Genomic DNA, 57,671 nt, shown 5'->3' on the forward strand with positions numbered 1-57,671 from the left:
GCAGATATCGGTATGGCAAATATCGATGTTTTAATGGGAACTTCTTCTTCCTATAATCTGTATCATCTTTTATACCGACATAAAACTATAAGGGAAATCATACAACTTGGTGCTGATGGCCTGCCATATATTGCGGGGGGGTCGGGGATGAAGGAATTATTCTCCTTGTCTGATCGGGATCTGGAGTTTTTTGCCAGTGAGGTGGAGGACATTGCGCAAGAGATGGATTACGTCATTTTCGATACCGGGGCTGGCCTTTCCAGGGAAAATATGAGATTCATCGGCGCTGCTGATGAATGCCTGATTGTAACTACTCCTGAACCGACTTCAATAACAGATGCTTATGCCTTAGTTAAAGTCATGCACGGCGAGGAGCACGCAACTCCTTTTCGAATGATCGTAAATCGGGTTGAAGATGAAAGGGAGGCGGAGCGTGTAGCAGATAAAATAGCTGGAGTGGCGAGAAGGTTTTTGCAAACAGATATCCCGCTTCTAGGGTATATTTCAGAGGATGCTCAGGTTGTGACAGCAGTAAAGAAACAGATGCCTTATCGATTAGCCTATCCTCATTGCAAGGCTTCTAAAGATATACAAAAACTTGCTCTTCGATATCTGGCTGTACCTGCAGCTCCGGAATCCGGAACCTTGTCAGGAATCAGAGGATTTATGAAAAAGTGGCTTAAACGAACAACATGATTTCTGAAAAAAGGAAACAGAGGTGACACAATATGGCGGTCTATCAAGTATTGGTTGTCGATGATTCCGCTTTTATGCGCAAAATTGTGACGGATTTAATTGAAGCGGACTCAGAGTTCAAGGTTACGGCCACAGCGTCAAACGGCAAAGAAGCCATACAAAAAGCATTAGAGTTGAAACCTGATATGATCACAATGGATGTTGAAATGCCGGAAATGAATGGGCTGGATGCGCTTAAATCCATAATGGAGGATTCCTTCATTCCTGTGATTATGCTCTCTGGTATTAATGAACAAGGTATGAAAGAGACAATTATGGCTCTCGAAGCTGGTGCATTTGACTTTATTCGTAAGCCGTCTGTTGTGCATGATCAGGATATTGCTCAGGTTGGTAAAGCATTGGTTGAACGAATGCGTGCTGCCATGCATGAAGTGAAGCGAAAAGCTGAGCGTAAAGAATCGATCAAAAAAATGGAGGCTTCCCGCAATACTGTAATTCCTCCAGCACAACCGGTAAAGAAGGAAGAAACGTCGAAGGAAGTTGTTGAACCGCTTCAAAAAACAGTTCCGCCGATACTTCCAAAAAGAGAGAATTCATTTGAAGAGCGTACTGGAGTCTTACAGGCTAAAAAGCAACCGAGTGTCCCGCTTTCTCCTCCGAAATCGGAGCGTACGATCACGAAAAAGGATGGCTTAGGTAAGCCTGATCAATCTCCTCGTACGAAAACGGATATACCAAGTAAGCCGCCTGTGAGTTCACTGCAAGCTCGTAAAGAGGTTAGATCGCCAGAGGTTCCTCGACTCCAGACGAAACAGCCAGCAACCAGTTCTGCGTCTGCACCTGTTCCTGCGAAGGAGCCAACTAAACTTAATACGGCTTTTAAAACTTCAGCGGGATCGGAAGGATCGTTCAACAAACTTGTTGCGATCGGTTCTTCAACCGGTGGACCAAGAGCTCTCAAGACTTTATTGGAGCAGTTGCCATCGGATTTGCCGGCGCCAGTTATTATTGTGCAGCATATGCCGCCTAATTTCACCCGTTCACTTGCACAACGGTTGAATACATTTAGTCCGCTCCATGTAGTCGAGGCAGAAGACGGTATGGTGCTTAAAAAAGGAACGGCTTATATCGCACCTGGTGGTTTCCATTTGAGAGTTCACAAGACAGCAGATGGAAGGTTTATCTTGAAGTTGAGTGAGGATCAACAGGTGAATGGTCACAGACCTTCAGTGGATACGATGTTTGAGTCGCTTCTGCCGTTTACATCTTTACAACGACATCTTGTTCTTCTGACAGGTATGGGGAGCGACGGGGCGCGTATGATGAAAAAATTATACGAGACTGGAGTCACATCAACGTTTGCCGAAAATGAAGAAACTTGTGTTGTCTATGGTATGCCGCGTTCAGCTGTGGAGCTGCAATGCGTGCGTCATCTTCTGCCCCTGCAGGAGATTGCGCCAAAACTTGTTCAAGCAGTGAAATAACGGAGTGTAACTTACGGAGGAGGTGCCTCACAATGGACATGAACCAATATTTATCCATGTTTATTGATGAGTCTAACGATCATCTACAATCTCTTAACGAAAACATGCTACAACTAGAAGCGAATCCGGAAGATCTGGGTATAGTGCAGGTCATCTTCCGTTCAGCTCATACTCTCAAAGGTATGGCGGCAACCATGGGGTTCGAGGATTTGGCTTCACTGACACACAAAATGGAAAATGTACTGGATATGGTTCGTAATGAAAAGCTGAAAATGCAGGATTACATTTTTGACACCATGTTCAAAAGTTTGGATGCTTTGGAGACTATGGTTCAGGATATTACAGGTGGCGGTGAAGGTAAAGCGGATGTCTCCTCCATTGTTGCTTCGCTTCAGGCTATTGAAAGTGGCGAATGGACAGGAGGCAGTGCTCCTGTTGCAAAGGTAGACAAGCAAACGAACTCCTCGATCTCCAATGCTGTAGAACTGGATGAATTCCAATATTCAGTTCTTGATCAGTCGATCGCAGAAGGTCACCGTGTATTCTACGTTGACGTCCTTGTGAGTGAGCATAGTCAGTTAAAAGGTGTTCGGGCATACATGGTATTTGACATGCTTGAGCGTTCAGGTGAGGTTGTTAAAGCCTATCCTTCTGTTCAGGATATCGAGCAAGAGAAGTTTGAGCGCAGTTTCTCGTTGTATTACATAACGACCAAAGAGGCGCAAGAACTGGAAAAGGGTATTATGAGCATCTCGGAAATTGAGAGTGCCAAATTGATTCAGCTGGATCAAGAAACGTTGCAACAGATGACCAATCAGGCGGCAGCCGCGGTTGCGGTAGAAGCAGCACCAGCACCAGCACCTGAGGTTGGTAAGGATACGCCTGTTTTAGATTCTAAACCTCAAGAAGAAGGCAAAGCAGCTCCCGCGAAGGCAGCAACGCCAAAACAGGCAGCCGCACCTTCACGCACAATTCGTGTTGACATTGAGCGTCTTGATGTGCTGATGAACTTGTTCAGCGAATTATTGATTGACCGTTCACGCCTTGAACAATTAGCAAGTGAGACAGGCAATAACGATCTGTCGGATACTGTAGCTCACTTGAGCCGTGTGAGTACGGACTTGCAGAACATCGTACTGAAATTGCGGATGGTTCCGGTTGATACCGTCTTTAACCGCTTCCCACGGATGATTCGTGATTTGGCTAAAACATTGGATAAAAAGATCGATCTCGTCATTACAGGTGCTGAAACAGAGCTGGACAGAACGGTTATTGATGAAATCGGAGATCCGCTTGTGCATCTGTTGCGTAATGCGGTTGACCATGGTGTTGAATCGATCTCGGAGCGGGTTGCGGCTGGAAAACCGGAAATGGGTACAGTTAACCTGCGAGCTTTCCACAGTGGTAACCACGTGTTTATTGAGATTGAAGATGATGGTAAAGGGATTTATCGTGACAAACTCCTGCAAACAGCGATCAAACGAGGCGTTGTGACGGAGGAGCAAGGTGCGAAAATGAGCGATGATGAAGTCAATCAATTGTTGTTCGCCCCTGGATTTAGTACAGCTGATAAAATCTCGGATATTTCAGGCCGCGGAGTAGGTCTGGACGTTGTAAAATCAAAAATCACTTCGCTTGGCGGTAATGTAACGATTACGTCGACTCCAGGCAAAGGTACTAACTTCTCCGTACAGCTTCCATTGACACTGTCTATCATTGCAGCGATGCTGGTACGACTTGGTTCAGAGAAGTATGCAGTTCCATTGTCTTCGATCGTAGAGACCGCGATTGTACAGCGAGAGCAAGTTCGTAATATCCATGGTAATAAAATGATTACGTTCCGCGAGTCTTTGATTCCTTATCTGTCATTAAGCGAAGTTTTCGGAGTGCCGGATTTCAACGATGCGGATGAGAAAGAAACTGAGATTGTTGTGATTCGAAAAGGAGAGCGTCTGGCAGCTGTCGCTGTTGAAGAATTCATTGGTCAGAGCGAAATAGTTCTGAAGTCTATGGGCACGTATCTTCCTGCGATTGAAGGAATCTCCGGTGCGACGATACTTGGAGATGGACAAGTGGCTTTGATTCTTGATCCAAACGCATTTATTAAATAAGCATAGTAATGGAGTTTTAAATCGAATAGGGAGGTTTTTTACATGGAAGAAGAGTTGAAGGTCATCGTCTTTAAATTGGGAACCGAAGAGTACGGAATTGAGGTAGACAAGGTTCAGACTATTGAGCGCATGATGCCCATTACCCGCGTTCCCAAAACACTTTCATTTGTAAAAGGAGTTATCAACCTGCGTGGTGTTGTTATTCCGGTTATTGATCTCCGCGGACGCTTCTCCCTTGCGGAAACGGAATATACAGATCAAACGCGGATCGTCATTGTTGGTGTTGACGATATGCAGGTTGGTTTTATCGTTGACTCTGCCAATGATGTTATCGACATTAAAAGCAGTTCGATCGATACTCCGCCTGAAGTGGTTGGTGGCGTGAAAGCGAGATATCTTCGTGGTGTTGCAAAATTGGATGATGGCCGCTTGTTGATTATGCTTAACCTTAACGAAGTATTAAATAAAAGCGAGATTGTGCAGCTGGAAAGTGTTGAGGGCTAGCACGTGGAGATGTTTAACCGATTTGAGGGTTTCCAAATGGATGTGCTCAAAGAGGTCGGTAATATTGGAGCAGGCAACGCCGCTACGGCGTTGTCTCAACTCCTTAACAGACCGATTGATATGGGCGTACCCACCGTTCAGATGCTTCCATTTGAGGAGATTGCTGAAAAAGTGGGTGGTGATGAGCGCATTGTAGTCACAATATTTCTTCGTGTAGAAGGTGAAGCGCCTGGTAATCTCTTCTTTATGATGACACCAGAGGCTGCTAAATTGTTGTTGAACCGCCTCGCTGGTTTTGAGCTGAAAGAAGGTTTGGCGTTCACTGAAATGGAACATTCAGCTCTATCTGAGATCGGAAACATTCTGGCTGGATCTTACCTGTCTTCTCTGGCGGATTTCACAAAGTTATCGATGTACCCAACGGTGCCGGGGCTTGCAATTGATATGGCGGGAGCAATCCTTAGTTATGGACTGTTGCAATTTGGAGAGATGGGCGATGCGGCATTGTTAATTGATACTTCTTTCTTTGAAGGTAGAGATCAAGTAGAAGGGCAATTTTTCCTGATTCCTGATCCGCCGTCATTTGCAAAGATTTTTGAATCGCTAGGGGTGCCACTGGACAATGATTGAGGACAAAAGCATCGTTAAAGTCGGTATGGCGGATCTGAATATCGCTCAACTTCCTGGCGTAATCCGTACAACTGGCTTAGGGTCGTGTGTGGGGCTAACGATGTATGACCCACAGTTGAAACTCGCTGGAATGGCACATGTCATGCTTCCGAGTTCAGAGATTGCCCGGGAGGGTAATTTGAACACGGCTAAATACGCGGATACAGCATTGCCAGAATTGCTTGAGAAGATGCTGAAAATGGGCGCGTCTCAATCGCGAATTGTATCTAAGATGGCCGGAGGTTCGCAGATGTTTGCTTTCTCGGGTGCAGGAGATACAATGCGAATTGGACCGCGAAATGCAGACTCCTGTCGAGAAATGTTGGAACAGCTCAAAATTCCACTTTTGGGCGAAGATACAGGAGGAAATTACGGTCGAACTATCGAAATGAATTGTGAGACAGGACTTTTAACTATTCGCAGCGTACAAATGGGTGTAAAGGAATTATAATACATGATAGGAAACTACCGCATTAATCTTGGAGCAGGCATAGTCGGATTCGTTCTGACTTTTTTTGTAGCATTCAGCAGCAATGTGTTGATGACCAGTTTAATACGCGGATTAATTGGATTCGCAGCCTGGTATGTTCTTGCATATGGTCTGCGTTGGGGATTGGGCATATTGTTTAGCCCTCATGTAGAAAATGGATCTGGTTATGCTTCAGAGGGCACTCAAGATCTAAGAGGTTCACAGGTGGACATCAAACTCGAAGACGATGGACAAGAGCTGAATGACTTGCTCAAGAACGGACAGAGCGACTCCGCCGGGGCTAATCATCCGCCATCTGAGACGAAAGCTCCAACGGGATTTGCTCCCTTGGATCCGCCTAAACTTGTCCGGACCAAGGACCCGGAGGAGTTGGCGCAGGCCGTTCGTCACCTGACAGACAAATAAGGAGGGTGAAAGCAATTGAACGAGCGTAAAGCTTCACATTTGAACCATTCAGATCTGTGGGAAAAGTGGAAAGAATACGGAGATCTTGAAGCAAAGAAATTGTTGATCGAAAAATATCTTCATATTGTTAACTATGTGTCAGGCCGTCTGGCCGTTGGTTTACCCAAAAACGTTCCGAAAGATGACTTGGAAAGCAACGGGGTAATGGGTCTAATTGATGCACTGGAAAAATTCGATTATGAACGAGGCTTGCAATTCGAGACATATGCTTCATGGAGGGTTCGCGGAGCCATACTCGACGGATTGCGTCAAGGAGACTGGGTTCCCAGATCTGTACGTGAAAAAGCGAAACGGATTGAAGATGCCTACCAGCAATTGGAGCAGACCTATTTGCGTTCTGTGAGTGATGAAGAAATGAGCCAGTATCTGGACGTGTCAACAAAGGATTTTCAACATATGCTTCAGGAGGTGGCAGTTATGTCGCTCTGCTCGCTGGAAGATCCGATCCGGGAAGAAGAGTCAGAGACACGTCTGTCTTTAATGGTAGATGAAAAAGCCAAAAATCCGGATTATAAAGTCAATGAATTTTATTTAAAAGAAGCGCTGGTCCAAGGGCTTGAGAAGCTGACAGTGAAAGAACGAACGGTGGTCTCCCTTTTATATTACGAAGACCTTTCTTTAAGTGAAATTGCAGAGGTCATGTCTCTTTCGCCGTCTCGTATCTCCCAACTACATTCCAAAGCTATATTGCGGCTTCGCGGCACACTGGATAAACAAAAAGATCTACTGATGCGTAAAGACTAGAGAGCAGAAGTTAAGATACGTATAGGGAGTGGACAGGCTAATAAGGAGGAAGATCTGCGTTGACACAACGGACTGTTATGGAAAAATCACTAAACGTTGTTTTATCCGATGATAAATGCATCGCTTATCTTGAATATTACAACGAAGAAGAAGGCTTTTCCTGTACCACGGAAGAGCTTGAACAATTTGTGGAGAGCAAGGGCGTTAAGCATGGTCTATTGCGAGAAGCATTACTAGTATTTGTGAATAAGCCGTCTGCCTACCTGAAAGATAAATGCAAGATAGCCGAAGGCGTTTCTCCTGTACAAGGGATTGATGGATATATTCAAGTTTTGATTGGTAAAGAAGATGACAGAGAGCAACGGCCACTTGAAGCAGAAGATGGAAAAGTGGATTACAAAGAGCTGATACAGTTAGATAATGTGCGCAGTGGTCAGATCATTGCAAAGCGTATCGATCCTGTAGATGGCACACCAGGTAAAGCAGTGACTGGTGAAGAAATCCCTTTTCGTTCCGGAAAAGAAGCCCGATTCAAAGTTGGAAAAAACGTTGTTGTCAGTCCTGACGGTTCTGCGATGTATGCTGCAATTGACGGCTTGGTGAGCAGGACAGATGGAAACAAGCTTAACGTATTTCCAGTGTACGAAGTCAATGGTGATGTCGATTATAAGCATGGAAATATTGACTTTGTAGGTAATGTCGTGATCCGAGGCAATGTACTAACTGGCTTTAAGGTAAAAGCGGCAGGTGACATTCGTGTCGTCGGAGGTGTCGAAGGAGCAGAACTGGAGGCAGGTGGCTCTATCGAAATTACCGGTGGCATCATCGGTTACAACAAAGGTTTAATTCATGCCGGGCATCATGTGAAATGCACATTCATTCAAGAAGGCAATGTTGATGCAGGTGAAGATGTACTTGTATCCCAAAGTATTATGCACTCCAATGTCCGTGCGGGTCATGCTGTAATCTGTGCAGGAACAAAAGGACTTATCGTTGGCGGCTCAACACAGGCCGGAGAGCACGTATCTGCGCGTGTTATTGGTAACACGATGTCGACAGTCACCTCGATTGAGGTTGGCGTGCTACCAAGACTCCGAAACGAAATGAATGAATTGCGTAAAGAAATGAGAGAACAGATGGGCTCCTTGGATAAAACCAAGAAAGCATTGACTCTACTTGATCAGCTGGCTGCAGCAGGACAACTAACGCCAGACAAGATGGCGATGAGAATCAAATTAAACTCAACTCAAAAATCGGCTCTTCATCAGAGTGAAGAAATGAAAATGCGTATCTTGGAAATTGAAAAGGTACTTGAAGATACAAGCAGAGCTCGTGTTGATATTTTGAAGATGATCTACGGGGGCTCTAAAATAGTTATCGGCAGATATACGAAATTTATTAAAGATCCCGTTAGCCGAATGTCATTTTATTATCAGGACGGAGATATTACCATGGTGCCGTACGTTTAAAACCAGCAACATCCTTTTGAGGAAATCCATTCGAAACCGTGAGGTGAGCGTATGAGTTTCAAAGCAGTGGAGTTGCAGATTGCGGTACCGCGAACGAGTGAAGCGGGACGATATCAAAGTGAAGCCCAGCAGAGACCGGTTACTGACCAGAATCTGCTCGCCGAACAGACGAATAAAGAAGCCAATGAGGCACGGCAGCGCAGTGAAGCCATGGCTGAGACATCGCATACTTCGGTACGAGATGGTCATGCAGACGGGCGAGACCAGCATAGTGGGACTGATGGACGGGAGACGATGGATGATCAGGAGCACTTGAAACTTGCTGAACATCCCTACAAAGGTAAACATATTGATCTGTCTATGTAAAAGACTACAAACATGCTGGAAGCTTGCGCCCGAGGGTGGTCGTAACAAAAGGAGAGAAGCAATTTGTCACCATGGATCATTATTGTCATATTAGGAGCTTGCGCAATTGCTTATGCATTCATAATGCCTCGTAAGGACAAAGTACAGCAACCATCGCATCAGTTGGTGCAGGAGATGGAGTCAACGCTCGAACATTATATGACAGAGATTGAACAAGATAACGATGCTCTTATTCAACGTGTGGCTGAACTCAAAGGTGAAGCCACCGCAGCAGATCATCGGATGCAGTCACAGCTTCAGGAATTACAACAACGGCTTGACCAGCTGGAGCAGCAAAAGGTTAAGACAACTGAATTCAGCACTGCAGAGAACATAACGGGTCAGAGATCAGAGGGGTTACAAGCACAAAGCCTCATGGACAGTGTCAGGGCTGAAACGAATCAACAAATTGCATCAGCATCAGAGCTACAAGATAACCCGCAGCAAGAAAAAGATCAGAAGCGTGAATCGATTAAAGATCGTTACACAGAGCTTTTTAGGCTACATGATGAAGGAAAGTCTATGGATGCTATTTCTAGACAAACAGGCATACAGCTTGGTGAGGTGCAATTAATACTGCAGCTTGCAGAGCGGGAGGAGAGCTGACCATGGACAAGCGATCTTTGTGGATTGGTATAGGAAGTGGCATGATTACAGGAGCAATCTTGCTTCAACTAGCTACGGTGGGGCAAAAAGCCCTGTCTGACAGTAATTTGGAACCGGTACAACGTGACAATTGGACGAAAGAACAATTGGAAACAGCAGCAAAGAGTCTGGATATGAAACTGGTTGGTACTCAGGACGAGTTATATACTGAAGCCGAATGGGTGTCAAAGAAAAAGCAGGAAAGCAGCCAGATGCAAGGGAAGTCAGCTGAAAAACCACAGCAAACCACCTCTGCTGCAGAACCGACAGAACCAACGCAGCCACAGACAGATCAACCCAAGACGAATACACCTGTGACGCCAACTAAACCTAATGGACCGGCCGTAACATTTAAGGTTCGTTCTGGAAATAGTTTGGTTATGGTTGCCGAAAATCTGAAAGAAGCCGGTATTGTGGACGATGCACAAGCCTTTATCAAGGCAGGGAAGTCTCAAGGTATTAATAAAAAAATTCAAGTGGGCACATACTCTCTTGAAAAGGGTGAGAGTTTTAAGTCGATTATCGCCAAAATTACCAAAGAACCGTCAAGCTGAGCGTACATGCTCGGACTGGACGGTTCTTTTTGATGGTAGATGGATTATTTTTGATATAATGTAACTATAAAATTTAGATTTAGATAATGTTGCAACAGACTGACACTTATGATATATTAGATAACGGTGTTAAAACACACGCTGTGCTAATTTTGTTGAGGGTGCTTTCCTAATGGAGAGTCTTAGCGAAAAATGATGCTGGCGGAGGACACAATAAAAAACCATATTAGGAGGTGTGTGAAGATGGCAGTAATCTCCATGAAGCAGCTTCTCGAAGCTGGGGTACACTTCGGTCACCAGACTCGTCGTTGGAACCCAAAAATGGATCGTTATATCTTCACTGAAAGAAACGGAATTTACATCATCGATTTGCAAAAAACGGTGAAAAAAGTCGAAGAGGCTTACAACTTCGTTAAAGGAATCGCAGGCGAGAATGGTACTATTCTTTTCGTAGGTACTAAAAAACAAGCTCAAGACTCCGTTAAAGAAGAAGCTGAACGCGCTGGTCAATTCTACATTAACCAACGTTGGCTCGGCGGTACCCTGACTAACTTCTCTACTATTCAAAAACGTATTGATCGTTTGAAACAGTTGGAAGCTTGGGAAGAAGACGGTACTTTCGCTGTTCTGCCTAAAAAAGAAGTTATCTTGCTTCGCAAAGAAAAAGATCGTCTCGAGAAATTCTTGGGCGGTATTAAAAATATGAAAGGCCTGCCTAGCGCCCTGTTCATCATCGATCCACGCAAAGAGCGTATCGCTGTTGCTGAAGCTCGCAAATTGGGTATCCCAATCGTTGGTATCGTTGATACTAACTGCGATCCAGACGAGATCGATTATGTTATCCCAGGTAATGACGACGCGATCCGCGCTGTTAAATTGCTGACAGGTAAAATGGCTGATGCCGTTATCGAAGCTAACCAAGGCGAAGAAACTTCCGCTTAATAGTTTTCGAACATAACATTCATGAATTAAATGAAAAGGGTGGTTGGTAGGTGGATAACCTCTCACTGCCCTTTTTTTAGAGTGTACGTGTACGTACAATACTTAATCTGGAGGGAATTTATAATGGCAGTTAATGCGAGTGCAGTAAAAGAACTTCGCGAAAGAACGGGCGCTGGTATGCTCGATTGTAAGAAAGCACTGGAAGAAGCCAACGGTGATGTAACGAAAGCGGCTGAATTGTTGCGTGAAAAAGGTCTTTCTGCAGCAGCAAGCAAAGCAGGTCGTGCAGCTACTGAAGGCGCTGTAGAATCTTACATCCACGCTGGCGGACGTATCGGTGTCTTGGTTGAAGTTAACTGCGAAACTGACTTCGTTGGTAAAACAGATCAATTTAAGGATTTCGTTAGAGACGTAGCTATGCAAATCGCTGCAGCTAATCCTAAATATGTTACACGCGAAGAAGTTCCTACAGATGAGTTGGAAAAAGAAAAAGAAATCTTGAAAGCTCAAGCTCTTAACGAAGGTAAACCAGAAAAAATCATTGAAAAAATGGTTGAAGGCCGTATCGGTAAATACTACGAAGAATATTGCCTGTTGGAACAAACTTTTGTTAAAGATCCAGACAAAACAATTTCCCAATTGTTGAATGAAAAAATCAGCCAAATTGGTGAAAACATCTCCATCCGTCGTTTCGTTCGTTACGAACTGGGTGAAGGTTTGGAGAAAAAAGTGGATAACTTCGTAGAAGAAGTTATGTCCCAAGTTAACAAATAAGACGTTATCAAGCCGACAAAGCAGGATTGATTTTCGAAGATATAAGAATGATGAAACTTCGAAGCGTAAACTCCCTTATATCTCAGGAAAACAATGACTGAACGGCAATTTGTTTTTCCTAAAAGAGCGGAACACTTCTGTGTTCCTTTCTTTTTAAGCAGGAGTCCATGCGCGAGAAGTTTTGTTGGTTGGACACTGGAAGGTGTTCAATTCAAAGTGGAGGGTGAACAATTGGAACAGCCAGTATTTAAACGTGTTGTCTTAAAGGTGAGCGGAGAGTCTCTTTCCGGTCAAAACGGCTATGGCATTGATGCAGTAACGATCTCATCCATTGCCCAGCAGGTAAAAGATGTAGTTGCGCTTGGCGTACAGGTTGCGATTGTATGCGGCGGAGGAAACATCTGGCGCGGCATTGCTGGCAGTGAAAACGGGATTGATCGTGCAACTGCGGACTATATGGGTATGCTCGCGACGGTGATGAACTCTCTGGCGCTGCAAGACGCACTTGAACAGATTGAAGTGCCAACTCGTGTGCAGACATCAATTGCTATGCAGCAGATTGCTGAGCCGTACATTCGTCGTAAAGCCATTCGTCATCTGGAGAAAGGCCGTGTCGTTATTTTTGCAGCAGGTACAGGTAATCCGTTCTTCTCCACGGATACAACAGCAGCACTGCGCGCAGCGGAGATTGAAGCAGAAGTGATCTTGATGGCCAAAAATAAAGTGGATGGTGTCTATTCGGCAGATCCATTCAAAGACAGCACAGCTGAAAAGTTTGAGCAGTTGACATACCTGGATGTACTTAACAAAAACCTTGGCGTAATGGATTCAACGGCGTCCTCGCTCTGCATGGATAACAACATTCCGTTGATTGTATTCAACATTACTGAACAAGGTAACATCAAACGTGTTGTTCTGGGCGAGCGTATCGGGACAATCGTTAAAGGGAGTGTAGATTAATGCCACAAGCAGTTAAACAACATGCTGAAGAGCGTATGGAAAAAGCGATTCAGGCATTGCGCCGTGACCTAGCTACGTTGCGTGCAGGTCGTGCAACGCCTGCTCTTCTGGATCGTGTGCAAGTTGAGTATTATGGTGCAATGACACCTCTGAACCAATTGGCAAATATCAGTACACCGGATTCCCGGACATTGATGATTCAGCCTTGGGACAAATCAGCGATGAGTGATATCGAACGTGCGATTATGAAATCAGACCTGGGTCTGACCCCGGCTAACGATGGCAGTATGATTCGTCTCGCTATTCCGCCGCTGACGGAAGAGCGTAGAGCTGAACTTGTCAAACTAACCAAAAAGTTTGGCGAAGAAGGTAAAGTTGCGATTCGTAACATTCGCCGTGATGCGAATGATGATATTAAGAAAATGGAAAAGTCCGAGATTTCCGAAGATGAATCCCGGAGACATCAGGACGACATCCAAAAGTCGACTGATAAATTTATCGCTGAAGTCGATAAGGTACTTGCTGCCAAAGAAAAAGAAATCATGGAAGTGTAAGACAAGCGCAGCCCCTCCAATACGGTGGGGTTTTGTCTCTTTTTCCAAGCTTCAGATGAAGAAACTTCAGGGATTTTGGAGGAACAGGAATGATCAAACGGGTTCGGTCGTGGTGGAATGGGGCTGACAAGCAGGAAACGCTGACTATATCCGAGGATAATATCCCGCAGCACGTCGCCATCATTATGGACGGCAATGGACGATGGGCCAAACGTCTGGGTCTCCCGCGTATAGCTGGACACCAGAACGGCATGAAGGCAGTCAAACGTGCAACCATCGCGGCGGATGAACTGGGCATCAAATATCTGACGATGTACGCTTTTTCGACAGAAAACTGGACGCGTCCAAAAGAAGAAGTGGATTTTCTGATGAGACTTCCGCAAGAGTTTTTGGCTATTGAGTTAGAAGAACTGATCGAAAAAAATGTACGTATCCGTATGATGGGACATGAGGAACATCTGCCTTCACATACGGTTAATGCTTTGCGGGAAGCTATTCGTCTTACGGAGCATAACACTGGTCTGGTGTTGAACTTTGCAATGAACTATGGAAGCCGCCGGGAGATGACGGAATGTGTGAGAGACATTGCTCTGCAGGTAAAGTCGGGGGAGCTGGCTGCAGAAGATATCACACCTGAACTCATCGACAAACATATGCTGACCGCAGATATGCCAGATCCGGATCTGTTGATTCGAACGAGCGGAGAACTGCGACTGAGCAATTTTATGTTATGGCAGCTTGCATATAGCGAATTATGGTTTACGGATATATACTGGCCCGAATTTGGCAAACAGCATCTGCTTGAAGCAGTAGCCGAATATCAGCGCAGAACAAGGCGTTACGGCGGTTTGAAATAGATGGAGGATGAAGCCGTTGAAACAGCGATTAACGACTGGAATTATTGCAGGTGTGTTGTTTTTGGGTTTTTGTATGCTTGGCGGGCCTTGGTATCACGGATTGGTCTTGCTTATGGCTCTCATCGGTTATTATGAATTTGTGAAAATGACCGGGGTGAAGCCGTTTTCAGGTGTAGCCCTAATCGGATATGCTGGAATTGTTTCTATGGTATTTCCTTGGGAAATGGTATGGGATGTAAGACCGTTATCCTTGTTTCAAATTTCGTGGATCATCATGCTCATTTTGATGACCGCTTCGGTTGTCACTAAGAACAGATTACCAATTAATACAGTCGCTATGCTTTTCATCGGCGTGTTGTATATTGGAACAGGATTCTATTACATCGCAGAGTCTAGACATTTATATCATGGTTTATTCTGGACTTTCCTTCTGTTAGGTTCAATCTGGGCAAGTGATGCCGGAGCATATTTTGTAGGTAAGTGGATTGGGAAAAACAAACTTTGGCCTTCGATCAGTCCAAACAAAACCGTGGAAGGCGCACTCGGCGGCATTGTTATTGCGATTGCCACCGCGGTGGTGTTTGCCTTGGTATCAGATGGCTTGCTCTCCTGGCAGAGAGCATTTCTCATCGGGATTGCTTGTGCAGTAGTTGGTCAGATGGGTGACTTGATCCAGTCAGCCTACAAACGCGTTTACAACATTAAGGATTCAGGCAATCTTCTTCCTGGGCATGGTGGTATTCTGGATCGGTGCGACAGTTGGATTGTGGTGTTTCCATTTGTACATATACTGATGCTACTGCCATATTAGAAGAAGACAGCTTAAGATGACTAAGGTGGCTCGCCCACAAGCATTGGATTCGTTAGAGGTGAGGTGCATTAATGAAAAAAATAGCGATTCTTGGTTCGACAGGGTCGATTGGGACACAGACATTGGATGTTGTTGATATGCATCCAGAACACTTTCAAGTGGAAGCACTAGCTGCAGGGGGCAATACAGATTTGCTGATCGAGCAAGCTAGACGTTATCAGCCTAAAAAGATTTCGGTAGGATCAAAAGAGTTGGCTGATAAGATTGCTCCACATGTGCCAGCAGGCACGAAAGTGTATTACGGTTCAGAAGGTCTCATCGAGGTTGCTGCAGGAACAGATGCAGACACGGTTGTTACGGCTGTTGTAGGAAGTGTTGGGCTGGAGTCTACGCTTGCAGCGATCGAGTCCGGAAAACAGATTGGACTTGCCAACAAGGAGACTCTGGTTACAGCTGGACACATCGTTATGGAGAGGGCAGTAGCCAAAGGAGTTTCTATTTTACCTGTTGACAGTGAACACTCGGCAATTTTCCAGTGTTTGAATGGAGAGAATCGCTCCAGTGTGGCTGGAATTACATTGACTGCATCAGGTGGTTCATTTCGACATCTTACACGTGAGCAACTACAGCAGGTGACTGTAGAGGATGCACTCAAGCATCCAAACTGGTCCATGGGTTCAAAAATCACGATTGACTCAGCAACGATGGTTAACAAAGGCCTTGAAGTCATTGAGGCACATTGGTTGTTTGGTCTTGATTATGAACAGATTGATGTACTACTTCATCCAGAGAGCATCATTCATTCTTATGTGGAATTTGAAGACACAAGTATCATTGCGCAGCTTGGTACTCCGGATATGCGTGTCCCCATTCAATATGCTTTGACCTATCCTGACCGTATGCCTTCTCCGGCAAAACGGTTGTCTCTTGCCCAAGTTGGACAACTTCATTTTAGGGAGATGGATATGGATCGTTTCCCGTGTTTAAGAATGGCATATGAATGTGGTAAAATGGGAGGGACTGCAACGACGGCTTTTAATGCAGCCAATGAGGTTGCTGTAGCACGTTTCTTGCGGAAAGAGATTTCATTCCTTAAAATAGAAGATATCATTGCCTCAGTGCTAGAAGCGCACCAAAATGTGGACAACCCTGATCTGGAGCAAATTGCTGCCTGTGATCAGGATAGCCGCAAGCTTGCTTCCGTGCTGTAATCTCTTTTTTTGAGGTAAACGGAACGAAGCGATTCTCTTGTGCGGGATTAGAGAATAATGATAGTCTAGAGGGACAGACTGCGGTACGTGCCGTGAAGGAGGATGAATAGGGATTGGAAACCATACAAGTGGTATTTCTAACGGTGCTTATGTTCTTTGTCATCGTAACGGTGCATGAATGGGGGCATTATTATTTTGCCAAGCGCGCCGGCATTCTTGTACGGGAATTTGCGATCGGTTTTGGTCCCAAATTATTCTCATATAAAAGAAATGAGACGCAGTTCACACTGCGCTTGCTGCCTTTTGGCGGATATGCACGGATGGCAGGAGAAGACCCGGAACTGATTGAGATTCAAGAAGGACAGACCATAGCGGTACGAACTGTGGACGATCAGGTCAAAATGATCTATTTGGACCAATTGGATAACCGTAAAAATGTAATTCGCGGTGAAGTGATCTCCATTGATATGGAGAACGCGCTTAAGTTACAACTGGATGTGGATGGCGAAGTGCAGCATTATCAAATACATCCACAAGCAATGTTGGTCAGCCGAGGCAAGCAGACACAAATTGCGCCTAAAGATCGACAGTTCGGCAGTAAAACGGTTGCTCAACGCGCTATGGCAATTTTTGCAGGTCCACTCATGAACTTTATTCTTGCTTTTGTTCTGTTCGCTGTTTATGCACAGATGGCAGGCGTTCCGGTGGAAAATCCAAAGAATTTGCAGATCGGTGAAGTGTTTAAAGGCGGAGCGGCAGATCAAGCGAATCTACAAAAGGGCGATATCATTGAAACCATTAACGGTACAGTTATCGGTACGGATTCTAAGAAGATGGTATCCATGATTGCTGAGTCCAAAGACAAGCCGATGGAATGGACTCTGCGTCGGGGGAACGAGACATTTAATGTCACGATTACACCTCGTGCGGTAGAAGGTCAGGAAGGCGGAAAGGTAGGCATTGCGCCTGTCTTGCCGACTCGTTCTGTTGGATTCGTGGAAATGTTCAAGTTCTCGGGAGTAGCTATGGTGGATACGACCAGGGTTATCTTTGAAGGATTCAGACATTTGATTAATCAGTTTAGCATGGATGACATTGGTGGACCTGTGCGTACGTTTGAGGTAACTGGTCAGATTGCCAAGCAAGGTATCGAGCAATTAACAAGATGGGCGGCGATTCTAAGCCTTTATTTGGGAATTTTCAATTTGCTCCCGATTCCTGCGCTTGATGGAAGCCGTCTCGTTTTCCTCGGAATCGAAGCGTTGCGTGGACGTCCGGTTGACCCTAACCGGGAAGGTATGGTGCATTTTGTCGGGTTCGCGATGCTCTTTGTGCTAATGCTGGCTGTAACATATAATGATATACTACGTTTAATTAACGGATAATTACGGTTTGACTATGTGCTGAGTATTCAGTACTAGTCGTTATGGGAGGACGCTGGAGTCTTATGTCAAAGGAAAACGATAAACAGTTCGTGACAGAAATTACACCGCAGGGTGAGGATTTCTCTCGCTGGTACATTGATGTTATTAAAAAAGCAGATCTGATGGACTACTCACCGGTTCGTGGCTGCATTGTATTTAAACCGGACGGCTTCGAAATTTGGGAGCACATCAAGGATGAGATGGATCGCCGTTTCCGCGAAACGGGCCATCGCAACGCGTACTTCCCAATGTTCATTCCCGAAAGCTTTTTCCAAAAGGAAAAAGAGCACGTAGAAGGGTTTAACCCTGAGTTGCCTTGGGTAACTGAAGCAGGCGGAGAAAAGCTCGAAGAACGTTTGGCGATCCGCCCAACTTCCGAAACGATCATTGGACATATGTACTCCAAATGGATTCAGTCCTATCGTGATCTGCCAGTATTGATTAACCAATGGGCTAACGTGGTTCGTTGGGAAAAGAGAACGTTGCCGTTCCTTCGCACGAGTGAGTTCCTGTGGCAAGAGGGGCATACAGCGCACGAGACAGAAGAAGAAGCTCGCGAAGAAACGATGAAAATGCTTGAAATCTACCGTGAAGTAGTCGAAGAATACCTTGCCATTCCGGTTATTACGGGGCAGAAGACCAAATCCGAGAAGTTTGCCGGGGCTGTGGATACGTTCTCGATTGAAGCCATGATGAAAGATGGACGTGCCGTACAGGCAGGTACTTCTCACTACATGGGAACGAACTTTGCCAAAGCTTTTGAAATTCAATATTTGAGCCGTAATAACGTTCTGGAACTTGCGCATACCACTTCATGGGGAACAAGTACACGTTTGATCGGAGCTTTGATTATGGTTCACGGAGATGACCGTGGTCTTGTGCTGCCGCCAAAAGTGGCACCAACGCAAGTGGTGATGATCCCGATTGGACCGCCAAAAACACGTGATGCCGTTGTAGGTCGTGCGGATGAATTGTTTGCTGAACTGAAAAAAGCAGGTATTCGTGTGAAAATGGATGATCGCAGTGATGTTCGTCCAGGCTGGAAGTTCAACGAGTATGAGATGCGTGGTGTACCGATCCGTTTGGAGATTGGCCCTCGTGATATGGAGAACGGCGTATGTGTTCTTGTCTCCCGTATTACTGGAGAGAAGAAAGTGGTTGAGCAAGCAAACCTCGTTGAAGAGATTCAAACGATGTTAACTCAAGTTCAGGCAGACATGCTTGATCGTGCTCGTACATTTATGTCAGACAACTTCTACTCCGTAGACACACTGGATGAGATGAAAGAACTGATGGAAAACAAACGCGGATTTACACTGGCTGGCTGGTGTGGGTCAGAAGTATGTGAAGATAAAGTAAGAGAAGTCACGGGTGCAACCAGTCGGAACATTCCGTTCCAGCCTGCGGAAGAAAAGCACACATGTCTGGCGTGTGGTGAAAAAGCGCAGCACACTGTTGTGTTTGCAAGAGCATACTAGTTGACGGCTTGATGAAGAGAGCTTATTCACCGGTTTAGTAATGAATGAAGAGCTTCTGTCGGATAAAATGGATCGGTGCGGGTTCGGATCGGGGACATTTTTGAATACAGAGGCTTTTCATGTTTTAAGGGGGCACAGGAGGAACACGATGAGTGGATTTGAGGAGAAGAGAAAACGGTTTGAGTTGTTGATGAAACAGGCAGAACTTCCGGTAGGTTTGACTGACCCTTATTTCCTGGATGGGTGGATTGAACAGGTCGAGACCAATCGTACGAATCGCGAATGGCATATTCAGATTGGAAAGGACACACTGGTGCCAGCGCCGATCTATCGAACGTTCAGTCTGCATATTCAGGAGAAGTTAAATCATATAGCTAAAATTACATTTGCTTTTAAATATACAGACAAGGTGCTGTCTAATGATATCGTAAATGAGTATTGGAACCTGTTTCTGGAGTGGGTTACTCGTGAAATTCCGTCTGTAAATGGTTGGATGAATCGTGCGACAGTGGAATGTGAAGACGATCTGCTGCAACTGACGATGAGTGATTCCACATCTATGGAACTTGCTCGCAAAAAGCAGATTGACCAAGCTATTACTCGATTCTACGAGAAGTATTTTCACTTGCCACTGCGTATTAAAATGCAGGTGGGCGAAGCGGGAAGCAACAAAGAGGCGATGGAGCAATTCCAGGCCCAGAAGAAAGTAGAAGAACGACAGGTAATCGAAAAAATGATGAGTGAAGTCATCGAGATGGAACTGCCGGAAGAAGAAGATCAAGGTGATGTGCGGTTGCAGATGGGGTATGAGATCAAAGAGCCGGCTGTTCCGATGCAGGAAGTTCAGGATGAGGAGAAGAAAATTACACTCCAGGGAACGATCTTTGGTCTGGACCGCAAGGAACTGCGGAATGGAAATACGTTATTCACCTTTTATCTGACAGACTTTACGGATTCAATGCAAATGAAGATGTTTGCCAAAACCAAAGAAGATGTCAAAATTCTCAGCTTGCTGGCGAATGGAAAATGGGTAAAAGTTCGCGGACGTGTAGAGTACGACCGGTTTATGCAAATTCCTGAGCTTGCTATGATTCCTTCGGATCTGACTGAAATCAAGGCACCGCCATCTCGTAAGGATACAGCGGATGAGAAACGTGTAGAATTCCACTTACACTCCACGATGAGCACGATGGATGCCGTAACGTCCATTGATAAATATGTCAAAACAGCTGCTGATTGGGGACATAAGGCCATTGCCGTAACGGACCACGGTGGTGTTCAGGTTTACCCGGAAGCATCCAAGGCGGCCAAGAAAAATGGGATTAAGATGATCTACGGCCTGGAAGCGAATGTGGTGAATGACTCTGTAGCGGTTGTGCTAAATCCACAATCAATGGATCTGAAAACGGCGACGTATATCGTATTTGATATCGAGACCACGGGACTGTCGGTAACGCAGAACAAAATCATTGAGATCGCCGCTGTCAAAGTTCAAGAGGGCAAAGAGGTGGATCGTTTTGCTACCTTTGTCAATCCGCATGAACGAATCCCATACAACATTCAACAGTTAACCAACATTACAGATGAGATGGTAAAAGATGCACCAGAGCTTGAACCGGTTATTCGTGACTTTGTTGCTTTTGCCGGAGATGGTGTACTGGTCGCGCACAATGCACGGTTTGATATGGGCTTTATTCAGGCATCCCTCAAAAATCTGGACATGCCTGAGCTACCAAATCCGGTGCTTGATACCCTAGAACTGGCTCGTCTTTTATATCCAAAAATGAAAAATCACCGGTTGAATACACTGGCTGATAAATATAAAGTTGCACTGGAAAGCCATCACCGGGCGATCGATGATACGATTGCTTTGGCAGGCATTTTGAATGGACTCATCAATGATGCAGCCCAATTAAAAGGTCTGACGATGCTGGATCGTTTGAATGATTTCGTTGGGGTAGACTTGTCGAATACACGTCCTTTCCACTGCGGAATTTATGCCTTGAATGATGTGGGCAAGAAGAACCTGTACAAGCTCGTTTCCCTATCACATACCGAGTATTTTAAACGTGTTGCATGTATACCGAAGTCCAAGCTGGTAAGCTTGCGCGAAGGACTGGTTGTTATATCCGGTTGTGAAAAAGGTGAGTTTTTCGAGGCTGTCCTGAACAAATCGGTGGAAGAAGCCGAGGAAATCGCCGAGTTTTACGACATTCTGGAGATCCAACCATTGACCATGTACATGCATCTGGTGGACAAAGGACTTGTGGCTACGCCAGAAGAACTAAAACTTGCGGTCCGTAAAGTTATCGACATCGGAGCCAAATTGAACAAACCGGTCATTGCGACAGGTAACGTGCATTACTTGGAGCCGCGAGATAAAATTTATCGGGATATTACGATTCATGGAATAACAGGCTTCAGCCCGCTTAAGGACCAGCGCAAACCCGATGCTCATTTTAGAACAACAGCTGAAATGCTGGAGGAATTCCAGTTCCTTGGACAGGATAAAGCGTATGAAGTTGTGGTTACCAATACCATTGAGCTAGCCGATCGTTTTGAGGAGATCAAGCTATTTCCGGACAAACTCTTTACGCCGATTTTGGAGGGTGCGGAGGAGGAAATCCGTAACACCTGTTACAACACGGCCAAATCGATCTATGGTGAAGACCTGCCGGAAGTCATTATTGCTCGTTTGGAAAAAGAATTGCAGCCAATCATCAAATACGGATTTTCTGCCAACTATCTGATCTCGGAACGTCTCGTTAAAAAATCAAATCAAGATGGTTATCTTGTAGGTTCGCGGGGATCGGTGGGTTCGTCCGTCGTAGCAACGTTCCTGGGCATCTCGGAAGTTAATCCGCTTCCTGCACATTATATCTGCGTGAACCCTGAATGTAAGCACAGCGAATGGTTCCTTGACGGTAGTGTACCGAGTGGATTTGACTTGCCAGACAAACCATGTCCTGATTGTGGTGGGAAACTCAAAGGGGAAGGACAGGATATTCCGTTTGAAACTTTCCTTGGGTTTAAAGGGGATAAAGTTCCCGATATCGACTTGAACTTCTCGGGGGATTATCAGCCCCATGCCCATAATTACACGAAAGTGCTGTTTAGTGAGAAAAGTGTGTTCCGTGCGGGTACGATCGGAACGGTCGCTGAGAAAACGGCGTTTGGTTTTGCGAAGAAATACGAAGAACAACATCAAAAGAAATGGCGCGGCGCCGAGTTGAATCGTCTGGCATCCGGCTGTACCGGTGTAAAGCGAAGCACGGGACAGCATCCCGGCGGAATCGTCGTTGTACCGGATTATATTGAGGTGGAAGATGTTACACCTGTCCAGTATCCGGCAGATGATGTTACAGCAGAGTGGAAAACGACCCACTTTGACTATCACGCATTTGAAGAAAACCTGTTGAAGCTTGATATTCTGGGACACGATGATCCGACGATGATGCGTATGCTGCAGGATCTTACGGGCGTTGACCCAACAACGATTCCGATGAATGATCCCAAGGTGATGAGCATGTTCAACTCTACGGATGCCCTTGGCGTAACCCCGGAGCAGATTCGCTCCCCTGTTGCGACATTCGGTGTGCCAGAGATGGGTACGAAATTTGTGCGTCAGATGCTTGTCGAATCTCAGCCGTCGTCTTTTGCCGATTTGTTGCAGATTTCGGGGCTTTCTCACGGGACTGGCGTATGGCTTGGCAATGCGCAGGATCTGATCAAGAACGGCACATGTAACATCAAAACGGTAATTGGCTGTCGGGATGATATCATGTTGTTCCTGATCTATAAGGCGGGAATGGATGCGAGTCTGGCCTTTAAGATTACAGAGAGTGTCCGTAAAGGACGTGGACTGCCACAGGAATGGATTGACGAGATGAAAAACTGCAAGGTACCGCAATGGTACATTGACTCCTGTCTCAAAATCCAGTACATGTTCCCGAAAGCCCATGCGGCTGCTTACGTTATTTCAGCTGTACGTACAGCATTTTTCAAGCTGTATCATCCGATTGAATATTACGCGACATACTTTACCGTTCGTGCAGACGAGCTGGATATTGAGCTGGTGTGCCAAGGTTATGATGCCATCTATCGCAAAATTGTAGAGATCGAACAGCTCGGTTTCCAGGCGCCGCCAAAAGAGAAAAACAGCCTTCCTGTTCTTGAAATGGCACTGGAGATGGCCGCTCGCGGCTTCTCGCTTAAACCGATTGATCTGTACCGCTCAGAAGCGACCAAATTCATTGTGGACGAGAAGTCTCTGATTCCTCCATTCTCTGCACTGGCAGGTATTGGGGATAACGCGGCTCGTAACATTGCAGCGGCCCGCGAGCATGGGGAATTTCTGTCGATTGAGGATTTCCAGCAGAAGTCCAAAGCAACCAAAACGATTGTGGAGTTGCTGACCAACATGGGATGTTTCCGTGGTTTGCCTGAAAGCAATCAGCTGTCCTTGTTCTAATTGACAGGTAATTAGCAGGATAACTTCATTTGTTATGTCTGAAGCCATACACTTCGATTTTTCCTTCATTAGTGTGGTTGGTATGCAAAGGTGGGTTACTTGTCACTATTACCAGACTATGTTATAATTTCTGAAGTGAACGAGATAGTACGAATTTCTGAAGAGTGGGGAAACCCACTCTTTAGTCTTTGGTATACAAGAATCTTGGGTATTTAATCATCTGCCAGCGATTATAGTTGGTGTGACCTAAGTTGGAGGTTATCGGTTTTGAGCACAACGAATATTAAATCTACCGTGGAAGAAATGATCCAACCCTACTTGAACGAACAAGGCTTCGAGCTGGTTGACATCGAATACGTCAAAGAAGGCAGCAACTGGTTTTTACGGGTGTATGTCGACAAAGAGGGTGGAATCGACATCGACGATTGTGTCTTGATCAGCGAAAAGCTGAGCGCCAAGCTTGATGAGAACGATCCGATCCCATCTGTCTATTTCCTTGAAGTGTCTTCTCCCGGTGCGGAGCGTCCACTGAAAAAAGCGGAGGATGTTGCCAAAGCCGTAGGCAAAAACGTATTTGTTACAACCTACGAGCCGGTGAATAAATTAAAGGAATTCGAAGGCAAGCTGCTTTCCTTTGATAATGGGGAGCTTGTGATTGAAGCAGGCAAGAAGCAGCATACCATTTCTTATGAAAAGGTTGCCAGTGCGCGCTTGGCCATTTTGTTTTAAAGTGCCTTGTTCACTTGATTAATGAAAAAGACACATCTCACGATAACGGCAAGGTGCTCACAAGTTTCGAGCCTTAGCCGTTTTACGTATGGGATGCCATGTTTGAAAGGGGGATCAACATTCATGAGTATGGATTTTATTGAAGCAATGAATGAATTGGAACGGGAAAAAGGGATCAGCAAGGATGTGCTGTTTGAAGCGATCGAGGCTGCACTTATCTCCAGTTACAAGCGTAATTTTAACACGGCGCAGAACGTACGTGTTGACATGAACCGTAATACGGGGGTTATTCGCGTATATGCCCGCAAACTGATCGTGGAAGAAGTCCTGGATTCACGCACTGAGATTTCATTGCCTGCTGCACGGGAAATTAATCCACACTTCCAGCTGGAAGATATTGCGGAGATTGAAGTTACGCCGCGCGACTTTGGACGTATCGCCGCACAAACGGCTAAACAGGTTGTAACTCAGCGGATTCGTGAAGCCGAACGTGGCCTGATCTACAATGCTTTCGTGGATAAGGAAGAAGATATCGTTACGGGAGTAGTGCAGCGTCAGGATTTGCGCAATATCTACATCGACCTGGGCAAAATCGAAGCGGCACTGCCACTCACAGAGTTAATGCCGAACGAGAAGTTTGTTCACGGTGACCGCATCAAGGCTTACATCACCAAAGTAGAGAATACGACCAAAGGGCCACAAATCATTTTGTCCCGTACTCATCCGGGCCTCTTAAAACGCCTTTTCGAGCTGGAAGTACCTGAGATATTTGACGGTGTAGTTGAGATTCGTTCGGTTGCCCGCGAAGCAGGATTTCGTTCCAAAATCGCAGTTCATTCTCGCAATGAGGAAGTTGATCCGGTTGGATCTTGTGTAGGTCCAAAAGGGATGCGCGTGCAGACCATTGTGGGTGAGCTGCGCGGTGAGAAAATCGACATCGTTCGTTATTCCGAACAAGTGGACGAATATGTGGCGAATGCACTGAGTCCTTCTAAAGTCTTGGAAGTTCACGTGTTCGAGGAGGAAAAGATGGCTCGGGTGATCGTTCCTGACTATCAACTGTCCCTTGCCATCGGCATCAAAGGTCAAAATGCTAGATTGGCAGCCAAATTAACGGGCTGGAAGATCGACATTAAGAGCGAGAGCCAGGCGGAGCAGGAATTCGGCAGAGAAAAAGATTCTTCTTCGGAAATGCATCAGGATTCCGTCTCCGTCGACTAAAGGAAAGCACGGAGGGGGCGCTGACGTATGAAACCTAAAAAAGTGCCGCTGCGCAAATGTGTGGCATGTCAAGAAATGATGCCCAAAAAACAACTGATTCGCATCGTTAAAACGCCTGAGGACGAAGTACTGATCGATTTGACCGGGAAAAAGTCCGGACGAGGCGCATATCTGTGTGGCAAAGAGTCTTGTTTCAAGCTTGCACTTAAAAATCGTGCGCTTGATCGTGCGCTGAAGAGTAAAGTTTCACCAGAAATCTATGAACAGCTCGCTGCCGATTTCATTGCAGTCGAGGGTGAATTCATTGCTGCACAGGAGCGTGAAGAGGATGAGTGATATGAAAGTGTTGTCTTACCTCGGTCTGTCCATGCGCGCTGGTAAACTGCTCACAGGTGATGAGATTGTGCATAAGGCGATCCGTTCGGGTGAAGCCAAGATGGTTATAGTTGCAGGCGACGCCTCGGCGAATACACAAAAGAAATTTCGCGACAAATGTGCTACTTACAAGGTTCCGCTTCTTATCGGATTGGATCGTGACCGTATTGGGTCAAGCATCGGTAAAGACACGCGGGTGGTTCTTGCAGTAACAGACCTTGGGTTTGCAAAAATGATCTCCAAGCAAGTCGGTATAATGTCGGAGGTGGAGTATATTGAGTAAACAGGAAAACAAGGAAAAATTGCGAGTTTATGAATATGCGAAGTCCCTTAACATGAGCAGTAAAGAAATTATAACCATTCTTAAAAAGCTGGATATTCCCGTTAACAATCATATGAGTGTGATGGAGAATGGTTCAGTCGGTAAAGTGGAACAATTTTTTAAAGATATAAAATCCACTGCCGCTTCGAAACAAGGTGGCGAAGCCAAGTCTGTTGCGACTTCGGCTGTGCGCAGTGACAAATCAGTGGACAGCAACAAGCCGGGCGGCGGAGTGAACACGCCGAATAACAGCACAACAGCCGGTAGTCCCGTACAAACAAAAATACAACAGGAAAAGCAGGTAGGTATGAACAATAGACCAAATTCCAACAATAACAATGGCACTCAGAGACCAAGCGGCCAAGACAGCCGTAACAGAACAAATTCTTCTTCCCAAGGTTCAAGCCAAGGAGGACAAACAGGAAATCGTCCAAGACCAGCTTCAAGCGGTCAAGGAAACACGGCTTCCCGCCCGCAAGGGTCCGGACAACGTCCGAACAATAGCGGTGGTCCAGGCAGAACTACAGGACCGAACACCGGTAGTAACTCTGCCAATAGCGCTAACCGTACTGGTGGCCAAGGGCAGGGACAAGGCGGCCAGCGCAGAGGTGGTCAAGGCAATTCCGGTAATAATAACAGCGGCAACCGTTCCAATAGTGGTGGCGGAGGCGGACGTCGTTTCGACGATAACCGTGGCGGTAACTTCCGTAATAACCGTGGTGGCAAGAACAACCGTAACAGAAATCAGCAACAATATGTACAACGTGAGAAAATCGATAACACGCCTAAGAAAATCATCGTTCGTGGTGATATGACGGTTGGTGAAACAGCGAAACTTCTTCACAAGGATGCTTCTGAAGTTATTAAAAAGCTGATTGGTATGGGTGTTATGGCAACCATTAACCAAGAGCTTGATATCGATACCATTCTCCTCCTTGCAGGTGAATTCGGTGTTGAAGTTGAAGTGAAAATTGTGCTTGAAGACGATCGTTTTGAAACCGTTGAAGAGAATGATGATCCTGCTGACCTTCAATCCCGTCCTCCAGTTGTAACGATTATGGGTCACGTTGACCATGGTAAAACAACATTGCTGGATGCCATTCGTTCTACGAATGTAACTGGCGGCGAAGCGGGCGGAATCACGCAACATATCGGTGCATATCAAGTTGAAATTAACCACAAGAAAATCACGTTCCTGGATACTCCGGGTCACGAAGCATTTACAGCAATGCGTGCGCGTGGAGCACAAGTTACAGATATGACGATTATTGTAGTCGCTGCCGATGACGGTGTTATGCCACAAACGGTTGAGGCGATTAACCACGCGAAAGCGGCAGGTTTGCCAATCATCGTAGCGGTTAACAAAATTGATAAGCCGGGCGCTGATCCTGACAAAGTAAAACAGGAACTGACCAACTATGAACTCGTTCCGGAAGAGTGGGGCGGAGATACGATCTTTGTAAACGTATCTGCGAAACAAAGAATGGGTCTGGAAGGTTTACTTGAAATGATTCTGCTCGTTGCAGAAGTAAATGAATACAAAGCAAATCCGGATAAACGTGCCCGGGGTACGGTCATTGAGGCTGAGCTTGATAAAGGACGTGGACCAGTTGCACGTATCCTTGTACAGCATGGTACATTGAAAGTCGGAGATGCGTTCGTAGCGGGTAACTGTTTTGGTCGTGTACGTGCAATGGTCAATGATAAAGGCCGCCGTTTGAAAGAAGCAGGACCATCTACACCGGTAGAAATTACAGGTTTGACTGAAGTGCCAGGAGCAGGAGATCCGTTCATGGTGTTCGAAGATGAGCGTAAAGCTCGTTCCATCGCTGACAAACGTGCGATTACGCAACGTGAATCCGATCTGGGTACGAACACACGTGTAACTCTGGATGATCTGTTCCAACACATCAAAGATGGTGAGATCAAAGATTTGAACGTGATCATTAAAGGTGACGTACAAGGTTCGGTTGAAGCATTGAAAGGTTCCCTTGCGAAAATCGAGGTTGAAGGTGTACGCGTGAAGATCATTCACAGCGGTGCTGGTGCGATCACGGAATCCGACATCATTTTGGCTGCAGCTTCCAATGCCATCGTGATCGGTTTCAACGTTCGTCCTGAAAACCAAGCCAAAATTACTGCGGATCAAGAGCAAGTAGACATTCGTCTGCACCGCGTCATCTACAGTGTTATCGAAGAGATTGAACAAGCAATGAAAGGTATGCTTGATCCGATCTACAAAGAAAAAGTGATTGGCCATGCTGAAGTACGTAATACCTTCTCCATCAGTAAAGTGGGTACCATTGCGGGCTGTATGGTTACCTCTGGCAAAATCACTCGTTCTGCGGAAGCTCGCCTGATTCGTGATGGTATCGTCCTTTACGAAGGTAAGCTGGATTCCCTGAAACGCTTTAAAGATGATGCCAAAGAAGTGGCTCAAGGTTACGAGTGTGGTATCACATTGGATAAATACAACGATCTCAAGGAAGGCGATGTAATTGAAGCCTTCATCATGGAGACCGTACAACGATAAGCAAGGAAGTTTGAGGTGAACAACAATGGCTAAGATTCGTACAGGTAGAGTGGGCGAGCAGATCAAGAAAGAACTGAGTCTGCTCATCCAGTCAGAACTGAAAGATCCACGCATCGGTTTTATTACCGTGACAGGAGTTGAAGTAACTGGCGACTTGTCGCAAGCCAAAGTTTATCTGAGTGTCTTCGGTGAACAGGAGCAAAAGGATAACTCGCTTAAAGCACTTGCAAAAGCAAACGGCTTTTTGCGCACGGAGCTGGGCAAACGTATCCGGTTCCGTCATGTTCCCGAGTTGATATTCAAGATTGACGAATCAATTGCATATGGTAGCCGAATTGAAAAGCTGCTTGGCGATATTGGTTCTGACAACGACAAAAACGAATCCCAGTAACAGAATAGAGGAGACGGCAATGCACACTTATGAACAGGCGCTCCAGGCAGGAAAACAATTCTTGCTGGAGCATGACGATTACCTGGTCGTGTCGCATGTACAGCCGGACGGTGACGCAGTCAGCTCGACGGTAACGATGGGCTGGCTGCTGTCATGTCTGGGAAAAACATTCACAATGATTAATGAGGGCGAAATCCCATCACGCATGCGTTTTCTGTATCATGCGGATGCCATTGTGAACATGACCGAACACCCCCCGGAGCGTAAGTTTAAAGCGATCATTTGTGTTGATTGCGCTGACTTTGCAAGAGTGGGGCTTACTCGTCAATATTTTGAAGAAGACGCCATTATTTTGAATATCGATCATCATCCTACGAATAACGGATATGGTTCAGTTAACATTATAAAATCCGATGCAGCAGCAACGGCCGAAATTTTGTTTGAATTGCTACAACTCTTTGACATTACATGGGATAAGGATATAGCTACGGCAGTATATACAGGCTTGCTAACAGATACGGGTGGATTCCGTTATGCGAATACAAGTCCCAATGTGATGACTGTTGCTTCCCGCTTACTGGAGCATGGTGTAGATGGGCCTTATTTGGCACAAACGCTACTCGAAGAGGTGACGCTCCCGCAGATTCGCATATTGAACAAGGCACTGTCCTCTTTGCAAATGTCAGAAGACGGTAGAGTTGCCTGGGTTGTTATTACACCAGAAGATATGCAGGAGTGTGGAGCAGCCAACGAAGATCTGGAAGGGATCGTCAACTATACCCGTAACATTCGTGGAGTAGAAGTGGGCATCTTTTTCAAAGTGATCAACGATAATGCTGTTAAAGCTTCCTTGCGTTCTGCCGGTAAAATAGATGTTGCAGCACTGGCACAAACTTTTGGTGGCGGCGGACATGTTCTCGCAGCTGGATGCCGACTGGAAGGCAAAGTCGAAGAAAGCGTGGAAAAAGTGTTGAAGCAGGTGAATACACAATGGTAAAACCGTTTGAAGGTATTCTCCCGGTATACAAACCAGCGGGATTCACTTCCCATGATGTTGTAGCCAAAATGCGTCGGATTTTGAAAATGAAGCGCATCGGTCACACGGGAACGCTCGATCCGCAGGTAACTGGCGTTCTTCCGTTATGCCTTGGGCGAGCGACACGGGTGGTGGAGTATATGCAGGAACTTCCGAAGGAGTATCTGGCGACACTAAGGCTGGGCCTTGCTACAGACACCGAGGATCTGACGGGTGAAGTTATTGAACGTTCGGAATCGCCTGTAGAAGTAACTCAGGATCAGGTGGAAGAGGTATTACAGAAGTTTCTGGGTACCATTTCACAGGTTCCGCCAATGTATTCAGCAGTAAAGGTCGACGGAAAACGGCTATATGAGCTTGCCCGCGAGGGTAAGACCGTAGAACGCAAGAGTCGTGAAGTCACCATCTACGAGCTTGAGCTTATAGGGATCGAAACCCATGATGGCACAACGGATATATCGTTCCGTGCCTTGTGCTCAAAAGGGACGTATATTCGCACATTATGTGTAGACATCGGTCGTGAACTTGGTTTCCCCTCCACCATGGTTAAGCTGGAGCGCACCATATCTGCTGGTATCTCGGCAGATCATTGTCTTCGTATCGAAGACGTGGAACAGCGTATGAACGAAGGGACTCTCTCTGAAGCATTGATTCCCGTAGATGAAGCGATCTCTTCCATTCCAGCCCATAAAGTTGGAGAAGAACAGACGAAGGGCGCTCTACAGGGCCAAAAGCTGTCAGCACGTTTACTGGAGCCACCTGTGGAGAAGCCAGGGCTACTCCGTCTATACGCTCAAGATGGAACGTTTCTAGGTATTTTTGAACGGGATGAATCGAAACCAACCGTGAGGGCTGTTAAAGTCTTCTTACCGGAATAAAGAGGCAATGGCTTGGCGTGATGACGAGGTTCAAGCTTGGCCTATCAAGTGAAATGCAGGTGAATGATTGTGAAAACCGTAATGCTAACCTATCCGCAAACATTGCAATCGGCGGAACTGAGTACACATCCCCAAGTGCTGGCTATCGGTCAATTTGACGGGTTGCATCTCGGACATGCAAGCGTCATTCTATCCGCTGTTCGCATCGCTAGGGAATCGGATATGAAGGCGGCCGTCATGACCTTCCACCCACACCCGAAGGAAGTTATGCGCAAAGGGGATTACGAGGGTTATCTGACGCCTCTGAGAGACAAAGAAGAAATTTTGGCTGGCATGGGCGTAGACATACTCTATGTTGTTGAGTTCAATGAATCATTTTCACAGCTCTCGCCAGAGCAATTCGTTCATGAACTGTTGCTTCCTCTCCAAACGCGTACAGCGGTTGTTGGATTTGATTTCCGGTTCGGGCACAAAGGTGCTGGGGATGAACAAATGCTTCGTGCGCTCGGGGATGGAGAAATGACAGTAGAGACCGTGCCTCCGTTTTTGCTGGGCGGGGAGAAAGTAAGTAGCTCGCTGATCCGTGCTCTTTTGAAGCGTGGTGAGATGGGTGAGGCAAGCCAGTGGCTTGGACGTCCTTATAGTGTCAGAGGTACTGTGATTCACGGAGAGAAAAGGGGACGGACCATCGGTTTTCCTACCGCCAATCTCGAACTTACCGATCACTATGTTACACCAGCCAAAGGTGTATATGCTGTACGAGTAAACGTTGGCGATCAAGAATTGACAGGTGTGATGAACCTTGGTGTCAAACCTACCTTTCACGAGAATGGAATGAGACCGACGTACGAAGTACATCTGCTTAATTTTGACGGCCAAATCTATGATCAGGAACTGAAAGTAGAACTGGTGCATTACATTCGAAATGAACGAAAATTCGATTCCATCGATGCTCTGATTGCTCAGATCCGTGAAGATGCACTGACCGCAGCTCGCTTACTGTCCTAAAAACTTTAATAAAATGGATGTTTACATTTACTTTGTCCGGGCAAGTATGGTATAATGTACTACGTTGTCGAATGAGGCAACATTAACCTTAGCTTGGTTACACGCTCTCACCGGCGGTGACGAGGCTAATGGCGATTATAATGAAGGAGGTGAATAGGATGGCATTGACTCAAGAACGTAAACAACAACTGATCGACGAGCACAAAACTCATGAGTCCGATACTGGATCACCTGAGGTGCAAGTTGCTATCCTTACGGAAAACATCAGAAGTTTGACAGACCACTTGCGTACGCATAAGAAAGACCACCACTCACGTCGTGGACTTTTGAAAATGGTAGGTCAACGTCGTAAGCTTTTGGCTTACGTGAAAAACAAAGATGTTAAACGTTACAGCGCACTGATCGAAAAACTCGGATTGCGTCGTTAATTATCGTACATGTTTTCAAAATCAACCTGGCTGTTATCCGCTTTTCTTTTGTCTAAAAGGACAAGCGGAGCTTACAGCCGGGTTGTTTTGTAGATGAACATGTTGCCATATATTTGTAGCTGAGGGCTCCGCAAGGAGCTTTTGTTTTGCAAGTCAGTCTCCGGCCTGTCCAACTATAGTTAATGAATGCTGGACAAGCAGGAAATACTGTGAATATGCAGAATCCATTGTGATAGGAACGAATTAAAGGAGGGATTTCATGGAACAGCGTGTTGAAATGCAGCTTGGTGGAAGAAAGCTTACGCTTGAAACCGGGCGTTTGGCCAAGCAGGCAAATGCTGCCGTAAAGGTAACATACGGGGATACCGTCGTATTGTGTACCGTGACAGCATCCAGTGAGCCGAAAGATTTGGACTTTTTCCCACTAACGGTGAACTATGAGGAAAGATTGTACGCTGTTGGTAAAATCCCAGGTGGATTTATCAAGCGTGAAGGTAGACCATCCGAGAAAGCAATTCTGGCAAGTCGTCTGACAGACCGTCCGATTCGTCCATTGTTCCCGGAAGGTTTCCGTAACGATGTACAAGTTCTGAATATTGTTATGAGCGTGGATCAGGATTGTGAACCACAAATCGCAGCAATGATTGGTACTTCAGCAGCACTGAGCATTTCCGATGTACCTTTCAGTGGGCCAATTGGTGGTGTGAAGGTGGGCCGTATTGATGGAGAGTTCATCATTAACCCAACAATTGCACAGCTTGAAGTCAGCGAACTTGAACTCGTGGTTGCAGGAACTAGAGATGCGATCATGATGGTTGAAGCCGAAGCGAACGAGTTACCAGAAGAAGTGATGCTTGAAGCAATCATGTTCGGACATGACGAGATCAAAAACATCGTAACGGTGATTGAGCAGCTTGTACAAGTAGCTGGTAAAGAAAAAATGGAAGTGAAACTGCATGCCGTTAATGCAGAAGTGAACAGCAGCGTGCGTGAGTTTGCAAGTGCACGTTTGGTGGAAGCTGTTAAAATTGCTGAGAAACATGCCCGTCAAGATGCGATTGATGTCGTGAATGACGAAACTGTTGCTCATTTTGAAGAGAAATACATTGAATCACCTGAATTGTTAAAAGATGTGAAAGAAGTGCTGCACGATATCGTCAAAGAAGAAGTGCGCCGTCTGATCACTCACGATAAAGTACGTCCGGATGGACGCGGCCTTGCTGAAATTCGTGCAATTGAATGTGATACTTCACTGCTTCCGCGTACACATGGTTCAGGTCTGTTCACACGTGGACAAACGCAAGCACTGAGCATCTGTACACTAGGTGCACTGGGTGACGTTCAAATTCTGGATGGCATCAGTTTAGAAGAAACGAAACGTTTCATGCATCACTATAACTTCCCGCCGTTCAGCGTAGGTGAAGCTCGTCCGCTTCGTGCGCCAGGACGTCGTGAAATCGGACATGGTGCCCTTGGTGAGCGTGCATTGTCTAAGGTTATTCCTTCTGAAACGGACTTCCCATACACGATTCGTTTGGTATCTGAAGTATTGGAATCCAACGGTTCTACGTCCCAAGCAAGTATCTGTGCAAGTACACTTGCCATGATGGACGCAGGTGTACCAATCAAAGCACCGGTAGCTGGTGTGGCGATGGGTCTGATCAAAGACGGAGACCATGTATCTATCCTGAGTGATATTCAAGGTATGGAAGATCATCTGGGCGATATGGACTTCAAAGTAGCAGGAACACCTGAAGGCGTAACAGCGATTCAAATGGATATTAAAATTGATGGAATCGATCGTCAAATCTTGTCCGAAGCGCTAGCTCAAGCCAAAGAGGGACGTATGCACATTTTGGGTAAAATGACCGAAGTGATGAAAACACCTCGTGAGCAATTGTCCCAATATGCGCCTAAAATTACGACTATGCATATCAATCCGGACAAAATCCGTGATGTCATCGGCGCTGGTGGTAAAATCATCAATAAAATCATCGAAGAAACCGGTGTTAAAATTGATATCGAGCAGGATGGACGTGTCTTTATCGCTTCTTCCAATCAGGAGATGAATGATAAAGCCAAAGCGATCATCGAAGGCATTGTACGCGAAGTGCTTGTTGGCGAAATCTATGTCGGCAAAGTAAAACGCGTTGAGAAATTCGGTGCATTCGTTGAAGTGTTGCCAAACAAAGAGGGTCTGGTTCACATCTCCCAATTGTCTACTGAGCGTGTAGCGAAAGTAGAAGATGTTGTGGCGATTGGTGATTCTATTACTGTAAAAGTAACCGAGATTGACCCGCAAGGTCGAATCAACTTGTCCCGTAAAGCAGTACTAACAGCAGAAGCTCCTGCGCAATCTTAGGTTGCTGACGTTGGTTTGAATAACATAAGCATGATTGAATGAAGAGACAGAATGTGAATTTCTGGCTCTTTTTTTAACGTTTAAACAAAAATACGTTCCATTCAAAAGATTGCAGTTTTTATTCATATTCCTGTCCTTGTCCTCATATGATGGGGACAAAGACGGCAGGAGGATGGAGCTGTGAGAAACCAATCCAAAAAACTGGCGGTTGTTCTTGCGGGTGTGGCGGCGGTCATGCTAATCGGACAAGTGGACAGTGTACGTACATACATTACGGAGATCCGTGATGGTCCGGGAACTCAGAATGCTTTTGACATGTTTAAGGAAGCGACCGGAGAAGAGTCATTGTTATCTGCGATCAAGGATAAGGCAGCTGAAACTCGAATTGCACCGGTGAATGCGAGAGTTGATCGAGTATGGAAAGCGATCCCGGGTTATAACGGCCTGGAGATCGACGTAGAAGCTACGTATCGCAAGGCGCTGGGTGGCACGCTGAATACCAAAATTCCATATGTCTATCGCCAGACCCAGCCGGAAATTCAGTTAAAAGACCTGGGGGCACATCCGATTTATCGAGGCAATGAGAGTAAACCCATGGTTTCTTTTATGATTAATGTCGCTTGGGGCAATGAATTCCTTGTTCCAATGTTGGACACGCTTGACGCGGAGAAGGTGAAGGCTACATTTTTTCTGGATGGAAGTTGGCTGAGCAAAAATGCAGAACTCGCCAAGGAAATTCAGAAGCGTGGACATGAGCTTTCCAACCATGCATATTCACATCCCGACATAAGTCGTTTGAGTGCAGAGCGAGCCCGATTAGAAATTAGCAAAACCCAGGATCTGTTGCAACAAACCCTTGGAGTGGAAAATCGTTGGTTCGCTCCGCCTTCGGGTGATTTTAATCAAAAAACGGTGGATATCGCGGCATCTATGGGGCTAAAAACCGTCTTGTGGACGGTAGATACAGTGGACTGGCGCAAACCCAGCCCAGACTCTGTCATAGCCAAAATTGCCAATAAAACCGAGGCCGGATCGTTAATTCTCATGCATCCAACCTCATCCTCCGCAGGAGCACTGAAAGGTATGATCGATTCCATACATGCTAAAGGACTGTCGTTAGGAACTGTAAGTGAAACGTTGTCTTCTGAACGGGTGCAAGGCCATACGGTTGAGTGAACGCCGTTTTTTTGTTAATATCAAAAAGTTGGAACCAAATGTCGATTTCAATTTCATCATTATTGAAATCAGGGCAATTATAGAGATGTAGGAGGGCCAACCGTGAAAAAAATTCAGCTGGGCAATGGCCTCAGAGTTGTGATGGAACAAATCCCGACCTGTCGTTCCGTGTCATTTGGAATCTGGGTCAAAACAGGTTCGCGTAATGAGCGAACAGAAAATAACGGGGTATCCCATTTTATTGAACATATGCTTTTTAAGGGGACGGATCGGTTTGATGCGAAGGCGATTGCGGAGCAGTTTGATGCGATCGGCGGTAACGTAAATGCATTTACCTCCAAGGAATATACCTGCTATTACGCAAAAGTGTTGGATGAGCATCTTCCCATTGCGGTGGATGTGTTGTCCGATATGTTCTTCCGCTCCAAAATGGACGACGGTGAACTCGTCAAAGAGAAAAATGTGATTTTGGAAGAAATCTCAATGTACGAGGATACGCCTGACGACATGGTTCACGATTTGATGGCGCTCGCTGCATATGGAGAGCATCCGCTGGCATATCCAATCCTGGGAACCGAAGAACGTCTTAAAGCGATGGATTCCAGTCATTTACGTGCATATATGAAGGAACATTACACCATCGAGAACACCGTGATCAGTATTGCGGGTAACATTGACGATAGCGTGATTGATCTGATGGAGAAACACTTTGGTGCGTTTGATGTTAACGGTGTAACCGAGGAAGTAAACATTCCGGCTTTTCAAAGCGGTCAGCTCTTCCACAAAAAGAAAACGGAGCAGAATCATATCTGTATTTCGTTTCCAGGTTGCAAAATCGGAGACCCGCTACAATTTGCGATGGTTGTTCTTAACAATGCGATTGGCGGCGGTATGAGCTCCAGATTGTTCCAGGAAATCCGTGAAAAGCGAGGGCTAGCTTACTCCGTTTATTCTTATCATAGCTCTCATGCGGACAGCGGACTATTCACGATCTATGCGGGTACAGCGCCGAAACAGACCAAAGAAGTACTGGATCTAACCAAAGAGGTGCTACGTGATCTGGCTGTAAATGGATTATCCGAAGATGAACTGCGTAAAGGCAAGGAGCAGCTGAAAGGCAGTCTGATCCTGAGTCTGGAGAGCACGGGCAGCCGCATGAACCGACTGGGGAAAAATGAATTGATGCTTGGCAGACATCATACGCTTGACGAAATGATTGCCAAGATTGAGCAAGTCACGATGAAAGACATTGACGCTGTGCTTGATCTGATGTTTGCAGAGCCGTTTGCGCTCGCGATGGTAGGAGCATCGGACAAGACGATTGCTGGACTTAGAAGGGATGATTTGGTTGCATTACGTTCAAATAAAGAAATTACCGGGTAACGAAGATATTAAACTGCCGCAAAAGATGTCCGAGCTGGCTGCTGGCTTTGATGTGGTGGCGGCATTGAAAGAAGAAGTTGTGCTAGAGCCAGGGCAGCGTACATTGATTCCGACTGGTCTTGCGATGGCGATGCCTGCTGGGCTGGAAGCTCAAATTCGTCCACGTAGCGGACTTGCTTTCAAACACGGGATTACTTGCCTGAATACACCGGGAACCATTGATGCGGATTATCGTGGTGAGGTGAAGGTGTTGCTCATTAATTTGGGTCAGGAGCCCTTTACGATTGTGCGTGGGGAACGGATTGCTCAAATCGTGTTTCAGACGGTGCCTGCCATCGAATTGACGGAAGTGGCTGAACTTTCGGAGACCGTGCGGGGCGAAGGCGGATTCGGGCACACAGGTAAATAACAATACCGATTTCTTTTTTACAAATATATAGTTGGATAACTATAATAATATCGTGTATCCCAGCCGTCCTTTACAGGGCGGCTTTTTATGTTGAACAAGGATTTCATTCCTTTATTGTTTCACCCCCCTGTAGGCCACTGCATACGATAAGGCATACATGTGGTGAAAGGAGTGACGTCCCGATGCTGACCGGAGTCCGGATAGTCGTTCTTGGCGGAGATGCAAGGCAACTTGAAGTCATTCAAAAATGCGCCGAGCTCGATGCGACGGTAAGTGTAGTAGGCTTCGATCAACTGGAGCAAGTGATTCCGGGCATTGAGCACCGCGAGCTCAAGGATGAAGTATTTGCTTCTGCAGATGTACTGGTACTGCCTGTTGTGAGCTGTGATGATCAAGGAAAAGTGAGCTCTTCGTTTAGTGGTGAACCGATTGTTCTGAAAAAGGAACATATGGCCGCCCTGCCGGAGCATTGCACCGTATTTACTGGTATGGCAAAGCCGTTTTTGCGTGAACTTTGCGAGGAGAATGGCCTTCGGCTTGTGGAAGTGCTTGATCGTGATGATATCGCACTATACAACTCTATTCCGACAGCGGAGGGAGCCATCGCCATTGCAATTAAAGAAACGGATTTTACGATTCACGGGTCTGAATGCATCGTGCTTGGCATCGGTCGAACAGGGTTTACGCTAGCCAAAACATTGCAAGGACTTGGAGCTAATGTACGAGTGGGAATTCGGCGGAATGAGGATGTTGCCAGAGCAACAATCATGGGCTGGAAGCCTTTCATGACAACGGATTTGGCCGCTCAAACCGGGGAAGTTGACTTGCTTTTTAATACGATACCGACTATGATAATCACAGCACAAATCCTGTCCAGAATGCCTCAAAAAGCGGTTATTATTGACCTTGCATCCGCCCCTGGCGGCTGCGACTTTAGATATGCCGACAAACGTGGCATCAAGGCACTGCTCGCACCTGGCCTCCCCGGCATTGTTGCTCCCAAAACGGCTGGCGGCATTATTGCCGACGCGTTAATCCGTTTGCTTTTGGAAGAACAGAACGCACGGGAGGTTAAATCATGAACTGGCAGGGTAAAACGGTAGGTTACGCAATTACGGGGTCTCATTGTACTTTTGAAGAGGTTATGCCGGTCATTAGCCGCTTTGTATCCGAAGGCGCGAATGTCGTTCCGATTATTTCCAACTCGGTACTGACGACAGATACACGTTTCGGTACAGCGCAGAATTGGCAAAAACAATTGAAAGATATAACGGGTAATGATATCATCTCTACAATTGTTGAGGCGGAGCCTTTAGGGCCCTCTAAGCTGCTTGATGTGCTGGTCATTGCTCCATGTACGGGGAATACCACAAGCAAGCTGGCGAACGCGATGACGGATAGTCCGGTGCTTATGGCTGCAAAAGCGCAGATGCGTAATCAGCGTCCGCTTGTGCTGGCGATATCGACGAATGATGGACTTGGTTTGAATGCAGCAAATATAGCTAAATTATTAGTGGCCAAATATGTATATTTTGTACCGTTTGGTCAAGATGATCCAATGAAAAAACCAAACTCGTTAGTTGCCAAAATGGAACTTATCCCGGAGGCTTGCTGGAGTGCACTAGAAGGAAAGCAATTGCAACCGATGATTGTGGAGCGTGCTCCACAGGCTTAAGGATGGCATTTAGGGCAATAACGGCAATGCGCTTGGAGAAATGAAGAAGGGTACGAGAGACAAAGAAAATCATGGGGGACGATAGCTGGTCTATACAGCTACCTCTAAACACGTTCCTGTTCATAAGGGCATTCCTGCTTGCATATGATCTTCATGCAGCAAGCAGGAGAGATGTATTTGATATACATGTCATACATGCCGTATACATTGCTGAGATTATCGCATCGGAACGCTCCCAAGGGTTATGCATTTGTTGATTTGACCCGTGTCCAGTCTTCTTGCGTACACAAATGGAGGAATAAAGATGCGTATTATGGTACAAAAATTTGGAGGTACATCGCTCTCTACAGTGCAAGCAAGAGAGCATGTGCTCCGGCATGTTAAACGTGAGCTCGAAGCGGGTTTTAACCTCGTTATTGTGGTTTCAGCTATGGGCCGCCGCGGTGAGCCGTATGCTACGGATACACTTTTGGACTGGGCTGCACAGAACGGAAATGCTCTATCTGCTCGGGAGAAAGATTTACTGCTGTGCTGTGGTGAAATTATTTCTGCAACAACGCTCAGCAGCTTGCTTGAACATGAAGGCATTCCAACTTCAGTGCTGACCGGCGCACAAGCGGGTTTTGTGACGGACGACAATTTCGGGAATGCCCGGATATTGGATGTCCGTCCTGTTCGTGTGCTGGAACAGCTTCAACTTGGTCGTGTTGTCATTGTAACTGGATTCCAGGGACAAACGGAAAAAGGCGATTTTACCACACTCGGACGCGGAGGCAGTGATACATCCGCTACAGCTCTGGGTGCAGCACTACGAGCTGAGATGGTGGACATCTACACGGACGTTAACGGGATATTAACGGCTGACCCTCGGATTGTTGAAGATGCTCGTCCACTAACCGTAGTAAGCTATGCAGAAATCTGTAACATGGCTCATCATGGGGCAAAGGTTATTCATCCGCGTGCCGTCGAGATTGCGATGCAATCGCAAATTCCCGTGCGGGTAAGATCTACTTTTGCCGATACAGAAGGTACGCTTGTTACCCATCCGGAAGGGTTTCAGGATGTACAGACAGGCATTATTGACCGCTATGTAACCGGTATTGCTTATGTGAGCAATGTTACGCAAATTACGGTGGATGTGCCTGGTGGGACGGATCGACTGCAATTAAAAGTTTTCAAAACGATGGCTGAAAATTCAATTAGCGTTGATTTTATTAATGTTACCCCCTCGGGAGTCGTCTATACCGTGTTTGATAGTGATTCAGAGAAGGCTTTACGCGTATTGCAGGAGATCGGTCTAAAGCCTCAAAGTCTGTCCGGCTGTGCCAAAGTATCTGTTATTGGCGGAGGAATTAACGGTGTGCCTGGAATTATGGCCCGCATTGTGGAGTCACTGACGCTCGCAGACATTCAGATTTTGCAATCAGCGGATTCCAACACGACGATCTGGGTGCTTGTCAAAAAAGAAGATATGGTTCAGGCCCTGAGGGCACTTCATACCTCATTCGAACTTCACTTGTAACTCACCCATGTTAGCGGACCCAGACTTGTTTTGAGGGAGGAATCGATTTGGACTTTGGAAGATTGATTACAGCAATGGTCACTCCGTTCAATGCACAAGGAGAGATACATTGGGAGGAAACGGCACGTCTCATCGATTATCTGATCGTTGATCAAAAGTCGGAGACTCTCGTGATTTCTGGTACAACAGGGGAGTCGCCAACACTTAGTGATACAGAGAAAGTTCAATTATTCGAATTTGCAGTGAAACATGCGGCTGGAAGGTGCAAGATTATAGCCGGGACGGGCAGCTACAATACAGCGCATTCTATCCATCTGACAGAGGAAGCTGAACGTGTCGGGGTAGACGGGGTATTATTAGTTGTACCGTACTACAACAAACCTAGCCAAGAAGGTATGTTTAGACATTTTGAAGCGATTGCTGCTGCAACGACGTTGCCAGTGATGCTGTACAATGTACCTGGACGTACTGTCGCAAACCTGTCTGCCGCAACCACATTGCTACTGGCACAAATCCCGAATATTGTGGCGACGAAGGAATGTGCATCCATGGAGCAGGTGACTTTAATAGCAGCGGGTGCGCCTGACCATTTCAGAGTCTATACAGGGGATGACGCAGCAGGTCTGCCTGCTATTGCAGTCGGTGCTCACGGTATTGTTAGCGTGGCGAGTCATGTCGTAGGTGCGGAGATGAAAAATATGATCGATGCCTTTTATGGCGGCGACCCTCTACAGGCGAGACGCATTCATCAGAAGCTCTTCCCGCTCTTCAAAGGGCTGTTTGAGTGCCCACAGCCTTTGCCTAATCCGGTAGCGGTAAAATATGCATTAACTTTACGCGGACTGGACGTAGGTTCAGTACGTCTGCCTTTGATTCCGCCTACTACGGAGGAGCAGGATTACATTAAAAATCTGCTTCAATTGTAAATAAAAGTTGGATTCTTTAGACGTTTATTAATGATAAGCATGAACGCTTTGTTTAATGAAAGAACCGCACCTCTCAAGTAGAGGCAGCGGTTCTTTTTTTGACGAGCGATGTAAGGTTTCTTTTTTTGCAGGAAGGGAAACCTACAGGTTAACGAGAGAGTGACTTGTTTTTTCTGTTTTTAATCATGTATAATGATGTCAAGTGACTGGGTGCGGTATTTTTTTGAAATTGAAAGCGACATCGTTTCGTTGGTGTGGCTTTGCGGTGAAAAAGGAAGGAACGGCTAAGAGGGGAAATTCGGATCCAACCTGTTGGTGATGGGGTATAACTTCGAAGAACTTCTTCCAGATATCGTGAATAAAGGTGTTCTTTTGCATTCATCCCTAATTCTTAGGGGTGTGATGTTTGAACTACTTTTCTTAACTTACAATAAATAATAAGGTACGACGTCCAACTACCATAGGAGGTTCAGATTCATTTGTCTAAGAAAAATAATAATAACGAGAAGCTGATGATTTTTGCATTGGGCGGCGTAGGCGAGATTGGTAAAAATATGTATGTTATCCAATACGCGAACGACATTGTAGTCGTAGACGCTGGTCTTAAATTCCCTGAAGAAGATATGCTTGGTATTGATATTGTCATCCCTGACATTTCGTACTTGACTGAGAACCGTGATAAAGTACGCGGCATTATTTTAACTCACGGACACGAGGATCACATCGGCGGTTTGCCATATGTCCTCAAACACTTGAATGTTCCTGTTTACGGAACAAGACTTACACTTGGTCTTGTCGAGAACAAACTGAAAGAAGCTAATTTGCTTGGTGAGACGAAACGTATCCTCATCAACGCAGATTCAGAGCTCGAACTGGGAACAACGCTGAAAGCATCATTCTTTGCTACTAACCATAGTATTCCGGATTCCGTCGGGGTATGTGTAGAAACGCCGGAAGGCGCAGTTGTTCACACGGGAGACTTTAAATTTGATCATACGCCAGTGAATGGTCAGTATGCAGATCTTCAACGTATGGCACAGATCGGAACCAACGGCGTACTTGCGTTGCTGTCTGACAGTACCAATGCGGAGAAACCTGGATTTACTCCATCTGAGAAAAACGTAGGCATTGTGCTGGAAGATATTTTCCGCAAAGCTAGCCAACGTGTCGTTGTCGCAACGTTTGCTTCCAACGTGCACCGTATTCAACAGGTGATCAATGCAGCAGAGGTTACTGGGCGTAAAGTTGCAGTGATCGGACGTAGCATGGTAAATGTGGTGGGGATCGCTTCTGATTTAGGTTATCTGGAAATTCCAGACGGAATGATCATTGAGCCGGAAGAAGTTGGAAAAATGGCTGCAGATCGTGTAGTTATCCTTTGCACAGGTAGCCAAGGTGAGCCAATGTCCGCATTGACACGTATGGCGCGTTCTACGCATCGTAAAGTGGACATCCTTCCTGGAGATACTGTTATCATTGCGGCAACACCAGTACCAGGAAACGAAAAGTATGTAGGCCGTACAATTGACGAACTGTTCCGTTTGGGAGCTAACGTACATTACAGCGGTGCTAACAGTGGCGTTCACGTATCTGGTCACGGAAGTCAGGAAGAATTGAAGCTTATGCTCAACCTGATGAAACCGAAATACTTCCTGCCGATTCACGGTGAATTCCGGATGCAACGTCGTCACGCGGTTCTCGCTGAATCTGTAGGCATCGACCCGGACAATATTTTCATTACGGATATCGGTGAAGTTGTCGAGATTCAAGGCGGAGCTGCACGTAAAGCAGGTAAAGTAACTGCAGGTAACGTGTTGATTGATGGTCTGGGTGTAGGTGATGTTGGTAACATCGTATTGCGTGATCGTAAGTTGCTGTCGCAGGATGGTATTCTGGTTGTCGTGGTAACACTCAGCAAGCAGGATGGTAAAATCGTCTCTGGTCCGGATATTATCTCCCGCGGATTCGTGTATGTACGTGAATCAGAAGGACTGCTGGATGAGGCTAATCGCATTGTAAGCAGTACTTTGCAGAAGCTGATGAGTGAAAATGTAAACGAGTGGGCATCACTTAAAACAAATGTTAAAGATGCTTTGGGACGTTTCCTGTATGAGCAAACGCGTCGTAGACCGATGATTTTGCCAATCATTATGGAAGTTTAAAATAAGTTTAATGAAAAACATATAATCAGGCACACAGTCGCCCCTTCTCTACGAGTAATATTGGACGGTTCCTCGTAGAGAAGGGGCTTTTTTGTGTTTTTAAAAGGGAGTATGAGAGGGAAGCAAAAATTTCAAAGACTGATTGATGGAAAAGTTTGTTCAGGGAAAGTATAAGGTCGTTGACAGATTCCCCATACTAAGGAAAAGACAACAATTATATTTTTCAGGAGAAGGAGACAGCATTTTATGAATGAGCAGATGAATGACAACAAACGAATGCCAAAATCCAATCAGTCGGAGGCCGAAGCTCCAGATATTCCGGTGCAGGAGGAGAAGCAATTTTCTCCAGTCACAGAATCCATTCAGCAGTTCGGGCAAACACAGTCACCAGCCAGTGAATCTAATATTTTCTGTATGACCATTATCGGTCAGGTAGAGGGACATTTGATTTTACCCCCACAGAACAAAACAACCAAATATGAGCATATTATCCCGCAGCTGGTAGCGGCAGAACAAAATCCGAAGATTGAAGGCATTTTGATTATTCTCAATACGGTAGGTGGCGATGTGGAGGCTGGACTTGCTATTGCTGAGATGATTGCCTCTTTGAGCAAACCAACGGTGACCGTTGTCATTGGAGGAGGGCATAGTATTGGTGTACCTATTGCAGTTGCTTCCACGTACTCGCTTATTGCGGGAAGTGCCACAATGACGATTCACCCGATACGTATGAACGGACTTGTCATAGGTGTACCCCAGACGTTTGAATACATGGAGAAGATGCAGGAACGTGTTGTACGGTTTGTAACTTCGCACTCTAACATTTCCGAAGACATGTTCAAAGAATTGATGTTTAAGACAGGAGAGTTGAATCGGGATATTGGAACAGCGGTAGGAAGTGCGGACGCAGTGAAGTACGGTTTGATGGATGCTGTTGGTGGTATTGGTCAAGCCATTGCACAATTGAACAAGCTTATGGGAGATAAAAGACAATCGATGCAGGCGGGAGGATACACGCAATGACAATGTATACTGTGATGCCTCCAGAGCAACTATGGTCAGGCATGTGGACAGAGGCGGGGGATACGAAAGAGATTCGAATGAATGGTTTGTTAATGCAGGTCAGACCGGTAAACGACACCGAGGCTGTTATTGTGCGTTTACTTGACTGCCCACTTGAAGCGTATCTGGACCCGTCCAATCTGCCGGGCGCAACCGTTCCGCTTTCGGGTAACACAAGTCCAACATAACGCGACGAATTCAGACAAATGGTGCAGAAAAAGAACATATGTACGGAATATATTTGTATGGTATAATATTCTTCTGGGGGTGACCTGATTTTGGCCAGAAGAAAAAAGAGGAAAAAAAAGGGTGCCGGATTTAGTGGCGTCTTAAAATATGAAATTTATGGCATTGTGCTAATCACGCTGGCAGTTATAGCACTATCGGGTGAAGCTACAGTGGGACGCTCGCTTTCCAAGATGTTTGGACTGATGCTTGGCAAGTTTTATTTTGCGATTCCGCTTGTGGGCATATATTACGGTTTGATGGTGATGATTCATCGGAAGTGGCCGAGTGGCTGGACTACACGCAAGACTGGTTTGGTACTGCTCGTCTTTGCGTTAACCTTGATGAGCACCATATCCGCCATGCATCAGAAGCTGCTTCCGGTTGACGCACTTGAACCAGGTGCGGTGCTGACCCAGGTACATAATGATATGCAAATTGAACTATTGACACCTGCTGCCTCTGGAGAACGGGATTCCATGCTGGGTAAGGATATTAGCGGCGGGTATCTTGGTGCAGGACAGTTTGCTTTATTTTTGTGGTTATTTGGCAGTCTAGGCGCAAGATTGATCATGATCGTCATGTTTGTGATTAGCTTTATGCTTGTTACGGGATTGTCCTATGTTGATTTGATACGCATATTCCGAACAAAGATTTGGGATGCTGGCAGCTCGATGTACAAAAAGCTGGAATCCAGACCAGCAAAACGTTCCGCTTCCAGTGTTGCGGGGATTAAGAAAAACAACGCACGTAAACTCGCACCTGTACCCGTTGATGATGAGGAAGAGGATGACGAATATGATTCTCCCGATTCCCAAGAAGGACAGCTGCCCAAACGTAAGGCACCGATATTCTTCCAGTTGTTTGGAAAATGGGGGGCGGATCGTCAGCCCGCGAAGCAGGCTGATGAATCATCGGACACAGATGTGCTTGAATCGGAACAGGTCGTTTATCGTGCTGGGCAGGAGTTGCCAACCGAGGCATGGTCTGGGGAGCCTGAGTCACCTGTGATCAAAGGTTCTGGTGTAGCAGCTGTTGGTGCAACAGCATCAGTAACGCAGACCAAGGCTGATTCGGCACCGATCATTCGTGACTTCTTTGAACATGTCAGATCAGATGGCTCTGACAAAGATGATGATCTGGATGATGCATATCCGTTCCCGGACGATCTGAATCATAACGACAGTACTCTGGATCAGGTAGACAAAGCGGATATTAAATTTACAGATGAACTGGTAGAAGCTGAGTGGACTGATGCGCATGACGCAACAGACAAGCTTCAAGCCGATCTTGAGCAAGAGATAACGGATGGAGCAGACGGACCGAGTGAAACGTTGAACTCAGGAACGGAGCAGGATGGTGTGACAGGAGAGAATGCGCAACCGGTCGTACCGCCACCACCACCGCCGAAGCCATACAAGCTTCCTTCGTTCCGTCTTTTGTCCAAGCCTAATAATAATGGAAAAGGCGCAGACCAGAAGGATTATATGCAGACAGCACGCAAGCTGGAAGCGACGCTAGAAAGTTTCGGTGTACGTGCCAAAGTTCTGGAGGTTGTCCGAGGTCCAGCGGTCACAAGGTATGAAATTCAGCCAGATATCGGGGTCAAGGTTAGCCGGATCGTCAGTCTTACCGATGATATCGCTCTAGCTCTGGCTGCGAAGGATATTCGGATGGAGGCACCAATTCCAGGAAAATCGGCAATTGGCATTGAAGTTCCGAATGGCGAGGTATCCGTTGTGACCATGCGTGAAGTGATGGAAACAGCCACGTTCCAGGATGCTGAATCCAAAGTAACGATCGCATTTGGACGTGATATATCAGGTCAGACGATCATTGGCAACTTGGCCCGTATGCCCCACTTGTTAGTGGCTGGTGCTACCGGATCAGGAAAGTCGGTATGTATCAACGGCATTATTACCAGCATTTTGTATAAAGCAAAGCCGGATGAGGTCAAGTTTCTAATGGTTGACCCCAAAATGGTTGAGTTGAATGTTTATAACGGAATTCCGCATCTGATGGCACCCGTTGTGACCGATCCGAAAAGAGCGTCGCTTGCGCTCAAAAAGATCGTAGTCGAGATGGAGAAAAGGTATGAGTTGTTCTCCAAATCAGGTACACGTAACGTTGAGGGATATAACAATCTGATGAAAGATAATCCGGCGGCGGTACTGCCTTACATTGTGGTTATTGTGGACGAGCTCGCTGATTTGATGATGGTAGCTGCTGGAGATGTAGAGGATGCGATTGCGCGTCTTGCGCAGATGGCTCGTGCAGCCGGCATTCACCTGATCATTGCGACGCAGCGTCCTTCCGTTGATGTTATTACAGGGGTAATCAAAGCCAATATTCCTTCACGGATTGCATTTGGCGTATCCTCACAAGTCGATTCACGGACGATCCTGGATATGGGCGGAGCGGAGAAACTGTTAGGTCGGGGCGATATGCTGTTCATGCCAATGGGTGCTTCCAAGCCAATTCGTGTTCAGGGTGCGTTTATGAGCGATGAGGAAGTTGAAAATATTGTGAATTATGTCCGAGGTCAAGGTGAAGCGCAGTATGATGAATCCCTTGTACCTGAGGTAGATGATTCCAATCAAGCAACGGAAGAAGTACAGGATGAGCTATACGAACAGGCTGTACAGATCATTCTGGAAGCGAAGCAGGCTTCGGTGTCACTCTTACAACGTCGAATGCGGGTAGGTTATACGCGTGCAGCGCGTTTGATTGACTCGATGGAAGCCAGAGGTGTGATTGGGCCATATGAAGGCAGCAAACCGCGCGAAGTCCTTGTTTCGCTGGAACAGTATCAACAGAACAAAATAAGCTCATAGCGAAGCATTAGAAAACCTTCAACCGTTATGGTTGAAGGTTTTTTGCTGTTTCACAGCTTTTGAGGTTTTGCCATTTGATCCAGAGTTCGGATCGATTGGTGCATAGGAAACAACACTGCTTGTCATAATAACGGTAGCGATTCTGTTAAATCCCACAAGAGAAAGGTAGAGCATAGTCGATGCGAAAAATGAACCTATGGCTTTTCACTGCTATTTTGCTGATAACCGCGCTTGGAATCCGTTATTTGCTTCCTGAGCATACAGCACCTCAAAGTGCTGCTCAGAACAACCCTCCAGTAGAGGAAAAAGCAGTGCCGACCTTCAGTAACAATACCGTGAAATATGGCAGTTACGGTCAGGATGTCTACGAGCTTCAGGGACGATTGAAGTATCTCGGTTTTTACAATGGCAAAATCGATAGTAATTTCGGCAGTAGCACGCTAAAATCAGTGAAATGGTTTCAATCTGAATTTGGCATGAAGGCAGATGGCGTGGTTGGAGCCAAAACGAAGCTAAAGCTGTATAACGCCAGCACCAAATGGTCCCCTACCGAGCCTCCTTTGCATAAAGAAGGAGCATCTGGCGGAGACACAGGCGGAGGTGGAGAACCTTCAAGTAATGAGAAGGACAATATGGGTTCTGCCAATGCGCTCGGACTCTCCGAGAACGAGCTTAAAATTATGGCGAATGCCGTATATGGCGAAGCGCGAGGAGAACCGTTTGAAGGTCAGGTAGCCGTAGCCGCTGTTATTCTGAATCGCGTAAACTCAACAAGTTTTCCATCTACGCCTTCTGGGGTCATCTTTCAACCGGGAGCCTTTACAGCCGTAGCAGATGGACAGATTTATCTGGAGCCCAATGCACAGGCGAAAAAAGCTGTAGAACAGGCATTGAACGGGTGGGACCCTTCCGGTGGATGTTTGTATTATTTTAACCCGAAGACAGCCACATCCAAATGGATATGGACTCGTCCGCAGGTGAAAACGATTGGGCAGCATATATTCTGCATGTAATCGGGCGGGAAGCAACCAGAAGGCATGACTTCGGTTGCTTCTTGGCTTTTGGATGGTTTAAAATGGTGGTTACGTTTAAGCTTGAGGAAATGTTATCTAAATGACGCCGTAAAGGGGTTTTGACATTTGAATACCGTAGCATTTGAACGAGGTAGCCGTAAACAGCTACGTATCCATGTGCTTCCAACCAAACGTTTCAAGACGTTCGCTATCTCACTGTATGCTGGAGTTCCGCTACGCGAGGACACCGTTACTCCCGTGGCACTGACACCGTTTGTTTTAAGAAGAGGGACGGAGTCGTATCCGGAAACAACGCAGTTTCGAGAGCAATTGGAGCACTTGTATGGAGCAGGATTTGGTTTTGACGTCTATAAACGCGGTGATTATCAGATTGTGCAGTTTCGTATGGACACCATTAATGATTCGTTTGTCGGAGGTGGGGAGCAGCAACTTCTGGATCGTTCGTTTGCGTTTCTTGGAGAAGTGTTGACCAAGCCCGCGAGGGAAAATGGACACTTCAAAACGTCGTATGTACAGGCAGAACGCGAGACGGTTCGTAAAAAGCTGGAGTCGATTGTGAACGATAAAATGCGTTATGCAGCTGAACGGTGTATCGAAGAAATGTGCAAGCATGAACCTTACCGGCTTCATCCCTTGGGTGAACGAAAAGCACTGCCAGCAATTGAACCTCCTGAATTAACAGCTACTTATGAAAACTGGCTAAAAGAAGCCAGTATGGACTTGTATGTGGTCGGGGATACAACTCTGGAAGAAGTGGAGGAACTGGTAGAGCGTCATTTTAACCTTGAACGCAAGACTTCCTCTGACTATCAGGCTCAGAAGGCGGTGCGTGGGGATGAGGAGCCAAATACGGTCATTGAACGGCTGAACATTGGGCAGGGCAAGCTGAACCTGGGGCTTCGCACTTCCATTACCTATGCAGACGATAAATACGCATCAGCGCTAATGTATAACGGTATTCTGGGTGGATACCCGCATTCGAAGCTGTTTGTCAATGTTCGTGAAAAAGAAAGCCTCGCCTATTATGCTTCTTCCAGATACGACGGGCACAAAGGCATTGCTACTGTTCAATCCGGGATTGAAATTCCCAATTATGAAAAAGCAGTGACCATCATCAAGCAGCAACTTGAGGAAATGAAACTTGGCCATATCACCGATCTGGAGATGTCCCAGACGAAAGCGATGATCCGTAATCTGTTAAAAGAAATGCAGGATGCTGCTTTTGAGATGATCGCTTACGATTTTAACCGTCAGTTGTCTGGTAAGGAGAGAACATCTGAAGAGCTACTTGCACAAATCGAGCAGATTACCAAGCAGGATGTTCGTGAGGCCGCAGAGCAGTTCCGTCTGGATACGATTTATTTCTTGCGGGACGAGAAGGAGGAATAGTCGTGGAGAGCATTCGGTATGAACATTTGCAGGAGACATTATATTACGAAGTAATGGCGAGTGGACTGCATGTCTATGTTTTGCCTAAACCGGGTTTTCAGAAAACATATGCCACCTTTGCGACCAAATACGGGTCAGTGGATAATCACTTTCAGGTGGAAGGGCAAGCCGAGGTAAAGGTGCCCGACGGTATTGCTCATTTTCTGGAACACAAAATGTTTGAGGAGCCAACGGGTGATATTTTTGCAACATTTGCTTCTCACGGTGCTTCTGCGAACGCTTTCACAAGTTTTGATCAGACCGTTTATTTGTTTTCGGCAACCGAAAATATGAACGAAAATATACAAACATTAGTTGATTTTGTGCAAAATCCGTACTTTACTGATCAGAACGTCAATAAGGAAAAAGGCATCATCGAACAAGAAATTAATATGTATGCCGATAATCCGGACTGGCGTGTTTATTTCGGGTTGATTGAAGCAATGTATCAAAAACATCCGGTGCATATTGATATTGCGGGCACGGTCCAATCCATTAACACGATCACCAAAGAAACGTTGTATACGTGTTATAACACATTTTATCACCCAAGTAACATGCTCTTGTTTGTTGTCGGCGGTGTTGAACCTGAGAAGGTCATTAGCATGGTTCGTTCCAATCAGGAGCAGAAAAATTTCGAGCCGCAGGGCCCGATTCACCGCTTCTTTGAATCAGAGCCTGAGCAGGTGGGGGAGGCCAGACGAGAGGTCAAATTATCCGTTTCCCTGCCGAAATGTTTGTTTGGATTCAAAGAAACGGATGTTGGACTTACAGGAGAGCCACTTTTGCGCCGGGACACGACCACGCAGCTGATGATGGATCTGTTGTTTGGTTCCAGCACGCGTCTGTTTCAGAAGCTTTATGATGAAGATCTGATCTCGGATAGTTTTGGACATGACTATATCAGTTCACCACAATATGCCTTCTCTGCAGTCGGTGGGGATACGAAAGACCCGGATCAATTGTTGAAACGGATACGCCAAGAAGTCGAAGCGATTATGCAAAAAGGATTCGATGCTTCCGATTTTGAACGTGCGCGCAAAAAGAAAATTGGTGGTTATTTGCGCATGCTCAATTCACCAGAAAACATTGCGAATGAATTCACACGGCAGCATTTCCGTGGCGGTGACTTTTTCAATATGATTTCATTGTATGAAACGATTACACTTCAAGATGTGAATCAAAGATTGAAAGAGCATATTCGTTGGGATCAGCTCGCTGTATCACTCGTTGTTAGTCCTTAACCATGGAGAGGGAATAGGACAGCGAAGGGTTCACTAGATTGAGAGTGAAAGTTATGGGGGGAACACATTGTGAAAGCTATAGGGGAAATGACTGTACTGGTTACTGGGGCTAGCGGAGGCATAGGAGCTGCAATTGCAGAGCGGTTTGCCAGTGTAGGTATGAATGTTGTATTGCACTACATGAAATCGCATGAAGCAGCCAATGAAGCGGCAAGACGTTGTATGGAGCGGGGAAATGGACGTATCATGACGGTTTCAGCTGATCTTCGCAGCAGGGAACAGATTCAGCGTATGCGGGAAAAATTGGCTGCTCACGAGTTGTTGCCGGATATTCTTGTGAACAACGCTGGTATATCTCACTATGGTTTGCTAGCGGATGTGACAGAGGAAATATGGGATGAAGTGATGGCAATTAATTTGAAAGGTACTTTTCTATGTACACAAGAGATGATGCCACATATGATCTCCCAAAGATACGGTAGAATTATTAATGTGTCGTCCATCTGGGGGCTATCTGGTGCATCTTGTGAGGTGTTGTATTCCACAACCAAGGGCGGGGTAAATGCCTTCACGAAGGCACTTGCGAAAGAGCTTGCTCCCTCCGGCGTTACGGTGAATGCCGTTGCTCCAGGGGCTGTTCAGACCACGATGTTAGACCACCTGGATCAGAGTGAGTTGAAGATGTTGGAAGAGGAGATTCCTGCGGGGCGACTGGCGCAGCCGGACGAAATTTCGTCACTGGTTTATTTTCTCGCGCTACCTGAGTCGGGATATATCAATGGACAGATTATCAGTCCGAATGGGGGCTGGCTGACTTAATGCCGTGTTCAAGTTGCAAGTCAGTGGATTGTGAACTTACAGCTTGATTTTAATTTTAAATGCTCGTATATAAAATGTCCCGAAAGCACATATTACAACTGTTGATTTTAAATCTCATGCGTCAGCCAAGGAGGATTTATCATGTCAACAGACAAAACAGTGGTTTCTAACTTCGACACATGGAAGAAGTTCCTGGGTGATCGCGTACTGCAAGCTGAGAGGATGGGGATGAGTGAAGAAACCATCAACAAACTGGCATACGAGATCGGCGACTTTCTGGATGAGAAAGTTGACCCGGCGAACCATTCCAACCGAGCATTGAAGGAACTATGGGATGTCGGCGATGCGGATGAGCGTCGTACGATTGCGTGCCTGATGGTCAAATTGGCCAAACAAAACGCATAAGGCTAGAGATGAAGAGCTCCCGCAAGGGGGCTTTTCTCTAATGATTACAAACGGATTACAGAGCTGTTCTTGTAATTCATTTTCATTTTATATATCATTAACGTGACCCATTTTTAGAAGATGACCCGAAATAGCGTCCAATGGACACGTTCGGATGTTGTCGAATAATGTGGAATAATGCATTACGGGGTGTATACATGGAAACTAAACAATGGTATATGGAATATAAAATACATAAGAACAGACCTGGTCTTTTGGGGGATATCGCCTCCATGCTAGGGATGCTTGAAGTCAATATATTGACCATCAACGGTGTTGAAGGCAAAACACGGGGCATGTTGCTCGAGTCAGATGATGACGAAAAGATTCGTCTACTGGGAGAGATGCTTGGTAAAGTCAACAGCATTACGGTATCTGCATTGCGTCAACCTAAATTGGTGGATATTCTGGCTGTACGTCACGGTAGGTACATTGACCGGGATTCAGATGATCGCAAAACATTTCGTTTTACTCGGGACGAACTTGGGTTATTAGTTGATTTTTTGGGTGAAGTATTTAAAAGAGAAGGCAATCAAGTTATCGGCTTGCGGGGTATGCCGCGAGTTGGTAAAACAGAGTCAATCATCGCAGGCAGTGTATGTGCCATGAAGCGTTGGACTTTTGTATCTTCTACCCTTCTTCGCCAAACGATACGTAGCCAGATGTCAGAAGATGAGTTAAACCCGAATAATGTATTTATTATCGATGGGATTGTCAGTACGATTCGCTCCAGTGAGCGGCACTATAATCTTTTGCAGGATATCATGTCGATGCCTAGTACGAAAGTGATTGAGCATCCGGATATTTTTGTGCAGGAATCCGAATATGATTATAATGATTTTGATATTATTATTGAATTGCGTAATAATCCTAACGAAGAAATTATTTATGATACGTTTACGGCAAGCTATACCGACGAACTGTAAAGCTCCGTACGGAATCATGGAATAGATCAGCAACAACTGAAGAGTTAAACATAAGGAGGAGATGGCATGTCTGAACTGGGTCAGCAGTTAAGAGAGGCCCGGCTGCAAAAAGGGATGAGTCTCGACGATGTACAGGAAATGACGAAAATTCGCAAGAGGTATTTGGAGGCTATAGAAGCAGGGGACTATAAAGTGTTACCCGGCAGCTTCTATGTGCGTGCATTTATAAAAACCTATGCGGAAACGGTGGGACTTAATGCCGATGAGCTGCTGGAAGGACACAAAAAGGACGTACCTGCGGAAACGGCGGAAGCAACGATGGAGCCGGTAATCCAGAAGCGCTCCAGCCGACCGGCGGAGCGGAGCAACCGCTGGATGTCTGTTGCTCTGATGTGGACTTTCCCTATTCTGATTATCGTGCTCTTGTATCTGTATATGGCAAACAACAAGGGCGATGACACCAATCCACAAGGGCTGGATGATACAAAGATTACGGACAGTCAAAAACCTGCTAATGACAAACCTGATCAACCATCCGATAACGGGCAAACTGCAACTCCGCCTGCAACCGATTCGGGATCGAATGATGCCGGTAAAGGTGATGCTGGCGGAAACGGCGGCGGTAATGAAACGAATGGTCAGACCGACGGAGAAAATAAAGGTCAAACCGATGGACAAACTGACGGACAAACGGATGGCCAAACAGGTGAGACCCCAGAGGGAACACCACCAACCACACCTGGTTCTGTTACTGTTTCTGAAGATGGAAAATCAGGCAATATTACAAACTTCAAAGTTAGCGGAAGCACGGGTCAGCCTGTAACCGTGACGATCAAGGCGACAGGTCATAGTTGGCTTGAAGTGTATAAAGGTGAGAATTCAAGCGGTGAGAAACTCGAGTATGGCAATACTGCTGACGGTGACACGTTCACATTTACATTGGACAGCGCTGGCATGTACATTAAATCCGGTTATGCGGCGGCAACAACAATTGATGTTGGCGGTCAAGTCGTAACGGACGGCAAAGCAACCAACCGCATTCGTCTTAAACTGGATACAGATAGCGCGGCTACTTCCACGGGAACTGAAGGCATGACAGGCACAACGACCAGTGGTTCCTCGGAAGGCGGAAGCTCCAGCAGCGAATAACCTGGCTAACTGCAGGGGACAATAATCTTGTCTTCAATTGCAGTTAACTTATGGTGAAGTGAGGTGGAAGGCCGTGACAGTCAGCTGGATCGTAACCGGTTTAGGGATCATTGTCAGCCTCCTGGGTTATTACCTGACTCCAAATGCCTGGGGTTACGGAATATTGGGCTTTGGACTTGCGCATATCGTGCTCGGTGTGCTCGATATGTTCAGACAGCCTAACCGTAGCCGGTATTAAGGTAGCTCGACCAGCAAGCATTTTTGGTGACCGAATGGTACTCCAAAAATGCTTTTTTCTATGAGTAAACATGACTAAAATTAGACTTTTGCTTGAAGTTTACTCTATAATGTTACAGAACATATGATTAATTGAAAGGGTGACTTGGTTTGAGTTCAGAAAATTCATTTGATATTGTGTCCAAAATGGACTTGCAAGAATTGACCAATGCCGTTACGCAAACGGAAAAAGAAATTGGTGCTCGTTATGATTTCAAGGGCAGTAAAAGTAGCTTGAAACTGGATAAGGATGCTCTTACGATTGTGTCTGATGATGAGACCAAATTAAAAGCGGTTATTGAAGTTTTACAATCCAAAATGGCAAAGCGTGGGCTTCCGCTGAAAAATATGGATTACGGGAAAGTGGAGCCAGCTTCTTCCGGTACAGTTCGCCAGCGTTTGAATTTCAAGCAGGGCATTGATCAAGATGTGGCTAAAAAAATCAATATCCTCATCCGTGATTCCAAACTGAAGGTGAAGAGTCAGATTCAGGGAGACCAGCTTCGGGTGACAGGTAAGAGCAAAAATGATCTGCAAGCCGTTATGCAACTTCTTAATGGAGCTAACTTGCCACTGGATCTGCAATATACTAATTTTAAATAAAATTCTTGTACAGAAATGTCTTTTTGACACTGTATTGGTACGTATATTATACTGAATGTGCATTGCTGGCAGTCATGCATCAAGTCCAGTCTTCATCGTTAGCTGACTTTGTGAAAAGCAGTACACTTCTGGAAGTCACCGGAGCGTTTAAAAGCAGTTTTGCGTTTGAGCGGTAGACTTTATTTTTTGCGTTTCTACATAGGCTTTTATGTAAATATAAGTCGACGTTTCAATCGTTCATTTCTTGCTTCAGATGATGAATACGGAATGTAAGATGATTGTTTGAAGTAATGGAGGATACAAAGGGAGGGCGTCTTGTGAATTTACCCAACCGGATTACGCTTGCACGAATTTGCTTAATCCCTTTTTTGATGGTGTTTCTGCTCGTGGATTTTCCGTTTTATCCAGAGCCGTTACATCTCGGGAGCTTTACGCTTCCGTATAATCAGTTAATTGCTGCTTTTATTTTTATCGTTGCTGCAAGCACGGATGGAATAGACGGCTATCTTGCAAGGAAAAACAATATGGTCACCAATCTGGGCAAACTGCTTGATCCTCTGGCAGACAAGCTTCTGGTTACCGCTGTTTTGATTTCATTGGTTCAAATGGGTAAGCTGGATTCATGGATTGCAGTCGTTATTATCAGCCGTGAATTTGCCGTGACCGGCCTACGTCAGATCGCCTTGTTGGACGGTTCGGTTGTAGCTGCGAGTGCTTGGGGTAAACTGAAAACAGTAGTACAGATTGTAGCCATTGTTTTGCTACTGCTGAACAATTTCCCCTTCTCATACACGGGTATTCATGTCGATGAAATTGCGGTATATGTAGCGGCTCTGATCACCATCTGGTCTGGAATTGACTACTTTATCAAAAACAAAAACTTGCTTCATTTATCAAAAGCGTAATGACTTAAGCTGAATCGGGTAATGATGAAAGACTCATTGGGTCAAAGGGCAATAGGAACTCATCCTATTGCCCTTTGACTACTCCACATATGTACAGGAGGAAGCCAAAATGAAGGCAGAGATTATTGCAGTTGGGACAGAGTTACTACTGGGACAGATCGTAAATACCAATGCCAGATACCTTTCCCGTGAACTTGCTGCAATGGGGATTGACGTATATTTTCAAACGGTAGTTGGAGATAATCAGAATCGGCTTAGTGAAGCGATACGCATCGCGCAGGGCCGTGCAGACATTATTTTATTTTCTGGAGGCATCGGTCCAACGCAGGATGATTTGACTAAAGACGCATTGGCTGCAGTGTTGAATCGGAAGTTGCATATTGACCGTATGGCTATGGATAAAATTGAAGGTTTCTTCCGCGATCGGAATGTGGAAATGACGGAAAATAATCGGCGCCAAGCCATTGT

55 protein-coding genes (2 of these 55 running past the window's edge) are annotated in these 57,671 nt (G+C 45.9%); all 55 read left to right on the forward strand.

The window, feature by feature from the left end:
* Positions 1-696, forward strand: partial view of a MinD/ParA family protein gene (locus tag ACT89M_RS11300; protein ID WP_090923855.1) — the 3' portion only. 192 nt of this gene lie to the left of the window's left edge; the window shows 696 of its 888 coding nt (coding positions 193-888); the start codon falls outside the window, past its left edge; it ends in the stop codon at positions 694-696.
* Between the two features lie 32 nt (positions 697-728).
* Positions 729-2,180, forward strand: coding sequence for a protein-glutamate methylesterase/protein-glutamine glutaminase (locus ACT89M_RS11305; protein WP_308722037.1), 1,452 nt, complete (start codon positions 729-731; stop codon positions 2,178-2,180).
* Positions 2,181-2,212: 32 nt separating this feature from the next.
* Positions 2,213-4,291, forward strand: a complete 2,079-nt coding sequence (locus ACT89M_RS11310) for a chemotaxis protein CheA (protein ID WP_253495433.1) — start codon at positions 2,213-2,215, stop codon at positions 4,289-4,291.
* Between the two features lie 42 nt (positions 4,292-4,333).
* Positions 4,334-4,795 (forward strand): chemotaxis protein CheW, encoded by a 462-nt coding sequence (locus tag ACT89M_RS11315; protein ID WP_090923852.1) that lies wholly within the window; start codon positions 4,334-4,336, stop codon positions 4,793-4,795.
* A gap of 9 nt (positions 4,796-4,804) precedes the next feature.
* Positions 4,805-5,425: a chemotaxis protein CheC gene (locus ACT89M_RS11320; RefSeq protein WP_090923948.1), complete on the forward strand. Its 621-nt coding sequence runs from the start codon at positions 4,805-4,807 to the stop codon at positions 5,423-5,425.
* Entirely contained in the window at positions 5,418-5,915 is a 498-nt protein-coding gene (locus ACT89M_RS11325) for a chemotaxis protein CheD (protein ID WP_090923851.1), read from the forward strand. The genes ACT89M_RS11320 and ACT89M_RS11325 overlap by 8 nt, the downstream gene beginning before the upstream one ends.
* A gap of 3 nt (positions 5,916-5,918) precedes the next feature.
* A complete protein-coding gene (locus ACT89M_RS11330; protein WP_090923850.1) occupies positions 5,919-6,359 on the forward strand; it encodes a hypothetical protein in 441 nt (146 codons plus the stop codon).
* A 15-nt stretch (positions 6,360-6,374) separates the two neighbouring features.
* Positions 6,375-7,163 (forward strand): FliA/WhiG family RNA polymerase sigma factor, encoded by a 789-nt coding sequence (locus tag ACT89M_RS11335; protein ID WP_090923849.1) that lies wholly within the window; start codon positions 6,375-6,377, stop codon positions 7,161-7,163.
* A 59-nt stretch (positions 7,164-7,222) separates the two neighbouring features.
* Positions 7,223-8,632, forward strand: coding sequence for a flagellar assembly protein A (locus ACT89M_RS11340; RefSeq protein ID WP_308722036.1), 1,410 nt, complete (start codon positions 7,223-7,225; stop codon positions 8,630-8,632).
* Positions 8,633-8,683: 51 nt separating this feature from the next.
* A complete protein-coding gene (locus ACT89M_RS11345; protein WP_154886355.1) occupies positions 8,684-8,998 on the forward strand; it encodes a hypothetical protein in 315 nt (104 codons plus the stop codon).
* Positions 8,999-9,061: 63 nt separating this feature from the next.
* Entirely contained in the window at positions 9,062-9,643 is a 582-nt protein-coding gene (locus ACT89M_RS11350) for a DUF6115 domain-containing protein (RefSeq protein ID WP_154886354.1), read from the forward strand.
* A 2-nt stretch (positions 9,644-9,645) separates the two neighbouring features.
* The gene (locus ACT89M_RS11355) at positions 9,646-10,236 is read left to right on the forward strand and encodes an endolytic transglycosylase MltG (RefSeq protein WP_154886353.1); all 591 of its coding nucleotides are present in this window, start codon (positions 9,646-9,648) and stop codon (positions 10,234-10,236) included.
* A 243-nt stretch (positions 10,237-10,479) separates the two neighbouring features.
* Positions 10,480-11,178: a 30S ribosomal protein S2 gene (gene rpsB / locus ACT89M_RS11360; protein WP_024630243.1), complete on the forward strand. Its 699-nt coding sequence runs from the start codon at positions 10,480-10,482 to the stop codon at positions 11,176-11,178.
* 123 nt (positions 11,179-11,301) lie between these two features.
* On the forward strand, positions 11,302-11,952 hold the full coding sequence (gene tsf, locus ACT89M_RS11365; protein ID WP_154886352.1) for a translation elongation factor Ts: 651 nt from the start codon (positions 11,302-11,304) through the stop codon (positions 11,950-11,952).
* Between the two features lie 231 nt (positions 11,953-12,183).
* On the forward strand, positions 12,184-12,912 hold the full coding sequence (gene pyrH, locus ACT89M_RS11370; protein WP_090923844.1) for a UMP kinase: 729 nt from the start codon (positions 12,184-12,186) through the stop codon (positions 12,910-12,912).
* Complete coding sequence (frr, locus tag ACT89M_RS11375; protein ID WP_090923843.1) at positions 12,912-13,466, forward strand: ribosome recycling factor; 555 nt, start codon at positions 12,912-12,914, stop codon at positions 13,464-13,466. The genes pyrH and frr overlap by 1 nt, the downstream gene beginning before the upstream one ends.
* Before the next feature lie 89 nt (positions 13,467-13,555).
* Positions 13,556-14,323, forward strand: a complete 768-nt coding sequence (gene uppS / locus ACT89M_RS11380; protein ID WP_090923842.1) for an undecaprenyl pyrophosphate synthase — start codon at positions 13,556-13,558, stop codon at positions 14,321-14,323.
* Between the two features lie 16 nt (positions 14,324-14,339).
* On the forward strand, positions 14,340-15,134 hold the full coding sequence (locus ACT89M_RS11385; RefSeq protein ID WP_308722035.1) for a phosphatidate cytidylyltransferase: 795 nt from the start codon (positions 14,340-14,342) through the stop codon (positions 15,132-15,134).
* 71 nt (positions 15,135-15,205) lie between these two features.
* Positions 15,206-16,345 (forward strand): 1-deoxy-D-xylulose-5-phosphate reductoisomerase, encoded by a 1,140-nt coding sequence (locus ACT89M_RS11390; RefSeq protein WP_090923840.1) that lies wholly within the window; start codon positions 15,206-15,208, stop codon positions 16,343-16,345.
* Positions 16,346-16,458: 113 nt separating this feature from the next.
* On the forward strand, positions 16,459-17,730 hold the full coding sequence (gene rseP, locus ACT89M_RS11395) for an RIP metalloprotease RseP (protein ID WP_154886351.1): 1,272 nt from the start codon (positions 16,459-16,461) through the stop codon (positions 17,728-17,730).
* 62 nt (positions 17,731-17,792) lie between these two features.
* The gene (gene proS, locus ACT89M_RS11400; RefSeq protein ID WP_154886350.1) at positions 17,793-19,247 is read left to right on the forward strand and encodes a proline--tRNA ligase; all 1,455 of its coding nucleotides are present in this window, start codon (positions 17,793-17,795) and stop codon (positions 19,245-19,247) included.
* 148 nt (positions 19,248-19,395) lie between these two features.
* Complete coding sequence (locus tag ACT89M_RS11405) at positions 19,396-23,718, forward strand: PolC-type DNA polymerase III (RefSeq protein ID WP_308722034.1); 4,323 nt, start codon at positions 19,396-19,398, stop codon at positions 23,716-23,718.
* A 267-nt stretch (positions 23,719-23,985) separates the two neighbouring features.
* On the forward strand, positions 23,986-24,447 hold the full coding sequence (gene rimP / locus ACT89M_RS11410; protein ID WP_090923836.1) for a ribosome maturation factor RimP: 462 nt from the start codon (positions 23,986-23,988) through the stop codon (positions 24,445-24,447).
* Positions 24,448-24,570: 123 nt separating this feature from the next.
* A complete protein-coding gene (gene nusA / locus ACT89M_RS11415; RefSeq protein ID WP_090923835.1) occupies positions 24,571-25,668 on the forward strand; it encodes a transcription termination factor NusA in 1,098 nt (365 codons plus the stop codon).
* Positions 25,669-25,695: 27 nt separating this feature from the next.
* Positions 25,696-26,004, forward strand: a complete 309-nt coding sequence (gene rnpM / locus ACT89M_RS11420) for an RNase P modulator RnpM (RefSeq protein ID WP_154886348.1) — start codon at positions 25,696-25,698, stop codon at positions 26,002-26,004.
* Positions 25,997-26,326, forward strand: a complete 330-nt coding sequence (locus tag ACT89M_RS11425) for a L7Ae/L30e/S12e/Gadd45 family ribosomal protein (RefSeq protein WP_154886347.1) — start codon at positions 25,997-25,999, stop codon at positions 26,324-26,326. The genes rnpM and ACT89M_RS11425 overlap by 8 nt, the downstream gene beginning before the upstream one ends.
* Positions 26,319-28,898 carry a translation initiation factor IF-2 gene (gene infB, locus ACT89M_RS11430; protein WP_154886346.1) on the forward strand — a complete coding sequence of 860 codons (2,580 nt, stop codon included), beginning with the start codon at positions 26,319-26,321 and terminating at the stop codon, positions 28,896-28,898. The genes ACT89M_RS11425 and infB overlap by 8 nt, the downstream gene beginning before the upstream one ends.
* Before the next feature lie 25 nt (positions 28,899-28,923).
* Positions 28,924-29,289, forward strand: a complete 366-nt coding sequence (rbfA, locus tag ACT89M_RS11435; RefSeq protein WP_090923831.1) for a 30S ribosome-binding factor RbfA — start codon at positions 28,924-28,926, stop codon at positions 29,287-29,289.
* A gap of 19 nt (positions 29,290-29,308) precedes the next feature.
* A complete protein-coding gene (locus ACT89M_RS11440; RefSeq protein ID WP_154886345.1) occupies positions 29,309-30,286 on the forward strand; it encodes a DHH family phosphoesterase in 978 nt (325 codons plus the stop codon).
* Positions 30,280-31,203, forward strand: coding sequence for a tRNA pseudouridine(55) synthase TruB (gene truB / locus ACT89M_RS11445; protein ID WP_154886344.1), 924 nt, complete (start codon positions 30,280-30,282; stop codon positions 31,201-31,203). Before ACT89M_RS11440 ends, truB begins: the two co-directional genes overlap by 7 nt.
* A gap of 69 nt (positions 31,204-31,272) precedes the next feature.
* On the forward strand, positions 31,273-32,211 hold the full coding sequence (locus ACT89M_RS11450) for a bifunctional riboflavin kinase/FAD synthetase (RefSeq protein WP_373323191.1): 939 nt from the start codon (positions 31,273-31,275) through the stop codon (positions 32,209-32,211).
* Between the two features lie 158 nt (positions 32,212-32,369).
* Positions 32,370-32,639: a 30S ribosomal protein S15 gene (gene rpsO, locus ACT89M_RS11455; RefSeq protein WP_056700672.1), complete on the forward strand. Its 270-nt coding sequence runs from the start codon at positions 32,370-32,372 to the stop codon at positions 32,637-32,639.
* Between the two features lie 259 nt (positions 32,640-32,898).
* Positions 32,899-35,001 (forward strand): polyribonucleotide nucleotidyltransferase, encoded by a 2,103-nt coding sequence (pnp, locus tag ACT89M_RS11460; protein WP_090923827.1) that lies wholly within the window; start codon positions 32,899-32,901, stop codon positions 34,999-35,001.
* Positions 35,002-35,181: 180 nt separating this feature from the next.
* Entirely contained in the window at positions 35,182-36,177 is a 996-nt protein-coding gene (locus tag ACT89M_RS11465; RefSeq protein WP_487345225.1) for a polysaccharide deacetylase family protein, read from the forward strand.
* Positions 36,178-36,279: 102 nt separating this feature from the next.
* Positions 36,280-37,560 (forward strand): M16 family metallopeptidase, encoded by a 1,281-nt coding sequence (locus ACT89M_RS11470; protein ID WP_090923826.1) that lies wholly within the window; start codon positions 36,280-36,282, stop codon positions 37,558-37,560.
* Positions 37,517-37,969, forward strand: a complete 453-nt coding sequence (gene dut, locus ACT89M_RS11475) for a dUTP diphosphatase (protein WP_186809549.1) — start codon at positions 37,517-37,519, stop codon at positions 37,967-37,969. Before ACT89M_RS11470 ends, dut begins: the two co-directional genes overlap by 44 nt.
* 182 nt (positions 37,970-38,151) lie before the next feature.
* Positions 38,152-39,051: a dipicolinate synthase subunit DpsA gene (dpsA, locus tag ACT89M_RS11480; protein WP_090923824.1), complete on the forward strand. Its 900-nt coding sequence runs from the start codon at positions 38,152-38,154 to the stop codon at positions 39,049-39,051.
* Positions 39,048-39,644 carry a dipicolinate synthase subunit B gene (locus tag ACT89M_RS11485; protein WP_123064494.1) on the forward strand — a complete coding sequence of 199 codons (597 nt, stop codon included), beginning with the start codon at positions 39,048-39,050 and terminating at the stop codon, positions 39,642-39,644. The genes dpsA and ACT89M_RS11485 overlap by 4 nt, the downstream gene beginning before the upstream one ends.
* Before the next feature lie 304 nt (positions 39,645-39,948).
* The gene (gene dapG, locus ACT89M_RS11490; RefSeq protein WP_154886341.1) at positions 39,949-41,166 is read left to right on the forward strand and encodes an aspartate kinase; all 1,218 of its coding nucleotides are present in this window, start codon (positions 39,949-39,951) and stop codon (positions 41,164-41,166) included.
* A 47-nt stretch (positions 41,167-41,213) separates the two neighbouring features.
* Positions 41,214-42,092, forward strand: coding sequence for a 4-hydroxy-tetrahydrodipicolinate synthase (gene dapA / locus ACT89M_RS11495; protein ID WP_341181884.1), 879 nt, complete (start codon positions 41,214-41,216; stop codon positions 42,090-42,092).
* 512 nt (positions 42,093-42,604) lie between these two features.
* Positions 42,605-44,254 carry a ribonuclease J gene (locus tag ACT89M_RS11500; RefSeq protein ID WP_373323207.1) on the forward strand — a complete coding sequence of 550 codons (1,650 nt, stop codon included), beginning with the start codon at positions 42,605-42,607 and terminating at the stop codon, positions 44,252-44,254.
* Positions 44,255-44,500: 246 nt separating this feature from the next.
* Complete coding sequence (locus tag ACT89M_RS11505) at positions 44,501-45,277, forward strand: ClpP family protease (protein WP_373323190.1); 777 nt, start codon at positions 44,501-44,503, stop codon at positions 45,275-45,277.
* Entirely contained in the window at positions 45,274-45,504 is a 231-nt protein-coding gene (locus tag ACT89M_RS11510) for a YlzJ-like family protein (protein ID WP_090923819.1), read from the forward strand. The genes ACT89M_RS11505 and ACT89M_RS11510 overlap by 4 nt, the downstream gene beginning before the upstream one ends.
* A 90-nt stretch (positions 45,505-45,594) precedes the next feature.
* Complete coding sequence (locus tag ACT89M_RS11515) at positions 45,595-48,375, forward strand: FtsK/SpoIIIE family DNA translocase (RefSeq protein WP_308722031.1); 2,781 nt, start codon at positions 45,595-45,597, stop codon at positions 48,373-48,375.
* Positions 48,376-48,554: 179 nt separating this feature from the next.
* The gene (sleB, locus tag ACT89M_RS11520) at positions 48,555-49,388 is read left to right on the forward strand and encodes a spore cortex-lytic enzyme (protein WP_090923817.1); all 834 of its coding nucleotides are present in this window, start codon (positions 48,555-48,557) and stop codon (positions 49,386-49,388) included.
* Between the two features lie 126 nt (positions 49,389-49,514).
* Positions 49,515-50,798, forward strand: coding sequence for an EF-P 5-aminopentanol modification-associated protein YfmF (yfmF, locus tag ACT89M_RS11525; RefSeq protein ID WP_154886338.1), 1,284 nt, complete (start codon positions 49,515-49,517; stop codon positions 50,796-50,798).
* 2 nt (positions 50,799-50,800) lie between these two features.
* A complete protein-coding gene (gene yfmH, locus ACT89M_RS11530; RefSeq protein ID WP_308722030.1) occupies positions 50,801-52,081 on the forward strand; it encodes an EF-P 5-aminopentanol modification-associated protein YfmH in 1,281 nt (426 codons plus the stop codon).
* An 87-nt stretch (positions 52,082-52,168) separates the two neighbouring features.
* Entirely contained in the window at positions 52,169-52,900 is a 732-nt protein-coding gene (gene ymfI / locus ACT89M_RS11535) for an elongation factor P 5-aminopentanone reductase (RefSeq protein WP_090923945.1), read from the forward strand.
* A gap of 141 nt (positions 52,901-53,041) precedes the next feature.
* On the forward strand, positions 53,042-53,305 hold the full coding sequence (locus tag ACT89M_RS11540; RefSeq protein ID WP_090923814.1) for a DUF3243 domain-containing protein: 264 nt from the start codon (positions 53,042-53,044) through the stop codon (positions 53,303-53,305).
* Between the two features lie 197 nt (positions 53,306-53,502).
* The gene (locus tag ACT89M_RS11545) at positions 53,503-54,270 is read left to right on the forward strand and encodes a DUF3388 domain-containing protein (RefSeq protein WP_090923944.1); all 768 of its coding nucleotides are present in this window, start codon (positions 53,503-53,505) and stop codon (positions 54,268-54,270) included.
* Positions 54,271-54,336: 66 nt separating this feature from the next.
* A complete protein-coding gene (locus ACT89M_RS11550) occupies positions 54,337-55,419 on the forward strand; it encodes a helix-turn-helix domain-containing protein (RefSeq protein ID WP_154886337.1) in 1,083 nt (360 codons plus the stop codon).
* A gap of 73 nt (positions 55,420-55,492) precedes the next feature.
* A complete protein-coding gene (locus ACT89M_RS11555; protein ID WP_167375816.1) occupies positions 55,493-55,657 on the forward strand; it encodes a hypothetical protein in 165 nt (54 codons plus the stop codon).
* A gap of 149 nt (positions 55,658-55,806) precedes the next feature.
* Positions 55,807-56,298: a YajQ family cyclic di-GMP-binding protein gene (locus tag ACT89M_RS11560; protein WP_090923812.1), complete on the forward strand. Its 492-nt coding sequence runs from the start codon at positions 55,807-55,809 to the stop codon at positions 56,296-56,298.
* Between the two features lie 317 nt (positions 56,299-56,615).
* On the forward strand, positions 56,616-57,203 hold the full coding sequence (pgsA, locus tag ACT89M_RS11565) for a CDP-diacylglycerol--glycerol-3-phosphate 3-phosphatidyltransferase (protein WP_090923811.1): 588 nt from the start codon (positions 56,616-56,618) through the stop codon (positions 57,201-57,203).
* A 109-nt stretch (positions 57,204-57,312) separates the two neighbouring features.
* Positions 57,313-57,671, forward strand: partial view of a competence/damage-inducible protein A gene (locus ACT89M_RS11570; protein ID WP_154886336.1) — the start only. It continues 898 nt past the right edge of the window; the window shows 359 of its 1,257 coding nt (coding positions 1-359); the start codon lies at positions 57,313-57,315; its stop codon lies off the right edge, out of view.

This window comes from Paenibacillus sp. NN59, assembly GCF_057597225.1.

Coding starts and splice junctions, on each gene's coding strand:
- ACT89M_RS11305 (WP_308722037.1), top strand. CDS start 729: ATGGCGGTCTATCAAGTATTGGTTGTCGATGATTCCGCTTTTATGCGC.
- ACT89M_RS11310 (WP_253495433.1), top strand. CDS start 2,213: ATGGACATGAACCAATATTTATCCATGTTTATTGATGAGTCTAACGAT.
- ACT89M_RS11315 (WP_090923852.1), top strand. CDS start 4,334: ATGGAAGAAGAGTTGAAGGTCATCGTCTTTAAATTGGGAACCGAAGAG.
- ACT89M_RS11320 (WP_090923948.1), top strand. CDS start 4,805: ATGTTTAACCGATTTGAGGGTTTCCAAATGGATGTGCTCAAAGAGGTC.
- ACT89M_RS11325 (WP_090923851.1), top strand. CDS start 5,418: ATGATTGAGGACAAAAGCATCGTTAAAGTCGGTATGGCGGATCTGAAT.
- ACT89M_RS11330 (WP_090923850.1), top strand. CDS start 5,919: ATGATAGGAAACTACCGCATTAATCTTGGAGCAGGCATAGTCGGATTC.
- ACT89M_RS11345 (WP_154886355.1), top strand. CDS start 8,684: ATGAGTTTCAAAGCAGTGGAGTTGCAGATTGCGGTACCGCGAACGAGT.
- ACT89M_RS11355 (WP_154886353.1), top strand. CDS start 9,646: ATGGACAAGCGATCTTTGTGGATTGGTATAGGAAGTGGCATGATTACA.
- rpsB (WP_024630243.1), top strand. CDS start 10,480: ATGGCAGTAATCTCCATGAAGCAGCTTCTCGAAGCTGGGGTACACTTC.
- tsf (WP_154886352.1), top strand. CDS start 11,302: ATGGCAGTTAATGCGAGTGCAGTAAAAGAACTTCGCGAAAGAACGGGC.
- frr (WP_090923843.1), top strand. CDS start 12,912: ATGCCACAAGCAGTTAAACAACATGCTGAAGAGCGTATGGAAAAAGCG.
- uppS (WP_090923842.1), top strand. CDS start 13,556: ATGATCAAACGGGTTCGGTCGTGGTGGAATGGGGCTGACAAGCAGGAA.
- ACT89M_RS11390 (WP_090923840.1), top strand. CDS start 15,206: ATGAAAAAAATAGCGATTCTTGGTTCGACAGGGTCGATTGGGACACAG.
- proS (WP_154886350.1), top strand. CDS start 17,793: ATGTCAAAGGAAAACGATAAACAGTTCGTGACAGAAATTACACCGCAG.
- ACT89M_RS11405 (WP_308722034.1), top strand. CDS start 19,396: ATGAGTGGATTTGAGGAGAAGAGAAAACGGTTTGAGTTGTTGATGAAA.
- nusA (WP_090923835.1), top strand. CDS start 24,571: ATGAGTATGGATTTTATTGAAGCAATGAATGAATTGGAACGGGAAAAA.
- rnpM (WP_154886348.1), top strand. CDS start 25,696: ATGAAACCTAAAAAAGTGCCGCTGCGCAAATGTGTGGCATGTCAAGAA.
- ACT89M_RS11425 (WP_154886347.1), top strand. CDS start 25,997: ATGAGTGATATGAAAGTGTTGTCTTACCTCGGTCTGTCCATGCGCGCT.
- rbfA (WP_090923831.1), top strand. CDS start 28,924: ATGGCTAAGATTCGTACAGGTAGAGTGGGCGAGCAGATCAAGAAAGAA.
- ACT89M_RS11440 (WP_154886345.1), top strand. CDS start 29,309: ATGCACACTTATGAACAGGCGCTCCAGGCAGGAAAACAATTCTTGCTG.
- truB (WP_154886344.1), top strand. CDS start 30,280: ATGGTAAAACCGTTTGAAGGTATTCTCCCGGTATACAAACCAGCGGGA.
- rpsO (WP_056700672.1), top strand. CDS start 32,370: ATGGCATTGACTCAAGAACGTAAACAACAACTGATCGACGAGCACAAA.
- pnp (WP_090923827.1), top strand. CDS start 32,899: ATGGAACAGCGTGTTGAAATGCAGCTTGGTGGAAGAAAGCTTACGCTT.
- dut (WP_186809549.1), top strand. CDS start 37,517: ATGATTTGGTTGCATTACGTTCAAATAAAGAAATTACCGGGTAACGAA.
- dpsA (WP_090923824.1), top strand. CDS start 38,152: ATGCTGACCGGAGTCCGGATAGTCGTTCTTGGCGGAGATGCAAGGCAA.
- ACT89M_RS11485 (WP_123064494.1), top strand. CDS start 39,048: ATGAACTGGCAGGGTAAAACGGTAGGTTACGCAATTACGGGGTCTCAT.
- dapG (WP_154886341.1), top strand. CDS start 39,949: ATGCGTATTATGGTACAAAAATTTGGAGGTACATCGCTCTCTACAGTG.
- ACT89M_RS11500 (WP_373323207.1), top strand. CDS start 42,605: ATGATTTTTGCATTGGGCGGCGTAGGCGAGATTGGTAAAAATATGTAT.
- ACT89M_RS11505 (WP_373323190.1), top strand. CDS start 44,501: ATGAATGAGCAGATGAATGACAACAAACGAATGCCAAAATCCAATCAG.
- ACT89M_RS11510 (WP_090923819.1), top strand. CDS start 45,274: ATGACAATGTATACTGTGATGCCTCCAGAGCAACTATGGTCAGGCATG.
- sleB (WP_090923817.1), top strand. CDS start 48,555: ATGCGAAAAATGAACCTATGGCTTTTCACTGCTATTTTGCTGATAACC.
- ymfI (WP_090923945.1), top strand. CDS start 52,169: ATGACTGTACTGGTTACTGGGGCTAGCGGAGGCATAGGAGCTGCAATT.
- ACT89M_RS11540 (WP_090923814.1), top strand. CDS start 53,042: ATGTCAACAGACAAAACAGTGGTTTCTAACTTCGACACATGGAAGAAG.
- ACT89M_RS11545 (WP_090923944.1), top strand. CDS start 53,503: ATGGAAACTAAACAATGGTATATGGAATATAAAATACATAAGAACAGA.
- ACT89M_RS11550 (WP_154886337.1), top strand. CDS start 54,337: ATGTCTGAACTGGGTCAGCAGTTAAGAGAGGCCCGGCTGCAAAAAGGG.